Origin of the sequence: Mycobacterium sp. 4858 (assembly GCF_900240975.1) — a bacterium.
GTDB lineage: Bacteria > Actinomycetota > Actinomycetes > Mycobacteriales > Mycobacteriaceae > Mycobacterium.
Genome location: NZ_LT968776.1, coordinates 283,927 through 338,635, shown reverse-complemented (window position 1 = coordinate 338,635; position 54,709 = coordinate 283,927). Strand labels below are relative to the sequence as shown.

Here is a 54,709-nt window from a genome sequence, read left to right as displayed (position 1 = left end):
CGCTGTGCGGCGAGGTGTTTCCCGTCACCAAGGCGGCCAAGCCGGGATCGCCGGTCTGCCCGGACTGCAAGCGGATCTACGACCGGATGAAGAAGGGCTAGGTCGCACCGGTTGGGCCGGCCGTCACAGCGTCGCGTTGTCGGCGGGTGCCGGCGCCGGCGGGGAACCCGTCGGACGCTTCGACACGGTCAGGCGGGCTTCGAGCCACTTGCGCAGGCGGTGCGCGTGCGTCTTGGGCGCCGGGAATTCCTCTTGGATCGCCGCGTTGAGTTCGGCGCCCAGCATCACCGCGAAGCCACCGAAGAACGCGAACAACAGGAACGCGATCGGTGTGGCCAGCGCGCCGTAGGTGTAGCCGGTGCTGGTGATCCACCGCAGGTAGATCCGCAGGCCCAGGGTGGCGATCAGGAAGACCGCCGTGGCAAGCACCGCGCCGTAGATCAGCCGGTGCGTCGGCAGCGGTTCGGGCAGCGACACCCGGTACAAGATGACGACCCCGATCAGCAGCCCGAGGATCAGCGCCGGGTAGTAGCCGTACTGCAGTACGTTGGCCAAGTCGTACGGGATGTGCTCGCTCACCTTGCGCGGACCGATCACCAGCACGGGCGCGGCAACCACCACGAACACCAGCATCACCATGTAGATGAACAGTGCGAAGAGCCGCTGGCGTACGGGATGGCGCAGGGGAGTCTGGTCGTGAGCCTCCACCACGGCGTCGACGTAGGCCGAGATCGCCGATGATCCCGCCCACATCGAGATGAGGAAGCCGACCGACACCACCTCGCCGCGGGCGTTGGCGGTGACGTCGCGGATGGTCGGCTCGATGATCTCGTTGACGACGCTGGGCGAGAAGAAGCTGCGGATCGCGGAGATGACGCTCTTCTCGATCGACGTCAATGTGTCCGGGCCGAACAGCGGCGCCACGTAGGCCAGGCTGCCCAGCATCCCGAGCAGCAGCGGCGGGAGCGACAGCGCCGACCAGAAACCCGCCTGGGCCGACTCGGAGAAGATGGAATCATCCCAGCTTTTCGAGACGGTCCTCAGGGTGAGTCGCCAGATGTGATGGCGGGACGGTTTTGCGACTTGATCGCTCATACCCGTCCAGCATTACCGAAGACTGCCCCCGTCGCCCACATTGGTGACGGGTGAGTTGGCGGAACTAGCTTCCGCTGACCTCCAGGACGGCAGACAGCTCGGTCAGCTTGGCCTCGTGCTCGTTGGCGTGATGCTGGCAGAAGAGAAGCTCGGCTCCAGAAGGCAGCTTGGCGCGGACTCGAGCCGCGGCACCGCAGCGATCGCAGCGGTCCGCACGGGTTAGCTCGGGACTGGTCAGAGTTGCATTCATGGCTTCTCCGTTCTTGCTTTTATTCACTCTCTCAGACGTATGGGGTTTTCGCGTTGTTCCCCGATCGTTATCGGGTGTGTCGTTTCTCACGGGCTGTAAACGTTTCGTTTCGTAGTGCTCTCTACAGTGATCATTCGTGACTTTCGCTCCTGACCTGCTGGTACACCTGTGCGGGCGCGACGAGTGGTCCCGTGCCCGCACGTGCGGTGAGATTCGCCCCGACGCGTCCGGCGGCGGGCGGTTCATCCATCTGTCGACGCCCGAGCAGGTTCATCTGCCGGCCAACCGGCTCTTTCGCGGTCGCGGTGATTTGGTTCTGCTGCACATCGATCCGGCCAGATTGGACTCCGAGGTGCGGTCGGAACCAGGCTTTTCAACGGATCCCGAGTCGATGCTGTTCCCGCATCTCTACGGCCCCCTGCCCACGCACGCTGTGATTCGGGTCACCGATTACCGCCCGGCACCGGACGGCATGTTCCCGCCGGCGAGGGGTTCCACGTAGGCGTCGGCCTCGATCTCCACCAGCAATCCTGGTGCGATCAGTGCGGACACCTCCACCATGGTCGCCGCGGGACGGATGTCTCCGAAGATCTGCGCATGGACCGCGGCGACCTCGCGCCAGCGGGAGATGTCGGTGACGTAGATGCGGGTGCGCACCACATCGGTGAGCGCCGCACCCGCCTGATGGAGCGCAACCTCGATGCGCTGCAGGGCATCTCGAGTCTGCGACGCGATATCTCCGGCCGCTCCGGCGCCGGTCGTTCCGGCCACCCACACGTGTGGGCCGACCCGGACCGCGCGCGAATAGCCGACGGCCGTTTCGAACTCGGAGTCCGACGAGACCACTGTGCGGTTGGCTGACATGGGAGTCACGGTACGACGGCGCCGCCGCCGGCGCGACGGATTTTCCGTGGAGATTGAATGTGCTTGCGCACCAACGGCTTTGGGTAACAGCCGCTGTGGCCCCTTAGTCGAGATAGTCGCGCAACACCTGGGAACGGCTGGGGTGGCGCAGCTTTGACATCGTCTTGGATTCGATCTGACGGATGCGCTCGCGGGTGACGCCGTAGACCTGGCCGATCTCGTCGAGGGTGCGTGGCTGGCCGTCGGTGAGGCCGAAGCGCAGCCGTACTACGCCGGCTTCGCGCTCGGAAAGGGTCTCCAGCACCGACTGCAGCTGGTCCTGCAGCAGGGTGAACGACACCGCGTCGACGGCCACCACGGCCTCGCTGTCCTCGATGAAGTCACCGAGCTGGCTGTCGCCCTCGTCGCCGATGGTCTGGTCCAGCGAGATCGGCTCGCGGGCGTATTGCTGGATCTCCAGCACCTTTTCGGGCGTGATGTCCATTTCCTTGGCCAGCTCTTCAGGCGTGGGCTCGCGGCCCAGGTCCTGCAGCAGCTCGCGCTGGATGCGGCCCAGCTTGTTGATCACCTCGACCATGTGCACCGGGATGCGGATGGTACGGGCCTGGTCGGCCATGGCGCGGGTAATGGCCTGGCGGATCCACCACGTCGCGTAGGTGGAGAACTTGTAGCCCTTGGTGTAGTCGAACTTCTCGACCGCGCGGATCAGGCCCAGGTTGCCTTCCTGGATGAGGTCCAGGAACGCCATCCCGCGGCCGGTGTACCGCTTGGCCAGCGACACCACGAGGCGCAGGTTGGCTTCCAGCAGATGGTTTTTCGCGCGGTCGCCGTCGCGGCAGATCCACATCATGTCGCGGCGCTGGGCGGCGGGCAGCTTGTCGCCGCGCTCGGCCATCTCGGCCATCAGCTGCGTGGCGTACAGGCCGGCCTCGATCCGCTTCGCCAGCTCGACCTCTTCCTCGGCGTTGAGCAGCGCCACCTTGCCGATCTGCTTGAGGTAGGCCCGAACCGAGTCTGCCGACGCGGTGAGTTCGGCGTCCTTGCGTGCCTGACGCAGCGCCTCGGACTCGTCTTCGTCCCAGACGAAATCGCCGGACGCCTTGTCCTTCTCGGAGGGCTCGGCGATCTCCTCGTCCTCGTCGGTGGCGGCCGGGCCGGCCGGGGCGACCGGGGCGGTTCCCTCTTCCTCGCTGTCGTCCGAGTCGGCCGGCTCGACCTCGGCGTCCTCGCCGTCGGCGGCAACGTCGTCTTCCAGGTCGTCCAGGCTCAGGTCGGCGTCGATCTCGAGATCCTCGCCCGGCTCCGCGTCGAGCTCCACGTCGTCCAGGTCTTCGGCGACCCCCAGTTCCGCGTCGGCATCCGCCGGGGCGGCCTTGGCGGCTTTGGTCCCACGGCCCGACGGGGCCTTGGCGGCGCGAGTCTTCTTCTCGGCGCCGGCGTCGCCCTCGGATGATTTGGCGGCTGTCTCTTATACACATCTCCGAGCCCACGAGACGGACTCCTCTCTTATACACATATCCGAGCCCACGAGACGGACTCCTTTTTCTTGAATTCCATGATCTTTTCTTTGATCATCGAGATCAGCTTCACTGCGGCGCTCTCGTAAACTTCTGTATCCTTCGTTTGCGTCTCCCACTCCGCTCATGTGAACATTCTGGTCACTACTGGCCAGCCCCCGCAACCCTTGCTCTCGTTGCGTGGCGGTGGGGGCCGGCGCCTTGGCGGCGCGTTTGGCGGGGGCGGTGCCGTTGGCGGCCTTGGCCGCCGGGCGCTTGGCGGGGGAGGACGGAGACTTGGTGGCGGTCCGTTTCACCGGCGCGTCGGTTGCCGGGCTGGCCTTGGTCGGTGCCACTTACACCCCTTCGTTTGGGCTCACCTTCGGTGGGTAATGGGCATGGTGAACCGAAAGTGTCTGCTATGTCGATGTCGGCGTTGGATCAGCGTTCGTGTTTGCACGCTATCGTTCGGGCGGTCGCCGATGACCATTGTAACGACAGCGAGCGGTCGAACGGCTCTGCCGGGGAAAATCAGTGGGTCACGTCGGAGGTGGAGGCCATCGCCGCGCCGACTATCCCGGCCGTGTTGAGCAGGGCCGCAGCCACCACCGGGGTCCGGTTCTCGAGCAGCGGTAGCCACTTGTCGGCCTTGCGGCTGATGCCGCCGCCGGCGATGAACAGGTCCGGCCACACCGCGTTCTCGATGGCCACCAGCACCCGGGTGACCTGCGCGGCCCACTTCTCGTAGCTCCAGTTGTTCTTCTCTTTGACCGACGACGCCGCCCGCAGCTCGGCTTCTTTGCCGCCGACTTCCAGGTGCCCGAACTCGGTGTTGGGTATCAGCGTGCCGTTGTGGATGACCGCGGAGCCGATCCCGGTGCCGAACGTCAGCAAGACGACCAGGCCGGACTGGTTTCTGCCCGCCCCGTAGTGCTCCTCGGCCAGCCCCGCGGCGTCGGCGTCGTTGAGCACCGTGACGTCCTGCCCGTCCAGCTCGGCGCTGATGATGTCACGCGCGTTGGTGCCGATCCACGACTTGTCGACGTTGGCGGCCGTCTGGACGACGCCGTGGGTGACCACCCCGGGATAGGTCACGCCGAGCGGGCCGGTCCAGCCGAACGCGTTGACCACCTCGGCGATGGTCTTTGCGACCGCCTCCGGCGTCGCCGGCTGCGGGGTCAACAGCTTGACCCGTTCGCCGATCAACTGTCCGGTGTCCATGTCGACGATGCCGCCCTTGATGCCGCTGCCGCCGACGTCGATGCCGAATCCCCGACGCTGTGGTGTGCCGACGGCGGCGCCGGTGCCGGGCGTTTCCGTGGTCGACTCGGTGCTGGTCATCGAAGCTCCTGGGCGTGACTTGGGCTGTGCGCCCACCTTAGCCCGGCGCCGGTGCGGCTACGGGGTATCTGCGGGGCCGTGGCGGCTGTGATGCGATAGACCGGTGACCCGAGTTGATGACGAGCCCGCCCGGCTGCGCACGGTCGCCGAGACGTTGGCCACGGAAGCCGCCGCGTTCGTCCGGCGCCGCCGGGCCGAGGTCTTCGGCGGAGCCGCGGCGGGTTCGAAGCTTTCGGGCGACGGCGCGGTGTGGTCGAAGAGCACCCCCACCGATCCGGTGACCGTCGTCGACACGGAGACCGAGCGCCTGCTGCGGGACCGGCTGGCCGAATTGCGGCCCGGTGACCCGATTCTGGGTGAGGAGGGCGGGGGGCCGGCCGACCCGGCGGGCACGGCCGCGGACGCGGTCACCTGGGTGCTCGACCCCATCGACGGCACGGTGAACTTCGTCTACGGCATTCCCGCCTACGCGGTGTCGATCGGTGTCCAAGTGGACGGCGTGTCGGTGGCGGGCGCGGTCGCCGACGTCGTGGGCGAGCGGGTGTACTCGGCGGCGACCGGACTGGGCGCGCACGTCATCGACCAGGAGGGGGTACGGCCGCTGCGGTGCGCCACGGTGGACGACCTGTCGATGGCGTTGCTGGGCACCGGTTTCGGGTACGCACGGCAGCGCCGGGCGGCGCAGGCCGACTTGTTGGCGCGGCTGCTGCCGATGGTGCGCGACGTTCGTCGCATCGGCTCGGCGGCCCTGGATCTGTGCATGGTCGCGGCGGGCCGGCTCGACGCGTTCTACGAGCACGGCCTGCAGCCATGGGATTGCGCCGCGGGCGCGCTGATCGCGGCCGAGGCGGGGGCCCGGGTTTGCCTGCCGCCGCCCGGCACCGACGGCGCCGGCCTGGTGCTGGCCGCCGCGCCGGGGATCGCCGACGAGCTGCTGGCCGCCCTGGACGAAATCGACGGCCTCGACCCGATTCTCGACTGAGCTGCGTCAGCAGCTGCTCGAGTGGATCTTGGTGAGCAGCGAGGGGTCGGACGGCTCGGCGGCGCCGGGGCGCAGGGTGGCCAGCACGGCATCGATGTCGTCGTTGTGGGCGAGCGCGGTGAAGTCCGTCCCCAACGCCAGGTCGACGGAGTCGTCGGCGCGGTTGTCGTTGAACAGCTCCATGCACGGCGCCACCAGCCAAACCGCCGCCGCGGTGGCCTGCCCGGCCGTGCCGAACCGGATCTGACCCTGGCAGGTGAGCCGGGTGCCGGCGTAGAGGGGATCGTTGGCGGCGGTCGGCTGCGCAAACCCGAGGTCCTTCATCGCGCCGGCCACGTCGCCGGCCTGGCCGCCGCGGCCGCTGGCGTTGAGCACGCGGACCTTGGTGTCGCTGAGCTTGGCGGGCGTGACGTCCATCATCGCGCTTCGGGACACCTGCTCACCGAGCTGAGCCGGCGCCGATCCGGTCGCCTTTGGCGGCGGATTGCAGACCGCGACCTCGTGCACCTTCGCCGGCCGGGTCAACGCGATCGTCCACACCACGGCAGTCACCACGACGAGGAAGACCACCACGACGATGGCGGGCCGGGGATTGCGGCGCCGGAACGGCCGACCGTGCTTGTCGAAGGCGGTACCCTCGGTGATTTGTGCGACCACAGGTGCACTCTAATCGCACCCTAAACGCACTGTTCAAAGGCGAACGCAAGGCCCACAATGGTGGTGTGACGTAAATCACACATTAACGGGCCGTCATACGGGCACGAATCATTTGGTGGATGCGTTCGACGCTGGTACAAAGCGATGCCTGACATTACGAGGCATGAAGAGGCAATAGGGCAGGGGAATAGGTATGCCTACCGACTACGACGCTCCACGGCGCACCGAGACCGACGATGTTTCGGAGGACTCGCTCGAGGAGCTCAAAGCACGACGCAACGAGGCGGCTTCGGCCGTCGTCGACGTCGACGAATCCGAGACCGCTGAGTCTTTCGAGTTGCCTGGCGCCGACCTGTCCGGGGAAGAACTGTCGGTCCGCGTCATCCCGAAGCAGGCTGACGAGTTCACCTGCTCCAGCTGTTTCCTGGTGCAACACCGCAGCCGGCTGGCCAGCGAGAAGAACGGCGTGATGATCTGTACCGACTGCGCGGCCTGACCGTTTACGCCGGTCAGCTTCGCAATGCCGACAGCACCCGCTCCGGATGGCGGCAGCTCACCAGCCAGTACGGCGTGGGGTCGTCAGGATCGTCCAGCACCACCAGGATCATCGGCCCGACCCAGGCCCGGTGCAGCACATAAGCCGCCGGGTCGAGCTGGCGACCCAGGGCCGCGGACTTGGCCGACGGGGCCACCACGGCGGAGCGGGCGATCGCGGTGACCGGGAGGTGCGCCTCGCCGGCCCACAGTTCCACCCCACCCGGGACGTTCGGGTCAGCGGTCACGCGGATCTCGATGCGGCCCAGCCACAGCAGCGTGCCGGCGGCCACCGCGAAAAGGGTGGCGTACGGCAGCCAGGACGGCCCGGGGGCGACACCCATGTTGACTTCGAAAGCGATGAGCCCCGCCAGCCCGAAGCCCAGCGGCCACCACCACCACGGCACCCACAGTCGTTCGCGATATCGCACACTGTGCGGCGCGACGCGCGTATCGGACACGCAGTCAAGGGTAATCTGTGGCCCCGTGTCGACCAGTCTGGCCATCGTTCGCCTCGATCCCGAGCTGCCACTGCCCACGCGCGCCCACCAGGGCGACGCGGGCGTCGATCTCTACAGCGCGGAAGACCTCAAGCTGGAGCCGGGACGGCGCGCGCTGGTGCGCACGGGCGTGGCCGTCGCGATTCCGTTCGGGATGGTCGGCCTGGTGCACCCGCGTTCGGGATTGGCGTCGCGCGTTGGGCTTTCGATCGTCAACAGTCCGGGCACCATCGACGCCGGGTATCGCGGCGAGATCAAGGTCGCCCTGATCAATCTGGACCCGGCCGAGCCCATCGTGGTGCATCGCGGCGACCGCATCGCCCAGCTGCTGGTGCAGCGGGTCGAGCTGGTCGAGCTGGTCGAGGTGTCGTCGTTCGACGAGGCGGGCCTGGCCGAAACCTCCCGTGGCGATGGTGGCCACGGTTCCTCCGGCGGACATGCGAGTCTGTGATGCGCGCCGGCGACGATGCAGTGGGGAGGAGCGCCGCTGATGGCTGCGTTCGGTAATCGTTCACGCGACGACGACAGCGAAGAGACCCCGGTGGGCGGCGACATCACGCCGCCCGGCGACGAGGCCTCCGACGAAATCGAAGAACTCGAGGGCCCATTCGACATCGACGATTTCGACGACCCGTCGGTCGCCGAGCTCGCGCGCCTGGACCTGGGGTCGGTCCTCATTCCCATGCCGGAGGCGGGCCAGCTGCAGGTCGAACTGACCGAGACGGGCGTTCCCAGCGCCGTGTGGGTGGTCACGCCCAACGGCCGCTTCACCATCGCCGCCTACGCGGCGCCGAAGACGGGTGGCCTCTGGCGCGAAGTCGCCGGCGAGCTCGCCGAGTCGCTGCGCAAGGACTCGGCCAAAGTCAGCATCAAGGACGGCCCCTGGGGCCGCGAGGTCGTCGGCTCCGCCTCCGGCGCGGTGCGCTTCATCGGGGTCGACGGATACCGCTGGATGATCCGCTGCGTCATCAACGGCCCGCACGAGACGATGGAAGCCCTCGAGCAGGAGGCGCGAGCCGCGTTGGCCGACACCGTGGTTCGCCGCGGCGACACACCGCTTCCCGTCCGCACGCCGTTGAGCGTGCAGCTGCCGGAGCCGATGGCGCAGCAATTGCGGGAAGCCGCGGCCGCCCAGCAGGCCCAGGCGCAACAAGCCGCGGCGCAGGAAGGGGCCAACGAGCCGGCGGCGCGCCGCAGCGCCGAGGGCTCGGCGATGCAGCAGCTGCGCACCACCGGCGGCTGACCCGCTCAGCCCGCCTCGGCGAGCGCGTCCAGGCACGCCGCGCCCAGCGCGGCGGGGTCGGAGCCGATCTGCTCCAGCGTCACCGTCCGCAGGGCTGCGCGCGGCGCGGCGTCGACCCACTCGGAAGCCACCCCAAGCGGATGGATGGGGTCGTCGACGGCGGCCGCCACGGCCAGCGGGGCCGCCAGCCCGGCCAGTTCCGCGCGGCTGGGCGCCACGTAGGCGGCGGCCTCGTCCATGGCGTCGGGCAGCTGGGGCCACTGTGCGCGCCAGGACCGGGCCAGCTCGTCGGCGAGCCAGGGCGGGCTGGAAGCCCGCATCTGGCCGGTGGTTGTCCCCAGTCCCTCGGCGCGCAGCTGCGACGCGGTATGGCGTGCCGCGAGGGCGGCGGGCGCCGCGTCCGGCGCCCCGGCCCAGGCCGGCAGCGCGGCCAGCACGGCAACCGCCTTGTGAGCGTGGGCCAGTGCCCAGGCGACCGCCACCGCCGCGCCGATCGACACCCCGCCGACGGCGATCGGGCCCGTTCGCGCGGCGGCGTCCAACGCGGACACGTAGCCCTCGATCAACCGGTCCGGGTGGGGCGGCGGCGCAACCAGCACGGCGCCGACCTCGCGCAACGGACCGGAAAATGCCCGGCGAATGTAGTCGTCGTCGGAGCCCGTACCGGGCAACAACACGACGGTGACACCCCGCAGATCGACAGCCACCCCCAGATAGTGCCCCGGCGTTGAGTCGCGCTCCAACACGACGTTTGACTCGGTTGGCGTGGGGGAACCAAGAGGTCTACGGTGTCCGTTGGCATGAATGGAAGCGCCAAGGCTTATCAGCATTGTCAGGAGGGGCCATGGGGGCCCAAGGATATCTGCGCCGGCTCAGCCGCCGATTGACGGAGGCTCCGGAGCAACGCGACTCCGAAGAGTTGTCCGACGAGGTAGCCCTTACCGGCGCGCAACGGGCGATCGATTGTGAGCGTGGCCAAGAGGTCACGATGATCGGCACGCTGCGCAGCGTGGAATGTAACGGCAAGGGTTGTGCGGGCGGTGTGCGCGCCGAGCTTTTCGACGGCAGTGACACGGTCACGCTGGTGTGGTTGGGGCAGCGCCGCATTCCCGGCATCGACTCCGGCCGCAAGCTGCGGGTGCGGGGCCGGCTGGGCACGCTGGAGAACGGCACCAAGGCCATCTACAACCCGCACTACGAAATTCAGCGGTGACGAGACCCGACGACTCGGGTCCGGGACCCGACGAGTCGGGCTCGCCCGACCGCGCGGCCGCCGGCCGCATCACGGCCGAACGCCTGATGCGACAGGCGGGCGGGGTCAGCGGCGTCATCTATTCGTCGCTGCCCGTTGTGATCTTCGTCATTGTGTCGAGCGTGTCGGGGCTGTTCGTGGCGATCGCCTCCGCACTCGCCGTGGCCGCACTGGTCCTGCTGTGGCGGCTGATACGCCGGGAATCCCCGCAGCCGGCGTTCTCCGGGTTCTTCGGCGTCGCCATCTGCGCGCTCGTCGCCTACATCGTGGGGGAGTCCAAGGGTTACTTCCTGGTGGGCATCTGGATGTCGTTGCTGTGGGCGGTGGTCGTCGCGGCGTCGGTCGTCATCCGGCGGCCGCTGGTGGGGTTCGTGTGGACCTGGGCCACCGGGCGCGGTCACGGTTGGCGCGACGTCCCGCGGGCCGTCTACGCGTTCGACATCGCCTCGGTCTGCTGGGTGCTGGTCTTCGCCGCCCGGTTCGTCGTCCAGGGGCTGCTCTACAACGCCGACCGGACCGGTTGGCTGGCCTTCGCGCGCATCGCGATGGGGTGGCCACTCACCGTGGCGGCCGCGCTGGCGACGTACCTGGCGATCAAGTCGGCGCAGCGCGCCATGTCGGCGGTCGGTGACACCGGCGTCCGGGTCGACGCCGATCCCGTCCGCGACTAGCGGTGATCGCAAGCGCGGCGAAGCCGGGCGCTGCGGGTCACCGCCCTCAACGGTGATCGCAAGCGGCCCTAGTCGTCCAGCGCGGGGCCGTCCGGCAACAGCAGCTTGCGCAGGTCCTCTTCGACCTCGGCGACCGCGACGAACAGCAGCTCGTCGCCGCCCTCCAACGGCTCGTCGGCCTCGGGCACGATCACCCGTGGACCGCGCAGGATGGTGACCAGCGCGGCGTCGCGGGGCAGCTGCAGTCGACGCACCGGCTTGCCGCCCCAGGGCGTGTCGTCGGGCAGGGTGATCTCGACGAGGTTGGCCTGGCCCCGGCGAAACTCCATGAGCCGCACCAGATCACCGACCGCGACGGCCTCTTCGATGAGCGAGGCGAGCATCCGTGGGGTCGACACCGCCACGTCCACACCCCAGGCGTCGGTGAACAACCATTCGTTGCGCGGGTCGTTGACCCGCGCAACCACCCGGGGCACCGCGAATTCGGTCTTGGCCAGCAGGCTCAGCACGACGTTGGCCTTGTCGTCGCCGGTTGCGGCCACCACCACGTCGAACTCGTGCAGGTGCACCGATTCCAGCAGGCTCAGCTCGCAGGCATCGCCGAGGCGCCAGTGCGCCGCCGGGATGGCGTCGACGTCGACGTGATCGGGGTTGCGCTCGATCAGCGTGACGTCATGGCCGTTGCCGATGAGTTCGCGACTGACGGAGCGGCCGACCGCGCCGGCCCCGGCGACAGCTACCTTCATTTTCGCCGCTCCTTAAGACTCTTCACTGGGTGGCAGCGCCGCGATGGCCACGGCCTCGGCGGCGCGGCCGGAGATCGCGGCGACGTAGACCTGGTCGCCGGCCTGAATGACCGTCTTGGGCTCCGGCAGGACGCCGGCACCGAACCGGATCAGGAACGCGACGCGGGCACCGGTGGCCTGCTCGAGATCGGTGATCCGGTGCCCGATCCACTCCTCGTGCAGGACAACCTCCGCGACGGCCACCGTGCCGGTCGGGTCTCGCCATTTGGCGGTCTCGGTGTCCCGCAGCAGGGCGTTGAGGAGGCGGTCGGTGGTCCAGGGCACGGTGGCGATCGTCGGGATGCCGAGCCGTTCGTAGACCTCGGCGCGCTTGGCGTCGTAAATCCGGGCGACCACGCGCTTGACCCCGAAGGTCTCGCGGGCCAGCCGCGCCGAGATGATGTTGGAGTTGTCCCCGGATGACACGGCGGCGAACGCGTCGGCCTCCTCGATGCCGGCCCGCAGCAGCACGTCCCGGTCGAACCCCTGCCCCAACACCCGCTCCCCGGCGTACTCGGGACTGAGCCGGTTGAAGGCGGTGCTGTCGCGGTCGATGACCGCGACGTCGTGGCCGATCCGCGATAGCCCGTCGGCCACCGAGGAACCGACGCGGCCGCAGCCCATCACCACTACTCGCACTTTCGATCCTCTCGGCTGCGTCCTGCGCCCCAATCGGCAACCCACGTCGGCCAGCCGATTTCGGGTCGGCAAACATTCTCGCCTACGAAGCTACCGCCAAACCCATGTGGGCTTACTCTTGGCTCTCGTGTCCAAACTTTCAACCGCAACGCGTCGGTTGCTCATCGGTCGGCCGCAACGCAGCGACCGGCTGAGTCACACCCTGCTGCCCAAGCGGATCGCCTTGCCGGTGTTCGCCTCCGACGCCTTGTCGTCGGTGGCGTACGCGCCCGAGGAAGTCTTCCTGATGCTCTCGGTGGCCGGTGTCAGCGCGTACGCGCTGACACCCTGGATCGGTCTGGCCGTGGCGGCGGTGATGCTGGTCGTCGTGGCCAGCTATCGGCAGAACGTGCACGCCTACCCCTCGGGTGGGGGCGACTACGAGGTGGTCACGACCAACCTGGGCGACACCGCCGGCCTGGTCGTCGCCAGCGCCCTGATGGTGGATTACGTTCTCACCGTGGCCGTTTCGACGGCGTCGGCGATGGCGAACATCGGCTCGGCGATCCCGATCGTGGCCGAGAACAAGGTCTGGTTCTGCGTGGCCTCGATCCTGCTGGTGATGGCGTTGAACCTGCGCGGAATCCGCGAGTCGGGCGTGGCGTTCGCCATTCCGACCTACGCGTTCATTGTCGGCGTGTTCATCATGATCGGCTGGGGCCTGTTCCGGATCTTCGTGCTGGGCAACCCGCTGCGGGCGGAGTCGGCCGGCTTTCAGATGCACGCCGAGCACGGTCAGGTCGTCGGCTTCGCGCTGGCATTCCTGGTGGCGCGCTCGTTCTCCTCGGGCTGCGCCGCGCTGACCGGTGTGGAGGCGATCAGCAACGGGGTTCCGGCATTCGAGAAGCCCAAGTCGCGCAACGCGGCGACGACGCTGCTGATGCTGGGCGGGATCGCGGTGGCCCTGCTGATGGGCATCATCGTGCTGGCCCAGCAGATCCGGGTTCAGCTGGTCGAGGACCCGGCCCGGCAACTGACCGGCGCCCCGCCCGGTTACTACCAGAAGACCCTCGTCACACAGCTGGCCGAAACCGTGTTCGGCAGCTTTCACGTCGGCTTCCTGCTGATCGCCACTGTCACAGCGCTCATCCTGGTGCTGGCGGCCAACACCGCGTTCAACGGGTTCCCGGTGCTCGGCTCGGTGCTGGCGCAGCACAGCTACCTGCCGCGCCAGCTGCACACCCGGGGCGACCGGTTGGCGTTCTCCAACGGAATCCTGTTCCTGTCCGGGGCGGCGCTGCTGGCGATCATCGCCTTCCGTGCCGAGGTCACCGCCCTGATCCAGCTGTACATCGTCGGCGTGTTCATTTCGTTCACGTTGAGCCAGATCGGCATGGTGCGGCACTGGACCCGATTGCTGCGCACCGAGACCGATCCGCGCGTAAGGCGCAAGATGATGCGTTCCCGGGTCGTCAATACGGTCGGATTGCTTTCCACCGGCGCGGTTTTGTTGGTCGTCCTGGTGACCAAGTTCGTCGCCGGCGCGTGGATCGCGCTGTTCGCCATGGGTTTGCTCTTCGGGATGATGAAGATGATCCACCGGCACTACCGCACGGTCAGCCGGGAGCTGGAGGAGCAGGCCGCCGCCCAGCACGACGTGGTGTTGCCCAGCCGCAATCACGCCCTGGTGCTGGTGTCCAAGCTGCATCTGCCGACGCTGCGCGCGCTGGCGTACGCCCGCGCGACCCGCCCGGATGCGCTCGAGGCTCTCACCGTCAGCGTCGACGAGGGGGAGACCCGCGAGCTGGTGCACCAGTGGGAAGAGAGCGACATCAGCGTGCCGCTCAAGGTCATCGCCTCGCCATACCGCGAAATCACCCGCCCCATACTCGAATACGTCAAGCGGGTCAGCAAGGAGTCGCCGCGCACCGTGGTCACCGTGTTCATTCCCGAGTACGTGGTGGGCCATTGGTGGGAGCAGGCGCTGCACAACCAAAGCGCGCTGCGGCTCAAGGGCCGGCTGTTGTTCATGCCCAACGTGATGGTGACTTCCGTTCCGTGGCAACTGAACTCGTCGGAGCGACTCCAGACGCTGCAGCCGCACGCCGCCCCCGGTGACGCCCGTCGGGGAATCTTCGATTGACCCGCGAGATACCGGGCGCACCCCACGCGGTGCTGCCCCCGCGCGACGAGCTGACGTTGGTGACCGGCGCCCCGGCCAACGGCGGCAGCTGTGTGGCGCACCACGAGGGACGCGTGGTGTTCGTCCGCTACGCGCTGCCGGGTGAGCGGGTGCGGGTCCGGGTCACCGCCGACCGCGGATCCTATTGGCACGCCGAGGTTCTGGAGGTGCTGGAGCCGTCGCCCGACCGCATCGAATCGCTGTGCCCCATCGCCGGCGTGGACGGCGCCGGGTGTTGTGACCTCGCGTTCGCCGCCCCGGACGCGGCCCGTGCGCTCAAGGCACAGGTCGTGGCCAACCAGCTGGAGCGCCTGGGCGGCCACCACTGGAATGGTGACGCCGAGCCTTTGTCGGACTCGGGGCCGACGGGCTGGCGCACCCGCGTCCGGCTCGATGTGGGCGCGGACGGGCGCCCCGGCTTCCACCGCTACCACAGCGACGAACTGGTCACCGACCTGCGCTGCGCGCAGTTGCCGGCCGGCATGCTCGACGGGCTCGCCGACTCGAAGTGGCCGCCGACCGCCCAACTGCACGTCGTCGTCGACGATGACGGTGCGCGCCACGTGGTGCGCACCCTGCGGCAGGGCCGGAAGACGGCGACCAAGGTGGTGGAGGGTCGCTACGAGGCGGTACAGCGGGTGGGCGGGCGCAGCTGGCAGATCCCGGTGACCGCCTTCTGGCAGGCGCACCGCGGCGCGGCCGCGGTGTACAGCCGGCTGGTCGCCGACTGGGCCCAGCCCGCTCCCGGCATGACCGCCTGGGACCTCTACGGCGGAGCCGGTGTCTTCGCCGCCGCGCTCGGCGCCGCGGTCGGGGAGACCGGGCGGGTGCTGTCCGTCGACACCTCGCGCGCGGCCACGCGGGCCGCCCGCGTCGCGCTGGACGACATGCCACAGGTGCAGGTCGTCACCGACTCGGTGCGGCGGATGCTCGGCACGCAACGAGCGGGCGCCGACGTAGCGGTGCTGGATCCGCCGCGGGCGGGCGCCGGGCGCGAGATCATCGACCAACTGGCCGGCGCCGCCGTGCCGCGGGTGGTGCACATCGGTTGCGAGGCAGCCTCTTTTGCGCGCGACATCGGCCTCTACCTCCGCCACGGCTATGCCGTCGAGAAGATCAAGGTGTTCGACGCCTTCCCGCTCACCCATCACACCGAATGCGTCGCCCTGTTGACCCGCGGGTAGCGCCGGCGGCGACGTAACGGCGCGTGAAGTGCTCCCTGAGCGGCTAGACTCCGTCGCGGTGTGCCGGGAAGTCTGGTCGGCGATGTCCTCGATGTCCCTGTCGACCGACCGAAAGGCTCGAGTGCCCACCACCACAGGGCCTTCCCGTCCCCGGGTGCCGCGATCGTGAACGACGGTCTGCGGTTCGCGCTCATCGTCTTGTTCTCCAGTGCGGTCGGTCTGATCGCGGTGCTGGCGAACCGTCTGACCGAGCGGTTCAAGGTCCCGGTGCCCCTGCTGGTGCTCGTCGGTACGGCGGCGGTGGTGCACTCCGTGCCCGCGGTGCAGCCACCGTCCGAGCGGATCGTGGAACAGGTCATCACCGTCGCGCTGGTGCTGGTGTTGTTCGACGGCGGAATGCACATCGGGCCTTCCCGTTTCCGCGCGGCGGTCGCCCCGATCCTGTCGGTCGGCGTGCTGGGTACCGCCCTCACCGCCGCCGGCGCCACGCTGATGCTGCACTACGTCTGCGGAATCGATTGGTTTCCCGCGGTGCTGGTCGCGACGGCGGTGGCTCCGACCGATCCTGCCGTGGTGTTCTCCGTCCTGGGCAAACGCGAAATCAGGGGCCGCAGCAGCACCATCCTCGAGGGTGAGTCCGGCGCCAACGATCCGGTCGGCATCTCGTTGATGTCCAGCCTGATCGCCGCCGGCGGCCTCAGCGCCGCCGGGTTCGCCGGCGTGGGCGCGCAATTCGTTCTGCAGATGGCGATCGGCCTGGCCGTCGGGGTCGTCGGCGGCCGCGCCCTGCTCGTCTTCATGCGCCGCGTGGCGCTGCCCAGCGAAGGCCTCTACCCGCTACGAACGCTGGCATCGAGCCTGATGCTGTACGGCATCGCCACGCTTGCCCACGGATCGGGATTTCTGGCGGTGTTCGTCGCCGGCATCGTGATCGGCGACGCGCGCGCGCCCTACAAGCCGGAGATCAAGCGGTTCCACGCCGCCCTGGCCGGGCTGGCCGAAATCGTCGCGTTCGTCGTGCTGGGCCTGACCGTCGACCTCGGCGTCCTTGCGCACCCCGACGTGTGGATCCCCGGGCTCGCCCTCGGGGTGGCCCTGACGGCGCTGATTCGTCCGCTGGCGGTGGGCTCGTGTCTGGTCGGCGTGCGACTCCAGCGAAACGAACGCGCCTTCATACTGTTCGCCGGCCTCAAAGGGGCGGTTCCGATTCTGCTCGGCGAGTTGCTGCGCGCCGCGCACATCCCCCACGCCGAACGCCTCTACGGCATCGTGGTCGTCGTCGTGATCTTCTCGGTCCTGGTGCAAGGCAGCTCGGTGCCCGGGGTCGCGAAACTGCTGCACCTGCCCATGCGCATGGTGGAGACCCAGCCCTGGCAGATCGGTGTCCGGCTCGCGGACGAACCGGAGGGGGTCCGTCGCTTCAGCGTCGCACGGGGATCGGCCGCCGAGGGATGCACGGTGGAGGGTCTCAGCGACCGGGTCGGTGACATCTGGGTGAGCATCGTCGTCCGCACCACCGGCCTGGTGCCCGTGCGGGGTGATACCGAACTTCAGGCCGGCGACGAGGTCGTCGTCCTGGCGGATCCCGAGCTGCACGACACCCTGGTCGAGCTTTTCGGCCCCCCGTAGGCCGGCTACCTCCGGCTCCCTGCTGTTCCGGCGGCCGCTGCGTAGACTATCGGGATGCTGGAACAGATCCGCGGGCCCGCTGATCTGCAACACCTGTCGGGGCAGCAACTGCGCGAACTCGCCGCCGAGATTCGCGAGTTCCTGATCCACAAGGTCGCTGCCACCGGTGGACACCTCGGGCCCAACCTCGGCGTGGTCGAGTTGACGCTGGCGCTGCATCGGGTCTTCGACTCGCCGCATGACCCGATCATCTTCGACACCGGTCATCAGGCGTACGTCCACAAGATGCTGACCGGGCGCGCGCAGGACTTTGAGGGCCTGCGCAAGAAGGGCGGACTGTCGGGCTACCCATCGCGCGCGGAGAGCGAACACGACTGGGTGGAGTCCAGCCACGCCAGCGCGGCGCTGTCCTACGCCGACGGCCTGGCCAAGGCGTTCGAGCTGACCGGTCACCGCAACCGGCACGTGGTCGCCGTGGTCGGGGACGGCGCCCTCACCGGCGGCATGTGCTGGGAGGCGCTGAACAACATCGCGGCATCGAAACGCCCGGTGATCATCGTGGTGAACGACAACGGCCGCAGCTACGCGCCGACCATCGGCGGCGTCGCCGACCGCCTGGCCACCCTGCGGCTGCAGCCGGCCTACGAGCAGGCGCTGGAGAAGGGCCGCGACGCGGTGCGCTCGCTGCCGCTGCTCGGCGAGCTCGCCTACCGGTTCATGCACAGCGTCAAGGCCGGCATCAAGGACTCCCTGTCCCCGCAGCTGCTGTTCACCGATCTCGGGCTCAAGTACGTGGGTCCGGTCGACGGGCACGACGAACGCGCGGTGGAGGCGGCGCTGCGCCACGCGCGCGGCTTCGGCCGGCCGGTGATCGTGCACGTCGTCACCCGCAAGGGCATGGGCTACGCCCCGGCGGAGGACGACGAAGCCGAACAGATGCACTCGTGCGGCGTCATCGACCCCGTCACCGGGCAGGCCACCAAGGTCGCCGGGCCGGGGTGGACCGCCACGTTCTCCGATGCCCTGATCGGCTACGCCAGGAAACGCCGCGACATCGTGGCGATTACCGCGGCGATGCCCGGCCCGACCGGGTTGAGCGCGTTCGGGCAGCAGTTCCCGGACCGCCTGTTCGACGTCGGCATCGCCGAGCAACACGCCCTGACGTCGGCGGCGGGGCTGGCGATGGGCGGCATGCACCCGGTGGTGGCCATCTATTCGACGTTCCTCAACCGGGCCTTCGACCAGATCATGATGGACGTGGCCCTGCACAAGCTGCCCGTCACCATGGTGCTCGACCGGGCCGGCATCACCGGTTCGGACGGCGCCAGCCACAACGGCATGTGGGACATGTCGATGCTGGGCATCGTGCCCGGCATGCGGGTGGCCGCGCCCCGCGACGCCACCCGGTTGCGCGAGGAACTCGGTGAGGCGCTGGAGGTCAACGACGGCCCGACCGCGCTCCGGTTCCCCAAAGGTGATGTGGGCGAAGACATTCCGGCCATCGAGCGGCGAGGCACCGGCCTTTCGGGCGTCGACGTGCTCGCGGTGCCGGCCGACGGGCTCAATCATGACGTGCTGCTGGTGGGCGTCGGCGCGTTCGTCCCGATGGCGTTGGAGGTCGCCAAGCGGCTGCACAACCAGGGGATCGGCGTGACGGTCATCGACCCGCGCTGGGTACTACCGGTCTCCGAAGCGGTCCTCGAGCTCGCCGCCCAGCACAAACTGGTGGTCACGTGCGAGGACAACGGCGTCAACGGCGGCATCGGGTCGGCGGTGTCCGCGGCCCTGCGCGCCGCGGAGATCGACGTGCCGTGCCGGGATGTGGGCCTGCCGCAGCGGTTCTATGAGCACGCCTCGCGGGGCGAGCTGCTGGCCGAGCTGGGGCTGACGGATCAGGACGTGGCCCGCCGCATCACCGGCTGGGTCGCCGCGCTGGGCAGCGCCGTCACCGAAGCGGAGATCCGCGAGCACCTCGACTAGGCGCAGCGGCTGGGGTGGCGCCGTCGACTCGGCACCCCGGGGCCGATGCGGTGAAGGGTGCGGCGAACCATCGCAGCTCGCCTTAGACTGAAGAGCGGTAGTGGGCCGTGCCGTCAGCCGAGGACGAAGGACATCACATGACCGCAGGAATGCACCCGCAGTTGGCTGAGGCCATGGAGTTCGGGCAACGGTTCCAGTCCGCCCTCGAAGACCAGATCCACCGAACGAACACCGAAACCTTCACGGCCGCAGACGAAGCCAACACCGTCGAGGTGACGCTGAACGCGCGCCGCGGGATCACCGATCTCCAGATCGAAGACGGCCTGTTACGGCTGGGCGCCGAGACGGTCGAGCAACGCGTCAACGAGGCCCTGCGCAACGCGGTGGCCGCGGTCGATGCCGCCAACGAAGCCCAGCACCGGCAGCTAGTCGAGTCGCTGGCGCGCATGACCACGCTGATGACGGAGTCGTTGGGCCTGAGCTAGCCCAAATCCGTACGGCGGCAACTGTTCTCCTGCCGGGCCGAGACCGTCACTCGGTCGCGTATCGGGTGGCGAAAACGTGCGCCTGCGTCTCGGCGGCCCGCTCCGGCGACGTGAGTTCCATGCCGTACTCCAGGAGTTCGCGCACGGCATCGGGATCATCGGCGCCCAATTCGCGCATGTTCGCCATCAGGAATTCGTGTTGGGCCGCTTGCCCTTTCTGGCTCGCCAGGTGCGCGACGACGATTATCTCCTCGGCCAGTTCGGCTTCGGTCATGCCCGCGACCTTCTCGGACAGGGTGACTTGCCCGATTCCGCCGTCTCCAAGCGCCGACACCGACACCGTCCCGGGGGGATTGGTCACGGTGAACAGCGGGACGACGTCCTCCTCGTCGGCCTCCTCGGCGGCTGCCGTCTGTGTGGCGAGCACCGTTGCGGTGTCGACGGGCTCGGCGGGCGCGAACTCCGGCGCCGGCTCAAGCGGGGACTCCTCGGCGCTGTCCTCGGCGGCGACGGAGAAGCTGAGGGCTGTCAGCGTGTCGGGTTCGCGGTCGGCCGCGGGTTCGCCGGCGGGCGCGAAATTCATTGCAGCGAAGATGTCGGTGGGATCTTCGTTCGCATTCGGAAGCTGGGCCACGGCGTCCTTCTCTCGGATTCATAGCCTGGGCGGCTGTCCGGTAGGTAGAGCCTACAGTGCGTCCACCGGGGCGGGCGGACGAACTTCCATGTAGGCCAGTGGATCCGGCTCCCCAGGTCGATTCCGGCCGGTCGTTGCGATCGGGTTGCCGAGCGGTGAACAACTGGGGTGGTCGTTGCCGGGATCAGCCGGGAAGCACCTGTTTGTCGAGATTCTGGGCGGCATCTTGGTCGGTGCCGTCGTACGCTTTGGCGGCGGCACGCAGGTTCGCGGCGAGGTCGGTGGCGACCTCGATCATGAGCTGGATCGCCTCCGCGCGGCTTACCTCGACTCCCACGACGGCGTCGTTGCCGGGTCCGCAGGCCAGGCCGTGGTTGAGCCACACGTTGACGCCGACCCCGTCGACCGCCCCGGCGGACGATTTGAAATTTTCCTTGGTCGCGTCCTGTGCGCGGGCCAACTTGTCAAGATACGTCGACGTGACGCTCAAGTTCGCCATGGAACCTCCTCGTCTGGTAAACGGTTGCACCGCAAGCGGGTTGGGGCGCGACGGCGTTACGGGGCGGGCTGCGGCCGGTTCGGGTCTGCCGGCTGCTCGGCTTTGAGCGCCGCGACCTCGGCGGGTGCCCGCTCCGCGGCCCCGGTGCCCGCGGCCGCTCCGACGACTTCGGCCCCGTCGCTCGGAATGGTGTCCTCGGGGCCGGCTCCGGTGGTCGTGGCCCCTTCGGCGGCTGCGGGCGCCTTGCGCTGCCGCGCGGTTGAGGGCGACGGCTGAGCGCTGACGGGGCTCGTCGGCGTGGGGGCCGGCGCCGCGACCTGGCCGGCTTGAGCGGACGCCTCCACCGGCTGAGCCGGGGTGGGCATGCCCTGCACCGGCCGGCCCGACATCTGGATGAGTTCGCTCAGGCGAGGAGCCGTCACCGGCGCGGCCGTACCGGCCGGCGTGGAGGTGCCGGTGAGCGCGGACGACGTGGACTCGGTGGCGAAGTCGGAGACGGTGGATTCCGCCGAGGGCGCCATGCGAGCGGACGGCGCAATTCGCGAAGTCGACAGATAGTCCTTCATCTCCGCAATGATCTTCTCGTATTCGCGGACCACTTCCTGGACCTTGGGCCGGGTCTCGGTGCCCGAGAAGAATTCCATGTAACCGATGGCGCCCACTGTTGCGGTGATCGCCGCGATGGTGACGACTTTCTGAAACACCAGGGACGAGGCTTCGCTCCCCTGCGCTTTGATCAGGAGGGCGACAAAGATGCAGCCGGTGAGGCCGTCCTTGATTCCGGCGACGGCACGGCGAATCTCGGTGAGCTGATCGACTTCGGCCGTCAGGATCTCCATCATCGCCTGGTCCTGATCTCGCATCAGGTTCACGCGGTCCAGCTGGGCTCGGTTCTGTTTGGCGTACTCTTCCGACGCGGAGCCCTCCCAGCCGCTGTCGGGGAAGGCGGACTCCAAGTCTTTCTTGGGCGAGTCGAGCTTGGAACGCGCGTTGTCGAACTCCGCTCCCTTGGAGGCGTCACCGAGGCCGAGGAAATATTCGAAGACCGTGATGGCGACAATTCCCCATTCGATAATCGGCACCTCCGCCGCCCAGGGATTGGTTCGCTCCTCGAGACCGCGTTCTATTTCCGCTTTTATCCTTCGCTCGACGATCGCCTTGACGGCAATTTTGGTCGTTTCCATGGCGAACGCGCCGCCGCCGATACCGGTCGCAACCCAATCCTTAGCGGCGGCATTCTTTCCTATGCCGGCCAGGCTGCCTACCAGACCGCCGATTTCGGAAGCGGCAACGACCATTGCCATGATCCCTTCTGCGAGTGGGGACTTCGCGTCCTACGCCGAGCCTAACAGCAGTCACAGGGTGGCCAGAGCGCCAATTTTTGGGGACGGTCCGGGCATTTAGTCGCGGTCTACGGTCCGCGCCTCGTCCGCGGCGAGGAAAGGCTGACGGCGAAAATCACCCGCACTGCCGAGTGAAATTTCCCCGCGCCCTAGGAGTTCTCGGGCGCGGCGGGCGGCTGCAACGCTGTGGCCAGCGGAGGATCCACCAATTCCCGCTGCCACTGCCGCGCCTGCCCGGCGCGCAGGAACCCTTCGACCGCCTCCAGGGGGTCGGGCGCGGGTTCCCAGTCCCAGCACAGCCGTCGCACCAGGTCGGGGGAGACCAGGTTCTCGGTGGGTACGTTGACCCGCTCCGACACCTGGGACAGCGCCGCACGCGCCGCCTCCAGCCGCGCGGCGGCCTCCGGTTTGCGCCGGCTCCACCGCGCCGGCGGCGGCGGACCGTTCGGCGGTTCGGCGTCCACGGGCGGATTCTTGGTTTGCCTGGCCGCTTCCAGTGCCCCCAACCACGTGGCGGCGCTGCGACGTTGATTGCGCCCGCCGAAGACCGGCAGCGCGGTGAGCTCCTCGACCGTCTTCGGGTCGGCGATGGCGGCCTCGATGATGGCCGAGTCCGGCAGGATGCGTCGCGGCGCAATGTCGCGGCGCTCGGCGATGCGGTCGCGCGTCAACCACAGCTCGCGGACCGCGGCCAGGCCGCGCCGGTCGCGCACCCGATGGATCCCCGACGTGCGCCGCCACCGGTCCGGCCGACTCGCCGCGCCTGGCTCCCTGGTGCCCGTGGCACGCAGATAGTCGAATTCCTCTGCGGCCCAACCCGTTTTGCCCTGCTGGGCCAGAACGTCGGCGATCGCGGCGCGCAGCTCGATGAGCAGTTCCACATCCAGCGCCGCGTAGTTGAGCCATTCCTCGGGCAGCGGCCGTTTGGACCAGTCCGCCGCGCCGTGGCCCTTGGCCAGCCCGGACCCCAGCAGCCGCTCCACCATGGTCGCCAGGTTCACCCGCTCGAACCCGGCCAGCCGGCCGGCGAGCTCGGTGTCGTAGAGCGCCGGTGGCTGCAAGCCGACCTCCGCCAGGCAGGGCAGGTCCTGGTCGGCCGAATGCAGGATCCATTCGTCTTCGCTCAGCACCTCGGCGACGGGCCGCAGCGCCTCGAGCGGGTCGGCGCCGTGGCTGACCGGGTCGATGAGCACGGTGCCGGCGCCGGCCCGCCGGATCTGGATCAGGTAGGCCCGGTTGGAGTACCGGAAACCCGACGCCCGCTCGGCGTCCACCGCAAACGGCCCACGCCCACGATCCAGGAGCTCGGCTGCCGCTTCGATCTGGCGGACGGTCACGGAGAGGTCCGGGATCCCTTCGGCCGGGCGCAGCAGCGGGGTGGGCTGGGGTTCGCTGCTGTCGGGGTCGGTGCTGACGGGCCCGTCGGCGGCCGGTTCGCACATGTCAGGCGCGTGACCTCGAGCTCAGGTCGGTGACGCCCGTCGGCGGAAGTCCCGCCGCGTGTTCGAGCACCTCGCAGAACGCCTCGACGTGGACGCCAACCTGGGGCGTGGTCGCCGTCCACGACGCCCGCAGCTCCAACTGGTGGGCGCGCGGCGGTCCGGAGATGTCGCCGTAGCGCACCGAGGTGGTGGCCGTGACCGTGCCGCCCAGGGCGGTGACCTGCTCCATCCGGGATTCCAGCGCGTCGACGAGCCAGCTCCACGCCACCTCGGGCAGCAGGGGGTCGACGGCCTCGCTGGGGTCCAGGTCGGCCTGGATGTAGGCCACCAGGCGGATGGTGCCGTCCCACGCGTCGGCGCCTTCCGGGTCGTACAGCAGGATCAGGCGGCCGAAGGCGTCGCCGTCGGATCGCTCGGGGATGATTTCGCGGTCGGGATGTTTGACCTCGGCCCCCAGCGCGTAGCTGTAGGGCGCGAGGCGTTGCGGGGGGCGGATGGGGCCCAGTTCGATCTCGGGGCGCACGGTGACGCCGTTCATGGCCGCGACCGCCTCGCGGAATGGCTCCGGTTCAGCTGAGGTCACTTGGCGCCGCTCCTGTTCATCCCGGCCACTTCGCGGCGGCGCGGCGTAGGTCATGAGCGCCACTCTCCCCCGCAAGCGGGTGGTGCCTCCACCGCATCGTGACGGTTCTGCGTCGGCGCGGCACGGGTCACAGGGTCCGACGGTAGACCCATCGGGGGACACGCGGAATCAGGCGCGCCGACCGCTACCAACCCGTTATGAGACCCCATGGCAACCTATCGACCCAGCTCAGGACCCTGTTCCGCCGGTAAATCGGGCGGGCCGCTTCTCGCGATGCGCGGCGAGGCCTTCCTGCACGTCGGGGCCGCTGAAGCTGAGGAACTCCAGCCCGAGCGAGGTCTCGAAGGTGGGCGCGAACATGCGGTACCAGTGGTTGAGGCTGCGCTTGGTCCAGCGGATCGCGTTCTGGGCGCCGCGCGCCAGGTCCTCCGCGATCCGCGTCGCCGTGGCCAACACGTCGTCGTCGTCGACGCAGAGGGACACCAGGCCGATCCGCTCGGCCTCCTCGCCCAGCAGCGTCTCGCAGGTGAGCAGGTAGTACTTGGCCTTGGCCATGCCGACCAACAGGGGCCAGCAGATCGCGGCGTGGTCCCCGGCGGCCACGCCCAGCTTGGTGTGCCCGTCGATGAGCTTCGCCGTGCGACCGGCCACCGAGACGTCGGCGAGCAGGGCCACCACCAGGCCCGCGCCGACGGCCGGCCCGCGGATCGCCGAGACGACGGGTTTGTCGAAATTGACCATGTTGAGCACCAGATCGCGGGCCTCCCGCATGATGCGCATCCGGCCTTCGTAGTCGCTGATCGTCTCGTCGATCAGGTCGAAGCTGCCGCCGGAGGAAAAGGCCTTGCCCTCGCCGCGGACCAGCACGACGCGCACGTCGGGGTCGCGGGCGATCACCGGCCAGATGTCGGCAAGGTCGCGGTGCATCTGCGGCCCGACCGAGTTGAGGCCGGGAGCGTCGAGAACCACGGTCAGGATGCCGTCATCGCCCAGGTCGCACCGCAGGCTGGGGAACTCGTCGTAATTCACGGGCGGCTGGCTGACTGGCACGGTCGTGATAGTACGCAGCGCGGGACGGAGGCCGCCGTCGTGGCAGCATTGGGGACAATGAGTACTCGCCGCGACCTCCCCGAGTCGCCGTATCTGGCCGCCGTCACCGGTGCGAAACCCAACCGGATCCCGGTGTGGTTCATGCGGCAGGCGGGTCGCTCGCTGCCGGAATACCGGGCGCTGCGGGCGCAGACCGACATGCTGGCGGCCTGCTTCGACGCCGAGCTGGTCTGCGAGATCACCCTGCAGCCGGTGCGCCGGCACGACGTCGACGCGGCGATCCTGTTCTCCGACATCGTGGTGCCGTTGCTCGGCGCGGGCGTCGACCTGGACATCGTCGCGGGGGTAGGGCCGGTCATCGCGTCGCCGGTGCGCACCGCCGCCGACGTCGACGCGATGAAACCCCTTGACCGGCAACGGATCCAGCCGGTGTCGGATGCGGTCACGCTGCTGGTGGCCGCGCTCGGCGACGTCCCGCTGATCGGGTTCGCCGGCGCGCCGTTCACGCTGGCGTCGTATCTGATCGAGGGCGGCCCCAGCCGCCACCACGCCCGCACCAAGGCGATGATGCTGGCCGATTCCGACACCTGGCACGCGCTGATGGCAAAGCTCACCGACATCACCGTGGGCTTTCTGCGGGCGCAGCTGGAGGCCGGGGTGGACGCCGTTCAGGTGTTCGACTCGTGGGCGGGCGCCCTGTCGCTCGCCGACTACCGCACCTACGTGCAACCGCACAGCGCCCGGGTCTTCGGCGCGCTGGCCGAGCACGGCGTGCCGATGACGCACTTCGGGGTCGGCACCGCCGAGCTGCTGGGTGCCATGTCGACGGTCCTGAAACCAGCCACAGCAACGGTGGTGGGGGTGGACTGGCGGACGTCGCTCACCGACGCGGCCGCCCGGGTCGCGCCGGGCACGGCGCTGCAGGGCAACCTCGATCCGGTGGTGCTGATGGCGGGGTGGCCGGCCGTGGACCGTGCCGCCCGGGCCGTGGTCGAGGACGGGCGCCGCGCCGTCGACGCGGGCGCGACCGGTCACGTCTTCAACCTTGGCCACGGTGTGCTGCCCGAAACGGACCCCGGCGTGTTGACCGACCTGGTGTCACTGGTCCACTCGTTATGACATCCCCCTCGTATTGCGTTGTTGGGGGCGGGATTTCGGGGTTGACGGCGGCGTACCGGCTGCGCGCGGCGGTAGGCGACGACGCGGCCATCACCCTGTTCGAACCCGGCGACCGGCTGGGCGGGATCTTGCGTACCGAGCGGGTCGGCGGGCAGACCATGGACCTGGGTGCCGAGGCGTTCATCCTGCGCCGGCCGGAGATGCCGGCGCTGCTGGCCGAGCTGGGTCTGTCGGGGCGCCGGCTGGAGTCCACCGGCGCCCGGCCGCTGATCTACAGCGGGCGGACGCTGCATCCGCTGCCCACCGCGACGGTGGTCGGCATTCCGTCGACGGCCGCCTCGATGGCCGGGCTGGTCGACGCGGCGACGGTCGCGCGCATCGAAGCCGAGCCCGGCCGCCCACTGGACTGGCGGCCCGGCAGCGATCCCGCGACCGCCGACCTGGTTGCCGAGCGGTTCGGCGAGCAGGTCGTGGCCCGGTCGGTGGACCCGCTGCTGAGCGGGGTCTACGCGGGTTCGGCGGCCACCATCGGCCTGCGCGCCGCGGCCCCGGGCGTCGCGGCGGCCTTGGACCGCGGCGCCGCCAGCCTCATCGAGGCGGTCCGGCGGGCGCTGCCCCCGGCGACCGGCGGGCCGCTGTTCGGGGCGTTGGACGGGGGCTACCAGGTGCTGCTCGACGCGCTCGTCGAGCGCGCCCGGCCGCGCCGGGTCAGGGCCGCCGTGCAACGGCTCGAGCCCGCCGGGGCGGGATGGTCGCTGCTGGACGACACCGGCACTCGCTGGCATGCGGACGCGGTGATCCTGGCCATTCCCGCCCCGCGGCTGGTGCCCCTGCTCGCCGACGTCGCCCCCGGTAGCGCCGCCGCCGCCGGGCGGATCGCCAGCGCGTCGTCGGTGGTGGTGGCTTTGGCGGTGCCGGGCGACACCGCGTTCCCGCAGTGTTCCGGGGTGCTGGTGGCGACCGGGGAAAGCTTGCGCGACAAGGCGATTACCCTGTCCTCGCGCAAGTGGGGCGCCCGCGGGGACACGCAGCTGCTGCGGTTGTCGTTCGGCCGGTGCGGCGACGGCCTGGCCGAAACGACGTCGGATGACGAGCTGCTCGGGTGGGCCGTGGACGACCTGGCCACCGTCTTCGATCTGGACGTCAAGCCGGTGGATGCGCGCGTGCAGCGCTGGATCGAGGCCATGCCGCAGTACGGTCCGGGCCACGCGGAGCTGGTCGCCGAGATTCGTGCGGGCCTGCCGCCGACGCTCGCCGTGGCCGGCAGCTATCTCGACGGCATCGGCGTGCCGGCATGCGTCGGGGCGGCCGGCCGCGCGGTCGAGGCACTCGAACTGAAAGTGGCACGATAGGTTCCATGGCCAAGCTCGACTACGACTCGCTCAATTCGACGATCCGCTACCTGATGTTCTCGGTGTTCTCCGTGGAGCCGGGTGAGCTCGGTGACCAGCGCGACGACGTCATCGATGAAGCATCGACGTTCTTCAAGCAGCAGGAGGAGCGCGGCGTCGTGGTGCGCGGCCTCTATGACGTGGCGGGCCTGCGGGCCGACGCCGACTTCATGATCTGGACTCACGCCGAACGGGTCGAGGCGCTGCAGGCCACCTACGCCGACTTCCGGCGCACCACCGCGCTGGGGCGGGTCAGCTCGCCGGTGTGGAGCAGCGTGGCACTGCACCGGCCGGCCGAGTTCAACAAGAGTCACATCCCGGCTTTCCTGGCCGGCGAGGAGCCCGGCAACTACATCTGCGTCTATCCGTTCGTGCGGTCCTACGAGTGGTATCTGTTGCCCGACGAGGAGCGCCGCCGCATGCTCGCCGAACACGGCATGGCCGCCCGCGAGTACAAGGACGTCCGGGCCAACACCGTGCCGGCGTTCGCGCTCGGCGACTACGAGTGGATCCTGGCCTTCGAGGCCCCCGAATTGCACCGCATCGTCGACCTGATGCGGGAGCTGCGGGCCACCGACGCGCGCCGGCACACCCGCGAGGAGACGCCGTTCTTCACCGGCCCGCGCGTGCCGGTCGAGCAGTTGGTGAACTCGCTGCCATGACTCAGCCGCAGTTCGATCCCACCGATCCGGCCCGCTTCGAGGAGATGTACCGCGACGAGCGGCTGTCGCACGGATTGCCCGCCGCCACGCCGTGGGACATCGGCGGCCCGCAGCCGGTGGTCCAGCGGCTGGTCGCCCTCGGCGCGATCAAGGGTGAGGTGCTCGACCCGGGCACCGGGCCGGGCCACCACGCGATCTACTACGCGTCCAAGGGGTATCCGGCCACCGGCATCGACGGGTCGGCGACCGCGCTGGACCGGGCGCGCGAAAACGCCCGCAAGGCAGGTGTTTCGGTCAACTTCGAGCTGGCCGACGCCACCAAGTTGGACGGCCTGGAAGGCCGCTTCGGCACCGTCGTCGACTGCGCCTTCTACCACACCTTCAGCACCGATCCCGAGTTGCAGAGGTCCTACGTGCGGGCGCTGCGCCGGGCCACCAAGCCCGGCGCGCGGCTGTACATGTTCGAGTTCGGGGAACACGACGTCAACGGGTTCAAGATGATGCGGTCGTTGTCCGAGAACGATTTTCGTGATGTGCTGCCGCACGGCGGCTGGGAGATCACTTATCTCGGGCCGACGACCTACCTGGTGAACATGAGCGTCGAGCAGATCGAGATGATGGCCGAGCGCAATCCCGACATGGCCGATCAGGCGCAGGACTTACTGAAGCGATTCCGCGCGATGGAGCCGTGGCTTCAGGGCGGACGGGTGCATGCCCCGTTCTGGGAGGTGCACGCCACCCGCGTGGACTGAGGACTCGCCTCTCGCCTTGGGCTCCCGTTCTTCCGCGAAAGTTAAACCACGGCGGCGACTTTCGGCGTGTCGTGTGCGTGGTTTAAGTGTCGCGGCATCCCCGACGGGCAAGTGCCTGACGCACGCGGCGGAGAACGTCTTCGGGCTTGTCCTCGGCGATCACGCGGATGACGACCCAGCCCAGTTCCTCAAGCTTGCGCAGCCGGCTCTGGTCGCGCGCGTACTGCCGACGGCTGGCGCGATGGTGGTCGCCGTCATACTCGACGGCCACCCTGTATCTCTCCCAGCCCATATCGAGGACGGCAACCAGTCGCCAGTTCTCCTGCACAGGGATCTGCGTCGTGGGGGTCGGCAGGCCGGCGTCGATCAGCAGCAAGCGCAGCCACGTTTCCTTTGGGGATGCTGCGCCTGGGTCGACCAGGGGAAGGGCTGTGCGTAGCGCCCGCAGGCCGCGGGCTCCTGCGTGCCGCTTGGCGAGGAGCATTACCTCCTCGCTCGAGAACGGCGTCGCTCGCATCAGCGCGTCGAGTCGTGCGACCGCCTTGCCGCATGGCGGCCGCCTGGCCAAGTCGAACGCCGTCCTCGCGAGAGAAGTCACCGGCAGACCGTTGATACATGTGACCTCGTCGGGTCCGACTCGCGGATTGCGGGTGATCACGCCAGCCGGCGGATGCGGGTTCCGCCAAATCAGCTCGATCGGCTCGTCGCCGTCGATCCATTGCGAACCGTGTAGGGCCGCGGCGGCAAGTCCGGCAAGCACGCCGCGGCGGTCCGACCACAACCATGCTCCGGCCGAACGGGTGGTGAGCGACGGCGTGGCGTGGGCCGGCACATAAACATCGGGATATATGGCGCGAAATTGCACTCGCAGCTGGTGCCGGCTTAGGGCACCCCGCCCTAACGCCTCACTGCCGATAAACACGTCGTCCACACCTGGAAGACGTCATGACGGTCTCGCAGGCTCCGCGAGACTTAAACTGTGGCGGCGATTTGCGGCGTGTCGTGTGCGTGGTTTAAGTGTCGCGAGATCGAACGGGGATTACGACCCCGACGGCACCAGCCGCAGCGAGATGGAGTTGATGCAGTAGCGCTGATCCGTCGGGGTGGGGTAACCCTCGCCGGCGAAGACGTGGCCCAGGTGGCTGTGGCAGTTCGCGCACAGCACCTCGGTGCGCGTCGTGCCCAGCGAATGGTCGGGCCGCAGGATCACCGCGTCGGAGTTCGCCGGGTCGAAGAACGACGGCCAGCCACAATGCGATTCGAATTTCTCTGTGCTGCGGAACAATTCGGCACCGCAGGCCCGGCACTGGTAGACGCCTTCGGTTTTGGTGTCGGTGTACTCACCGGTGAACGGCCGCTCGGTGCCGGCCTGACGCAGCACATGAAACTCCTCGGGCGTGAGCTTCTGCCGCCACTCGGCTTCGGACAGCTGCAGCTTCGGGCTTGTCATGCATCCACGCTAGCGAAAATCGCGGTGACCCGCTGCACCCGGCTCCGCCGCGCTCGCGATCACGCCCACGCCGGATCGATGCCGTCGTCCAGCCGGTTCTCGGCCTTGGCGTCCAGGTAGCGGAACAGCAGCACGGTGAACGCCACGATCAACAGCAGCGACCAGCCGTAGGTGATCTTCAGGTAGTGCAACGCGCGGCCGTATCTCATCCACCGGTAAATCAACCAGTCGTCCAGCGTCATGAAGCCGTAGATGCCCAGCCACGCCGGCCAATTGCGGATCAGCGAGTTGGGCAGCACGACGGTCATCAGGAACGGGAGCAGCATCATCGAGTAATAGCCCTGGGCCAGCGACAGCACCAGCCACGACCACAACAGCAGCACCCCCGAGGAACCGGTGAACCAGAACAGCGGGTCGCGGGTGCGGTAGTAGCGGTACAGCAGCCACATGGCGCCGATCGCCAGCAGCGTGAACAGCACCCGCAGGAACACGATCAGCCACGTGGGCAGGCCGAAGTAGACGCCGTTGCCCTCGATCGAGCTGTTGAAGTAGTCCCGGGTGCCCAGGATGTAGGGCACCGTCTTGGTGACGAAGTCCATCGGGTCGCTGACCAGCGGCCACGCGGCCAGGTTGACGGCGACGGGCACCACGACGGCCGGAACCAGGGCGCGCCACTGGCGGTTGAGCAGGGGCAGCAGCAGCAGCGGCCCCAGGACGGGTTTGAGGGTCAGCGTCAGGCCGATCGCCAGCCCGGCCCACCACTGGCGGCTGGCCCGGCCGTCCAGCAACCACCGCAGATACAGCACCTCCGCCAACAGGACGCAGCCGTTGATGTTGGTGAAGACCAGCGTGCTGGTCACGCTCTCGGTGCAGAACATGGCCAGCAACAGGGCGGGCGCCGCCACCGAGGACAGCGTGAACTTGAACAACCGCAGCAGCAGGTACCAGGCGATCAGGATGGCGACGGTGTTGATCAGGATGAACAGGTACCGCGATGGCGTGAAGGACAGGTACCCGAACGGCGCCATCAGCAGCGTGCCGCCGGGCGGATACAGGTAGTGCGGGTCGACGTAGTCGAAGTGTTCGTTGTAGATGTCCCAGCCGTGCCGGAAGTTGAGCACCGCCCGGTACACCGGCTTGAAGTCGTCGGTGATGTTGCCGTTGAGCGGGAGGATGATGCTGCGGTGCAGGACCGAGAAGATGGCGATCGGCCACAGCGCCGTCCGCACGATCGTCGCGGTGCTCGGCGGGCCGCTGCGGGGGCGAAAGGTGCCCAGGATCCAGTCGCGCAAGCCGGTTCGGGTCGATTCAGCTGCGGTCACCAGCGCACCGTACACCGGGAGCGGCGCGGAAAGTCAGGCGGGACAGTAGGTGTCGGTGCCGGGCAGTTTGCCGCTGTTGACGTAGCCGACGAGCGGGGCGACCGCGCAATTCGAGTAGATGCTGGCGCCGTGGCCGATGCCCTGCCACATCACCCGCTTGCTGGCCGCGTTGGCGTTGATGACGGTGGCAGCGGTCGCGGCGACCCCTTCGGTGCCGACGATCGGGTCGTTCTGCACGCCCAACAACAGGACGTCGACCTTCAGCGATTTCGGCGGCGCCGGCGGCGAGACGGTAGGCCAGTGCACGCACTTGACCAGGTTGAGCGCCGCGACGGTGCCGAACTGGGGGTACAGCTTGCCCCACGCCACCACCAGTTCGCGCACCCGGTCCGGGGTGGGGCGGTTGACGGCGTCGCTGCAGGTGTTGACGAACTGGCCGTCGGTGTCCTGGGTGGCATCGGCGTGGTTGATGAGGTTGGTCAGCTGGTTGGTGTCCCCGGAGCGCGCGGCCGCCAGCGCATTGGCCAGGGTGGTGGTGGCGTTGATTCGCCCGCCGGACGGGAAGCCCAGCGCGACGGTGATGGCGTCGGCCAGCTGCGCCACCGACACGCCGCCGGGTCCCTTGCCGGCGCGGGCGTCGGCCAGCAACCCGCTGACGGCGCCCTTGGGGTCGGGGCCCAGCGCGCAATTCACCGCCAGGCATTGGGCGGCGAACGCGTCGAGCGCGGCCTGCTGGCCCTTGACCTGTTGTTCGGCGCCGGCTTCGGCGCTGACCCCCAACGCGACCGGCGAGTCGAGGATCAGCCGGGCGACCTTGTCGGGGCGTGCCGCGGCGTAGGCCAGCGCCACCTGGGCGCCGTTACCGACCCCGACCAGCGCGACCGCCGGCACGTCCCACAGCGTCCGCAGTCGCTCGATGTCCGAGGCGGCGTGGGCGTTGTCGTAGGCGGACGCGCCGGGCGCGATGGCGTCGGTGCAGTTGGTGGTGGCGGTGTTCGCGACGTCGGACAGGTTGGCGACGGGGTCGTCGCCGGTCTGGAACTGCGCCTGGTCGCGCATGATCTGGCGGTCGGAGGGGTCGCGGCAGTCGATCGGGTTCGACATGCCCATGCCGCGACGGTCGACGGCGATGATCGGATGCGCCTGCAGCACGTCGGCGCCGCCCCGCGACAGCCAGACCGGCAGCTGCGCCGAGGACGGCAGGTCCGAGCCGGTGGTGAACACCAGCGGGCCCGCGTCGCGCGGCGTCTGGTTCGAACGGGCCCGGACCACGCCCACGCTGACGTTGCCGGTGCCGCCGCCGTTCGGGTCCAGGTCGGCGTCGTAGTTCGCGCAGTCCAGCTGGACACCGGCGGCGGGCGGGACCGCGGCGTCGCCGAACACCTTCGCCGTGCAGTCGTGCCACGGCAGGTCGTTCTTGGGCGCGGCGATCGGCGGCGGGCCGCTGGGGGGCGGCTTGGCGGTGGTCGCCCCCTGCGGCCGGGCACCGGAATTGGTGGCGAAGCGCGGGTCGGCGGCCAGGCCGGGGACGCAGCCGGCGACCACGGTGGTCACCGCAACCAACACCGTGGCGAGCGTGATCTGCCGACTCATGCCGACCACAGTAGCTAGGCCTTGACGTAGCGGGTGTACAGGTAACCGGCGTCGTCGGTCAGAACGTGGGCACAGCGCATCCGGGTCAGCAGCTGGCTGGGGCCCGTCGCGATGCGCCGGGCCAGGCCGCCGACCAGGTAGGGCGCGATGGTCAGACACAGCTCGTCGAGCAGGTCGCGCTGGATCAGCGAATCGAGCAGCATCGGCCCGCCCTCGGTCAGGATGCGGCGCAGTCCGCGATCGCCGAGGATCGCCAGCATGGCGGCCTCGTCGACCTCGGCGGGGTCGTCGCCGGAGCAGTCGATCACCTCGCACAGGTCGGTGAGCATCTGGCGCGCCGGGGTCGCGGCCGCCGCGCAGGTGAGCACCAGCGGCGGCACCTCGGTCCGGGTGAACACCGCCATGTCGCGGTCCAGGCGACCCGATTTGGTGACGATCGCCAGCTGCGGGACCTCGCTTTGCCCGCGGGCCTGCCGCCGCTGCCGTTGAGCGGCGCTGAGCTGCGCGCCGGAGTAGCCCTCGACCCGCACGGTGCCCGCGCCGACGACGATGACGTCGGCGAGCTCGCGCAGCAGGTTGAACACGAACCGGTCGCCGGGGCCTCCCATGGTTCCGCTGCTGCCGCCGGAGGTGGCGCCGCCGTCCACGCTGGCGATGAAATTGGCCCGCACCCACGTCCCGTCGCCTTCGGGATAGTCGTAAAACCGGGGGATTTCACCGTCGGTGAGTTCGCGTACCGATCCGAGCAGCGACAGCGGCGTCTCGGGAAGGCCCATGAGGTTGATTGCAGCACGCCGCTACAGTTCTGGCATGCACGGGTCCCCCTCGCGGTCGGTGGCGCGCCTGGTGGACCGGCATCCGACCGTGTCGCCCGAGCGATTGATCGCCCAATTGACGCCGCCCCCAACGTTCGCCGACGTGAGCTTCGCGACCTATGAGCCCGATCCGGCGGAGCCGACGCAAGCGGCCGCCGTGGCGGCGTGCCGAGACTTCTGCCGTGAGGCGGTGCAACGCCGCGCGGGCCGGCGAAAGTTGTTGGGCCGACGGGCGGTGCTGCCCGGTGTCGGGTTGTATCTGGACGGCGGGTTCGGCGTGGGCAAGACCCATCTCCTGGCGTCGGCCTACTACGAGTTGCCCGGCGACGGACCGGAGTCGTCAACTCCCAAGGCGTTCGCGACATTTGGGGAGCTGACGCAGCTGGCCGGCGTGTTCGGTTTCGCCGAATGCGTGGACCTGCTGGCCGGCTACACGGCGGTGTGCATCGACGAGTTCGAGCTGGACGACCCCGGCAACACCACCCTGATCTCGCGGCTGCTCTCGTCGCTGGTCGAGCGGGGGGTGTCGGTGGCCGCGACCTCCAACACGCTGCCCGAGCAGCTCGGCGAGGGCCGGTTCGCCGCCCAGGACTTTCTGCGTGAGATCAACACGCTGGCAAGCATTTTCACGACGGTACGGATCGACGGGCCCGATTACCGGCACCGGGGGCTGCCGCCTGCGCCGCAGCCGCTGTCGGACGACGAGGTCGCCGCGCGCGCCACGCGGGTCGACGGGGCGACGCTCGACGATTTCGACGCGTTGTGCGCGCACTTGGCCACCATGCACCCGTCGCGGTACCTGACCCTCATCGAGGGGGTGACCGCCGTGTTCCTGACCGGAGTGCACGGTATCGACGACCAGAACGTGGCGCTGCGGCTGGTGGCGCTGACCGACCGGCTGTATGACGCCGGCATCCCGGTGGCCGCCTCGGGCGACAGGTTGGATTCCATCTTCAGCGAGGAGATGCTCGCCGGGGGCTACCGAAAGAAGTACCTGCGGGCCATGTCTCGGCTGCTGGCGCTGACGGTCAACGAACCGCGCGGGTCATGATGAAGTCGTTCGCGAGGCTGGCGCCCACCCGGAAGGTCCGGGTGCCGCTGACCGCGAAGCCGCTCTTGGCGTAGAAGCGTTGCGCGCGTTGGTTGGCCTGGTTGACGCCCAGCCACACCCGGCGCGCCCCCCATTCCGCGGCCGTCGTCAGCGCGAGGTCCATCAGCGCGGCCGCGACCCCGGTGCCGTGGTGCTCGGCCGCGACGTAGATTTTGGACAGCTCGGCGGCGTCATCGTCGTCGGCGTCGCGAATCAGCATGGCGTAACCGGTGATTCGATCGTCGTAGCCCGCCGTCAGGATCGCCCGACGCGGGTCGGCCAGGTACTCGGCGAAGCGCGCGGCCGAGAGGTTGGCGTCGACGAAGGCCGCGATGTTCTCGGGTGCCATCGAGTCGGGGCAGGCCAACGCAAAGGTGCGCGCGGCGATATCGGCAAGCCGCCGAACGTCGACGGAGTCCGTCGTGACGACGCGTACGGTGCTTGTCAGAGGTTCCACTGCGCGAGGTGGTAGCCCGTCTTCTTGTCCAGCAGCACCACGGTGGAGACGGGATCGCGGTAGGCGTCCCAATACACTTCGCCGCGCACGACCGCACCGTTGGGCGCGTTGGTCAGCACGTTGTCCAGCGCGTCGGGCGCATCGGTGGCCCGCGGCTTGTAGGCGTCGGCGAACGGTGTCACCCCGTCGAAGCTGAAGTTCGTCGCCATGATGAACGGATTGGGGACCCGGACGGCATGGACGACCACGTCGGCGCGTTCAACGGTGCTGCCCGGGAAGCCCTTGTAGGTGCCTTCGCGGGTGTAACCGAAGCCGGGCGGCGGATCGCACGGTGACACCCCGGCGACCGTGACGTCCGCGACGTAGGTGCCGGTGTCCACCCGCAGCGTGTCACCGATGTGGCCGATCGGGGCGTCACCGGCCCAGGCGCGGGGAGCGGGAAGAACGGCGACGGCGGTGACGCTCGCCGCGGCGACGAGGAACGCGGACACGACGATCGACCACCGGTGCATCTTCGCCATGTCTTGCCTCCTAGGCACCCTGGGAAGGGGACCTTCGAATGATTGCACACCCGGTCAGGCGGCCGGGAGGGGTTGACCGGACCCGGTCAGCCCTGCGCGCGGACGCTTGCGCCTGCCGCCAGCGATTCCAGCGCCTTGATCAGATCGGCCTCCACGCGGCCCTTGTCCACGCCGCAGCGGCGCAGCGGGCCTTCGTCGGGCGAGGCGTCCTCCAGCTCGAGCAGCGCCAGCAGCAGATGCTCGGTCCCAATGTAGTTGTGGCCCAAGCGAAGTGCTTCCCGGAAGGTCAGCTCGAGGGCCTTGCGCGCCGGTCCGGTGAAGGGGATGAGGTCGGGGGTCGTGGGGCCCGCCGGGGGCAGCTGCACGGCGGCGCGCAGCGCCTCGGTGTCGACCTTCTGCAGGTGCAGCAGCACCGTGGCCAGGGCGGCCGGATCACTGAGCACGCCGAGCAGCAGGTGGTCGGGAGTGATCTCGTCGTTGCCCGCTTCGTGCGCGGCGTTCTGGGCGGCCACCACCGCGCCCCGCGCCCGCGGGGTGAAGCGGCTGAAGCCCTGCTCGGGGTCCAGCGTGGCGGCCTCGGCGCGCGGGACGAACCGCTTCTGGGCCGCCTGTTTGGTGACGCCCATGCTCCTGCCGATGTCGGTCCACGACGCCCCGGAGCGACGGGCCTGATCCACGAAGTGTCCGATCAGATGGTCGGCGACCTCGCCCAAGTGCTCGGCGGCGAGCACGGCGTCGGCCAGTTGATCCAGCGCGTCGGTATGCACCGATTTGATGGCGTTGATCAGCTCGTCGAGGCGGACGGGATAGGCGATGCGCGTCGGGTCGGCCATGGCGTCAACGATAGGTTGACGCCATGTAGATGTCAACCACGGGTTGACGATCGTTAAGAATTGTTTCGCCGGCTGCGCTTGGGCCCCCGGGTCTGGAATATTTCGAATTTATGAAGCTTGTTCTGACAATTGCCAGCGTTGCGGCCGCTATCGGTTTGGCCGTGCCCGCGCACGCCGACGACACCGACGACGCATTCCTCGCGTCGCTGAATTCGGCCGGCTTCACCTATAACGATCCGGGCCAAGTCATCCAGGCCGCCCACTACGTGTGCTCGGCGGCCAGCAGCGGCACCGCGATGGCGGACATCGCCAAGGCGATGACGTCGAAGGCCGCCGCGCTGACCGAGGAGAAGGCGGAGAAGTTCACCGCGATCGCGGCCAGCGCCTACTGCCCGGACGCGATCTCGTCGTCCACCCCGGCGACCACCACCGCCAGCTCCTGATCGGACGATTCGCTCCACGAGATGCGGGCCGGCGGCAGCTCTGGAACGATCGGTCAGCCGTGAGGCTATTTCTGATCCTGCTCGCCCTCGGTGCCGCGATCGGCCTGGCCGGTCCGGCCCGCGCCGACGGCAGCGACGACGCCTTCCTCGCCACGGTCCACGCGGCCGGCCTGGCCTATTCGGATCCGGATCAGGCGATCACGTCCGGCAGGTCGGTGTGCAAGTTGGTGAGCGAGGGCGCGCAGTTGGGGGATGTCGTCCGGATGATCCAGATGCTCAATCGTGGGCTGCAGGGGGACGACGCCACCCGGTTTGCGGCAATCGCGGCCAATTCGTATTGCCCCCAGGCGCTTTCGGGACCCCAGGCCGCCTCCTAGCGGCGGCGTCGCGCTGACAATGTGATCCGCTTTTTACATACCCGCCCCCTAACGGCGGGTGAACGAAACGTGTAATCAACAATTTCTCCATACCATTTCGGCTACGGACAGCGCCCGCAGTCGAAAGGAAGCAGGGTTTGGACTTCCTTCAGCAGCAGTTAGTCGAACCCCTGAGCAACCTCCTCAATACGCACGTCCTGATCTATTTGCTGATCGGTGGCGGTGTCTATTTCACGGTGCGCACCCGTTTCATACAGATTCGCTACTTCGGGCGCATGGTCCGTCAGCTCCGCCGGGCGCACCACTACGACGGTGGGATCTCGTCGTTCCAGGCGTTCTGCGTGGGTCTGGCGTCGCGCGTGGGCACGGGGAACATCGCGGGCGTCGCGATCGCGCTGACGGTCGGCGGGCCCGGTGCCGTCTTCTGGATGTGGGTCGTGGCGGCGGTCGGCATGGCCACCGCGGTGATCGAGGCCACCCTGGCGCAGATCTTCAAGGTCCGCTCGGACGACGGCGCCTTCCGCGGCGGTCCCGCGTTCTACATCGAACGCGGGCTGCGGTCACGGGCGGGCGGCATCGCCTTCGCCATGCTGCTGGTTGTCACGTTCTCCACCGCGTTCAACATGGTGGAGACCAACGCGATCAGCGGGGTGTTGCAGTCGTCGCACGGCATCGGAGTCGGTTGGACCACAGTCGTTTTGGCGGTCCTGGCGGCGCCTGTGCTCTTCGGCGGCGTGCGCCGGGTCGCCCAATTCGCCGGCTCGGTGCTTCCGGTGGTGGCGCTGGCCTACACGCTGCTCGCGCTGGGAATCGTCGCCGTCAACATCACCGAGCTGCCGACGGTGATCAGGGAGATCATCGGCGGGGCCTTCGGGATCCGCCAACTGGCGGGCGGTTTCGCCGGTGGTGTGCTCGCCGCGATGTTCACCGGCGTCAAACGGGGCCTGTTCGCCTGCGAGGCCGGGATGGGCAGCTCGCCCAACATCGCGGGGGCCGCGACCGTCAGACATCCGGTGGAGCAGGGCCTGATTCAGTCGCTCGCCGTGTTCGTCGACACCATGGTGATCTGCACGGCGACGGCGTTCATCGTGCTGCTGTCGGGCCCGGACACCTACAACCCGGCCCGTTTGGGGGCGGTCGCCGGAGCCAGCCTGACGGAGTCCGCGATCGCCGCCGATCTCGGGTCGTGGACCACGGTGCTGATGACCGCCGTCGTGTTCGTCTTTGCGTTCGCGTCGGTGCTGAGCAACTACGTGGTCGCGGAGGCCAATCTGTTCTACCTGGGCGGCCGGCGCCTGGCGGCCAACGTGCTGAAGGTGGTCACGCTGCTGTCCATCGTCTTCGGCGCATTGGCCAAGCTGACGCTGGTGTGGGCGCTCGCCGACCTGACGATGGCGGTGATGGCCATCGCGAACCTGCTTACCATCTGCCTGCTGGGCAAGTGGGCGTTCGCGGCGCTCAAGGACTATCACCGGCAGTTCGCGCAGGGCCGGGGACCGGTTTTCGTCGCCAGCGAGGCGGGCCTGCCCGGTGTGCTGGACGGTGACATCTGGGAACCGGCGGAGCGCCGGCAGGTCGGAGCGCTGCCCGAGTCGTTGACGCTGCGCCGCCCGCCGCTGCGATTCTCCCGGGCTCCGGCGGCATAGCCGGCGCCGGCCGGTCAGAGTTCACCCGCCGTTTGCCCGACGAGATGCCATTCGCCGGCGGGTCTGCGAGAATCGCTGCGTTATGCGATTCCTACTGGTTCTGGCGGGCGCCGCGGCCGTGATTGGCCTGGCCGCGCCCGCGCACGCCGACGTCGACAACGACCAGGACTTCCTCAAGGACCTGCGCGACGCCGGCATCACCTACCAGGACGGCGGCAACGCGATCACGATCGGCAAGTCGGTGTGCGACCTGCTTGACGACGGGCAGTCGGACGCGAAGATCGTGACCGACCTGCGCAACCAGAATCCGGGCTTCCAGGGGGCCAGCGCCGCCAAGTTCACCTACCTCTCCGCGGCGCACTACTGCCCGAAGTACATCACCGGCGACGACCGCGGGCCCAAGCCCGACGGTGCGGCGGGCAACTGAGCGCTGCGGGGGTTGTGCCCGGCAATACGCTGGTCACTGTGCGTGCCGATCTCGGGCCGTTGACGTGGGGTGCCGCGGTGCAGACGTGGCGACCGGACCTGGTCTGCGTCGCGGTGGTCGCCCTGCTCGCCGCCGGATACACCTGGTGCTACCGACGGGCCCGGGACACCGAGCCGCCGGTCGGCCGCGCTCGAGCCGGGTGTTTCGCGGCCGGTGCGGTCGTGTGGTTGCTGGCGACGACGAGCGCGATCGGCGCCTACGCGTACGTGCTGTTCTGGGTGCGCGCGCTGCAGGTGGTGCTGCTGCTCTACGTCGTGCCGCTGTTGATCGCCCAGGGCAAGCCGGTCACGGTCTTGCGGGCCGCGCTGAGGCCGGGTGGCCGCGACCTGGTCGATCGGCTGCTGGCGACGCGCCTGGCCCGGGTGGCCGCGCACCCCGCAACCACGTCGGTGGCGATGCTGGCCACGCCGTGGCTGCTCTACCTCACGTCCTGGTACACCGCGGCCCTGGAAAACGAATGGGTTGGCGCGCCGACTCGAATTGCGTTGGTGGCCATCGGCTTTGGGTATTTCTACGCCCGGCTGCAGGAAGACCCGGTGCCCCGCAGGTACCCGCAGTCGATCTCGCTGCTGATCACCGTCGGCGAGGCCCTCGGCGACGGCGTCCTGGGGCTGGTCATCTGGCAGGGTGCATTGATCGGCTCGGCGTATTACGCGGACCTGCACCGCACCTGGGGCCCCGATCAGCGGCTCGATCAAACCATCGGCGCCGGCGTCTTGTGGATTCTCGGGGACCTGGTCGGGTGGCCGTTCGTGCTGCTGTTGATGCGCGCCCTGTCCCGCGACGAGAAGGCGCACGCGGTGCGGGTCGACGCCGAATTGGACACGGCCGAGGGTGCCGGGGACGGGAGCGTCGCACCGTCTGGACTGTGGTGGGAGAACGACCCGCAACTGCGCGAGCGGTTCCGCCGGGGCTGACGTCCGGGCCGTGGCTCAGGCGGCCCGTGCCGTCCAGGTGAAGTTGTGCATCTCGGGGATCTGCGGCGCCAGCGCGGCGGCGACCTGGCGACCGATTCGGTCGGCCGCGGCCAGGGGAGTGTCGGGATCGAGGAAACCCTCGACCTCGACGCGCAGGGTCCGTCCGGTCCACCGGGCCCGGGCGTGCGCGTGGGTGACGCCCGGGACCGTGGCGGCGACGGCCTCGGCGGCCGTGACGATCTCGGGGTCGACGCCGTCGAGCAGTCGGTGCGCGATGTCGGCGGTCACCTCCCAACCGACGTGGCAGATGAATCCGGTGACGACAATCCCGGCGACGGCGTCTGCCCAGCCCCAGCCGAGTGCCACGCCGATCAGCCCGAGCATCGCCCCCGCCGACGACAACGCGTCCAGCCAGGAGTGCTTCGCGTCGGCCACCATGGTCGCCGAGCGAATCCGCCTGCCCACCACCAACTTGTAGCGGGCCACCAGCTGGTTGCCCGCGATGCCCACGATCGCCGCCGCGATGCCCCAGCCCAGGTATCCGGTGCCGCCGTGCCGGAGCAGCTTGTGGATGCTCTCGTACGCGGCGACGGCGGCGCTGCCCCAAATCACCAGGGCCACACCAATTCCGGCCAGGTCCTCGGCGCGTTCGTAGCCGTAGGGATAGCGCTCGGTGGGAACCTTGCGCGAAGCGCGAAACCCGACGAACACCAGGACGCTGGTGGAGACGTCGGACAGGTTGTGTAGCGCATCGCCGAGCAGGGCCACCGAGCCGGACAGCAGCGCGATGGCCAATTCGATGAGCCCGGTCAGTGCCAGTCCGATGGCGCTGACGGCGACGGCCCGGTTGGCCTGTCGACGCTCGGCCGCATCGTCGGTGACGGTGTCGAGGGGAAAGCTTGCCGCCGGGTCACGGACGCCGTTCACGATGTGCATAGGGCAAGCATGCCCCATCGATCGCCGGCGCCCAACCCGGTTACGGACCCAGGCCCAGCAGGGTCGGCATCGGCGGGCTACCGGGCTCGACGTCGCGCAATCCGCAGTTGCGTCGTTCAATGCGCTCGCCGTGGAGCGCGTACAACCATTCCCGTATAAATGGCGTTCCCGTCAATTAACAGACGGTTCAGCGGCACTAAGCGATTGTTTTCGAGTTTGCCAAGCGCCAATGCGTCACGTGTGCAACAGTATCGACGGACCGAAGCGTCAACTCATCAGCGCGTCGACCGATGTGCGCATTTCGGTCCTGCGGAAATGTAGGCCCACCGAGGAGTCATCATGAAGAACCCGGCACGTCTGACCGGCCCGCTCGCTGCCGTTGTGGCAAGCATGACCGTCGTCGCCACCCCGATCGCGAACGCCGACTCGACGGACGACGTTTTCCTGCAGGCGCTCACGAAGCAGGGAATCACCTTTACCAACCTGTCGGACCAGACCGTCGTCAACGCCGGACATGGAGTTTGCCAGGACTGGGCCAACGGTGCGACTCTGGCGCAGACGTTGTCCGACGTACAAGGCGCGCTCGGGTTGAGCGACCACAATTCGGGTTACTTCATCGGTGCGGCGACGCAGTCTTACTGCCCGCAATACGTCAGCAAAGCCACGCAAAGCTGACGCGCGGTCACTTGTCCTGAGCGGGGCGCGGGGTGCGGTCGCGCGACGGGCGGGCGCGCCTCGGGAGGAACATGAGCATCACCGGGAACCGCAGCAGCGCGTCGCGGTGGGAGATTTCGAGGAACACCGTCTCGATCTCGATGTTCCTGATCGGCTGCCGTTCCATCATCAAACGGGTCCGCAGGTAGTGCGGGGTTCTCAGCCACTCGATGAAATTCATGCCCGCGACTCTACCCCGGCGGCGAAAGTCATTGCGGGGCAGAAAAATTTGCAGAACTGCGGGTCTACTTGGTCATTGCCTGGGGCGAACGCTGAGCCCGCGCTGACCCGCAGCAAACCGACTGCCGCCGGCGCGATCCCGTCGTCGGAGGTGCCCCGGCGTCACCGCCGATTCGCAGGAATTCTCCAGGTCTTGAACAGGGCCGGACGACTAGAATTCACAGGGTGAACGCGCAGGCCGAAGGCTAGCGGCGATCGGCTCGGTGGGTCCGCCAGCGATGAGAAAGCCCGCAACGATATTCGTGGCCGTTGGGGCCGTAATGCTCAGCGGGGCTGTCGCTCACGCTGACTCGCCGTCGCCGGGGCCGACGCCCCCACCCGGTACGCCCAAATGCCTGACCTTCGATGGCCCACAGTTGAATTGGCTGCCGTGCGGATGGACCACCGATGGCAAGCGCTGGACTCCGCCGCCACCTCCGCCTCCACCCGGGCCGTGACCGTCCCCGCGATCGGATTGAGCATTCGTCGCCCGCGAAGCCGATTATTCAACTTTCGATAAGCTGCATTTTCACTAGTTTTCCTACTCTTCGAATCCTGCCGCATTGGAGCCGCATCCTGCGCGCGTCGTCAACGGCACGAAAGAAAGGAAGCGGATCAAATGCCCTCATCTCGCTGGCCGGCGCGACTGGCCGTCCCCGTCATGGCCGGTGCCGCCCTCATCGCCAGCACGGCCGTCGCGACCGCCGATGCCAACGACGACGCCTACCTGGCTCAACTGCGCGCTCAGGGCTTCAATTGGCCGTCGGACCACGACGCCGCCCTCATCGGCATGGGGCGCCTCATCTGCGACGATCTCGGGTGGGGCTGGACGTACGACCAAATCGCCCAAAACATCCACGCCAACCTGGACCCGAGAAACGTCACGTTCGGGGACGTCCATTCCATGGTGACGCTGGCGCATTCGACCTATTGCCCGCTGCAGCGGTGCTGGACCGACCACTGCTGACGCTGAATTCTTAGGCCATTTCTAAGACACGGCCATTGTTTCCGGTGTAGCGTCCCGATCAATTTCATAGGGGCGTGGCGGAAAGACCGGGCAATGAAAGCAGCAATGGCGGCGGTGACGGCAGCCGTTTTTGCGTTGGGTCTGCCGAGTGCCGCGCCGGCCCGTGCCGAGACTACCGGCACCGTCAAAGCGCCGACCACCCCGCGAATGAACGCCGCCAACCTGAAGTCGGGCCAGGACGGCGTGTACAACGCCGGGCAGGTCCTGACCCTGGTGTGCCACGCCGCGGGCGAGCCGGTCAAGGGCTTCTTCAGCTACCAGATCAGCGACGGCGGTTGGGACAGCCTGTGGTACAAGACATCTGACGGTCACTACGTCGCCGACGTGGACATCGACACGCGCACCCTCGACGCCCTCGGCCCCGACTGCGGCGGTGGGGGATCGGCCCCGGCGGCGGCGACCGGCGAAGACAAGGCGGCTCGCGCGATGGCGTGGGCACGTGGCCAGATGGCCGCGGATCCGGACAACACGGTGCAATGCGAGACGTTCGTCGAGCAGGCGTACAGCCACGCGTTCAGATACCCGTCGGCGATGGACGCGTTCAACGATTTCAACCGCAAAGGGTTGATTCACACCAACGCCGACAACATTCCGGAGGGGGCGCTCGTCTTTACGAGCAATCCGGGATTCGATCACGGCACCGGGCACGTGATGCTCAGCGAGGGCAACGGCCAATACCTCACCGCCAACTACTTCACCCCACCGCACATCCGGGAAATACGACCGAGTCCCTCCGATTCGCAGAACATCTTTCTCGGGTGGGCCTACGCGCCATAGGTTGGCCTCGCGCCCTGTGGTACTCACGACCCCATGAACAATCCTTCACCGGGCCCGGGATGGTGGCTGGCCTCCGACGGCAAGTGGTACCCGCAGCAATGGGAGTACACGTGGGATTTCTGCGAGGGCGACACCGCCATGGACGAGATGAAACTGAAGGCCGACGAACTGGGCCGCCAGGGATGGGAGATGGTCGGGCTCGACGCCGACCACCGGGGCGCCTTTTCCGTCGCATGCTTCTTCAAGCGGCCGATCGCGCCGTGACCCGGCCGCAGCGGCGGCGCGGACCTCGCTGAGGTGCGAGCGGCGCAAGTGGGTAACCAAGCCGGTAGCGCGCCGGGACGCGCCGATTCCAGCGATCAGGTCACTACTCGGAAGGCGGCATCGGATGGTTCGTGAGGAGGGCGGCCGGTGGGACGTCAGCATCAAGGAGAACGCGGTTTACCTCGAGCGCGTATCGCAGGACGACGAGCGGTTGTTCGACGAGTCGTTGGCGTCTGACGAGGCGCGCGACCTGGCTGAGCTGCTGACGAAATTCGCGGACAAGCTCGATCGCTCCGAGAAGTCGAAGGATCCGGACGACGAGGACGACGACGAGGACGACGACGAGGACGACGACGAGGACGACGACGACAAAGACAAAGACTAGGTGGGCGGGCGTCAGCGGGGCGCCCGATTCAGAAGTTGACAGCCTGAGGAACGTCGAACGCGTCGGCCGCGAGGGCCGCTCGCCGCGATGAGATCATGATCGGATGACCACCCACACCTGCCTGGGTTGCGGGCTGAAAACCCGCTACTCCTATGGGCGTACCTGCGTGGGGTGCGGCCTGAAAACCCACCGCTCGTATGGTGATCGGCCGGATTGGCAGCCGCAGGCCGAAGCGGCGTTCGCGGCGCCGGCCCGGATCGTCGCCCTGGGCGAACGGCATCCGACGGCCGCGCTGGCGTTGATGGTGCCGAGCGTCATCATCGCGATCGCCGCGGTCGCCACTTACCCACTGGTGTTCGTACCGTTGCTGGTCCTGCTCGGCGCGGCCTTGGTGGCCTCAGCCCGCTACGAGGAAGCCTCGAAGTAGTTAGCTGGTCGACGGGACGCCGATGGATGACCAGAGCGTCGGTAGCATTGGCACTTCAGTGCAGCTGACGGGTGGAGCGTGCCCCTTAAACGTGTTGACGAGTTGAAGCCCGGCGACAAGATCCGGATGAAGATCGGGCACGCCACCGTCGTCGCGACTGAACCCCTCGAGGGCGACCGCACCCTGCTGACCTTTTACTACGGGACCAAACACGCGGCCGACAACGCTCTCACTGTCGATGTCCTCGCCGACGACGAGTGGGGTTGGTGAGGCAACCGGCCAGACTCTTGCTCGTGACGGACCGGCAGATGACTATGGAAGGGGTACGGCCTCGAGGAGAAGCGATGACGTCGGACCCCGTGAAAAGCTTCGTCGGATTGTGCGCTGCGTCGCTGCCGATCGCCATGTTGATTCCCCCGACCGCTGTCGCCGACAATCCTTCGTGGAACGGCCAGTACGCGATCACGTTCATGGTGGGTCCAAAGGCCGGCACCAGCATGGCGGTCGGCAACCCCGAGGGCCAGCACACCGAGGTCTACGGTTTCCGCTCGAGCTGCACGAATGGCAAGTGCGTCGCCACCATCGTCAGCGGCCCGCCGCCGACCAACCCGACGGTTCCGCAGCCGATCCAGTTCACGTGGGATGGAAAATCCTGGTCGCAAACCAACGACTTCCAGTGGGACTGCATGATGCCCGACACCTCGATCCAGTGGAATCCGGCCCGAGCGACCGTGCGCTACACGCCCCAACCCGACGGGTCCCTCGACGGCCTGATGCACACCGACATCTTGAGCGGCGCGTGCCAGGGCACGATCGACATGGACATGAAGGCCGAGCGCGTCTGAATTCGCCCCGGACGACACCAAACCGTTTGCTGATTACTCGGTCTTCCAGCTGGGTACACCTGAGATCGTGCGGTTCTTCTCCGTTGCTGCCGCGGTCGGCATCGCTATCGCCATGCTGATGGCCCCACCGGCGCGGGCCGACTTGAGCGGCTACGGAAATTGCGTAGGAAGCATTACGGAGGTCCCGCTGTGGGAGCACGACACCCAGAATCAGCAGCTCATCGGGGTCATCGAGCAGGACCTCAATTCCGGTGTCTCGCCCGCCGCTGAAGCCCGGAAGGTGTCGCGGATGGGATTCGACCCGCGTTTGGCCAATCGGATCGTGGAGTGCGTGATCCAGGAGCGGCCGTAAAGCCCTGAGCGGGCGGCTCCCGTCAGCCGGCCGATCTGTCCACGGCCACGACAAACACCGACGTCGCCGCGGGTGCTGCGGAGGTAACCTTTAGCCGGTTGAAGGACTGAGGCTTTTGGGGGCGGTGTAATGCAGCTGAAATGGCTCAGCGTCGCCGACCTGATCGCGAAAGCCGGCGGCGATCCGTGGGCGATCAACCAGAGCTTGCAGGCCGGTAGCCCGTCTCAGATCTCGAGCCTGGCCGAGGCCTTCCATGGCGCGGGCCGGTGTACCGCCGAGGCCGACCACGCGTTCGAACAAGCCCGGAAGCGCTTCGACGCCGCGTGGAACCACCAGAACGGCGACCACCCCATCAACGACTCCCAAGAAGTGCAGCGGGTGGTCAAATCCCTTGGCGCACAGTCGGAGCAATTGCCCAAGATCGGCGCCGACCTGGAGAACATCGCCGCCGCGCTGGCCGAGGCGCAGAAGGCCGGCGCGCAGCGAATCGCCACGCTGGAACACGAGCTGCAGGGGCTGGACAACCTCATCGACGCGGCGGAACACGATCTGCAGCACGGCAACCTCGACGCGAAGTCCCAGGCCTTCCTGGAGAAGCTGATCGAGGACGCGAAAGCCGACGCCGCCGACGACGTCCGGGATGCTCTGCAGGGTATGGAGTCGATCCGGGACGGCTACTCGGCCACGCTGCAGAACTGCCTGGGCAATCTGCGCACCGACGGCTACGACCCGAACATCCTCCAGCCCGTCGACGCCGACACCCAGATCCCGCCGCCAAGCACCAAACCCGAAGACGTGAACCGCTGGTGGACATCGCTGACCCCGCAGCAGCGCCAACGATTCATCGCCGAGCACCCCGACCAGATCGGCAACCTCAATGGCGTCCCCATCCTGGCGCGCAATCAGGCCAACCTCGCGGTGATGAACCAAGACCTCGACCGGGTGCGCGGCATCGCCGGCCGCAACGGCGTCTCGGTCGATGACGTGCTGCGCGACCCCGCGAAATTCGGGCTGTCGGCCACCGACGTCACCCGGTACCAGAACGCCAACGAGACCAAGCAGGGCCTCGACCACGACGCGGGAGACCCGCTCCACCCGAACCCCGTCTACCTATTCGCTTACGACCCAACGGCGTTCGGCGGCAAGGGCAGGGCGGCGATCGCGATCGGCAACCCCGACACCGCGAAGAACACCGCGGTGATCGTGCCCGGCACCAGCAGCAGCGTCAAAGGCGGCTGGCTGCACGACGGCCACAACGACGCGATCAACCTGTTCGAACAGTCCAATGCCGCCGACCCGAACAACCCGACGGCGGTCATCGCGTGGATGGGTTACGACGCCCCGAACGGCTTCGACGACGTTCAGCGCATCTCGACACCCGCACTGGCCCGCACGGGCAGTGCGGCGCTGGCACAGGACGTCAACGGTCTGTGGGCGACACACCTCGGCGCCGGCCAGCATGTCACGGTGCTGGGGCACTCCTACGGCTCGACCACCGTCGCCGACGCCTTCGCTTTACACGGCATGCACGCCAATGACGCTGTGCTACTGGGCTGTCCGGGCACCGACGCGGCACAATCCGCTGCGCAGTTCCATCTCGACGGTGGACACGTCTTCGTGGGAGACGCATCCACCGACCCGGTCGGCATGCTCGGCCATCTCGACGGGGCGAGCAAGAAGTTGTTCGGCGAGAACTTCTTTGGCACCAACCCCAGCCTGGGGACCGACCCCGCCGTGGACGGGTTCGGGTCGGTGCGCTTCCGCGCCGAGGTTCCCGGCTCCGACGGCATCAACCCCCATGACCACTCGTACTACTACCACCGCGGCAGCGAAGCCCTCTATGGCATGGCCGACATCGTCTCCGGCCACGGCGACCAACTCCAAGCCGACGGCATGACAGCCGAACACCGCCATTCGTTCGGGGGCGTCCAAGTCCGAATCCCGGGCCTACCCCCGGTCACCATCGGCCCGCACACGCCGGCCGTCATTGACCCGGAATGGGAGCGGTCGCCAGGATCTATCACCGACAACCATGTATTCGATGCTCAACACCACCATTAAGGAACAACGCGTGTCGTGGCGCCAAGCCCTGCTCACTTCCGTATTGGTCGTCGCCGTGTTGTTAGGAGGATGCGCGCCAGTGCAAGAGAAACCACCAGCAAGCGGACCTACCAATCCGTATGAAGACACCGCCCACCCCATGAGCGACGACCAGACCAGGGCACAGGTGATCGAGCCGGCCAGACAAATCGTCGCCGCCGCCAACCTGGACGGGGTCAGCGGGGCGTTCTCCTTCGCCTCCTGCAACGACCAAGGCGACCCGCCGTTTCAGGGCACCGTCACGCTCAGCTTCCTCATCCACGGCGACCCGGACGCCTATTTCCAGCAGGTCCGAACGGCGATGATCGCCCACGGGTGGAGCGACGGTGCGCCACCCGGCCAGCATTACCACGGGGCGACGCTGAACAAGGACGGCGTGGCCGCCAGCATCAGCTTCATGCCGTCCGACCACAGTTACGGGCAGATCATCCTCGATGGTCAATGCCGAAACATGGGCAACCACAAGGGCGAAGGTCAGTGGACCAACATCAACGATCAGTTGGCTGCGCGATAAGCCTCGGCTGGGACGGGTTGGCGGATGTCGCTGCCGCCAGCACCGCCCCGTAGGGAATCAAAGGTGGCTCTCTGAGTACCTGTATCGCCAGGGTCTCCCGGGGGCTCCGCGCGCCTGTCAAGCTGGTGAAGATGGCAGACAACCAATTCACCTCGCACACAGGAGTTTTCGATCTCAGTGGAAAGTACGCACTGGTCACTGGTGGCACCAGGGGCATCGGGCTGATGATAGCGCGCGGCCTTCTCCAAGCAGGCTCCCGCGTGATCATCAGCTCACGCAGTGCAGACGCGTGCGCGGAGGCGCAGCAGCAGCTGTCGAAATTCGGTGACGTGCAGGCGATCCCCGCCGACCTGTCCAGCCACGACGAGTGTCAGCGCCTCGCCAACCTCGTGACGTTGAACTCGGAACGCCTGAACATTCTGGTCAACAACGCAGGAGCGATGTGGCGCGAACCGCTGGCGACATTCCCTGACGAGGCCTGGGACGCCGTCATCGATCTCAACCTCAAGTCGCCGTTCTGGCTGGTGCAAGCGCTGCTGCCCGCACTTCGCAGAGCGGGCACCGCCGATGATCCCGCGCGGATCATCAACATCGGCAGCATCGCCGCCATCCACGTCGCCCAGTCGCCCAACTACTCGTACGCCAGCAGCAAAGCGGCACTCCATCAACTGACCAGAGTGCTCGCCAGAGAGCTGGGCCCACAGCGCGTCACGGTCAACGCGATAGCACCGGGAGTGTTCCCATCACAGATGATGGCGGCCACGCTCGATGCCATCGGCGACACGATCACGGCGGCGGCCCCGCTGCGCCGGCTCGGCCGCGACGACGACATGGCGGGGACCGCCGTGTTTCTCGCCAGCCGGGCCGGGTCCTACCTCACGGGCGCCATCATCCCGGTGGACGGCGGCATCGCCACGACCGCGTCGGGTACGCCCTAGGCGTCGGTGCGGGCTTTGCCAGCGGCCGCTCTCAACGCAGTCGGGGTACCCGCAGTGCCTCCCTTGTACTGCGGGACGCGCCTACGGTAAAGGGATGCCCACGATGGATCCACGCACCGAGATCCGGGAGTTTCTCAGCTCGCGTCGCGCCCGCATCGCACCCGAGCAGGCCGGCCTGAGCGCCTACGGCGGCAATCGTCGGGTCAAAGGTCTGCGTCGTGAAGAGGTAGCGCTTCTGGCGGGAGTATCGGTCGACTACTACGTGCGCATGGAGCGCGGCAGCCTCGGTGGCGCCTCCGACGGCGTGCTCGACGCGTTGGCCTCTGCCCTACAACTCGACGAGGCCGAGCGCGACCACCTGTTCCACCTCGCACGCCAATCCGGTGCGCCCAGCCGCCCGCGCCGGCACAAGCCGGCCGTGGCGGTGCGCTCGACACTGCAGCAGGTGCTCGACGCCATCTCCGATGCGCCGGCCTGTATCCATAACGGCCGTTATGACGTGCTCGCCATGAATCAACTGGCCCGCGCGCTGTATTCACCGGTGCTGGCCGACCCGCGACGGCCCGCGAACACGGCGCGGTTCGTCTATCTGCACCCCGAGGCGGCCCGAGAATTTTTTGTCGACTACGACCAAATCGTCAGGGACGCGGCCGCGAAGCTACGCATGGAATCCGGCCGCAATCCGCACGACGAGGAGCTGATCGCCCTAGTCGGCGAATTGTCAACGTGCAGTGAGCTATTTCGGCAACGGTGGGCATCTCAGGATGTGCGGCTGCACCGGTCCGGACGCAAGCGGTTGCACCATCCGATCGTGGGCCAGCTCGACTTGGACGTCGAGTCGATGGAGCTGACCGCCGAGCCCGGGCTGCATCTCACCGTCTACACCGCACCCGCGGGTACGCCGACCGCCGACGGTCTAGCGCTACTGGCGTCGTGGGCGGCCACCCAACAGATGCCGGCGACCGACCTCTAAGCAGCCGCGATCGCTACTCCCACGGCGAAGGCAGCGAATGCGTCGATGTCATACGCAGGTCCGGCGGTGCATGGAGTTCTTCGAGTCCGCACGTCCTGAGCACTTCGAGCGGATGTGTAGAGCCACAGAAGCAGATCCAAGCGGTATTTCGTGACTCAGTTACAGGGCTGCTCGCCGCGCGGGCGGTGCGCCTGAACAGTTACTCAGCGGGGTATTCCCAAATGTTCGTATGGTTCAACTCATGGTGATGTACACACACCATCGTCTTGCCCTGCCCATCCGTCGTAGGAGGTGCCCCCAACGGACACTGATCCCCCGGCGCGGGCGATAACGGCGCCAAGACCAACGCCGCAGCAATAAATGCGGATATCATCGTCGCGCTCCTTTCGCTAGCCGCTGCTCATAGCACGACGTCAGCACCAGCAGGGTTCAAAGAACACGGTTGTTGCCGTGGCCGCGGCGTTACCGCGAGTTTTGTGTCTGGCGATCTCGCGGCGCTCGTCGCGTTCGTGGATGGGCTGGCGTCGAGGGCGGTGCTAATCGTGGGTGGTGATCCTGGCGATTGACGCGACTGTGAGCGTTCGATCGGCTGCCGTTCGATGCCAGACGCTCGTACCGATCAACGCGGGCGATGCGGGCAATGGCGCGCTGAGGTACCGCTCAGGCTCATGAACTAGCCTGCACCCGACCAGACACCGATGCGAGCGCAACCCGAAATCGGCTCCTCCCTTATTGGGCCCCGCCTCTCACGTCCGCTGAAGTTGGAAAATAGTTCTCCGATAGACCCCATGCACGCCACCAGCCGTCAGGACATAGGACCATAGTCAAAACGTAACCATGCTCCAACAGGTAGTCGTCGAAGGCCTGCATTGAGTGCTCAGCATTCGGCATAAATTTGACATACCGGATTTCGTCGTCACCCGGGCATCGCTCGACGAATTGCATGATCCCTGCCTGCGATAGCCACTGAAGCGCAAAGTCAAAGTTGCCCCATGCTGGAGGATTGAATGTCAAATGCCTTAGGGCTTCGTCGTATTCGGGGTCTTCTTTTCCTAGGAGCGCAATCCACCAGAGGGTTGCCGCTCCTAGGGGGTCGGTTGGTTCGGGGCTACCATGGGGAAAGAACGCCTGTTGTGCCTCTTCTGCTGACCTTATCTCCAATGGCGGGATGCTGGCGTCGAAGTCGTCCTTCTCCGCCTGCGTTGCGCGCGAGACGAATTGCGGCACTGTCCGCCGTAGGCTGAGGTAGAACTCGGTAACTGTCAACTGCGGCCGCCTGTATGCCGTACGTTGCTGCCTGAGGCAGGCCAGTGTCACCGTCGGATCGAGATCGAGTTGATCCTGCAGGAAATCGTCGGGGTGAACCGCTTCAATATCGTACGGCTCCAATGATTCTGGCGGAAAATCCTGGATGTTGGCAGTCACTATGATCGCGGCTCCGCCGCGTACGGCCGCTGCTGCCACATGACGATCTTTTGGATCGTTCGTCATCGCGGCCACGAGGTCTTCATAGCCTTCGACCATCGCATTCGGAAACGCTGACCGCATCCGGTTTAGCCGTCGCGATGCTTTCTCTGGCTCGACATTGAACTTCGTGATGAGATTTCGTTCAACCTCGTTCAGGATCTCTTCAGACCACAATGGCTCATACATCTCAGCATCAGCCAGCCAAAGTAGGAGATCAGCTAGCTGATACGGGAGCAACACGCAGGCATCGAGCAATACTCGTATCCTGGCCACATTCAGCGGGTCTCCGTGAAGCCGTTGACTACGCCGTACGCATCATCTTTTGCCGCTTCGGTGCCCATAGCCTCAAGGTCGCTGCGTCGGGACTTGCGTATCCGCTGTTGGTACGCCAGCACGTCCTCCAATCGGACTCTTCTGTGGCGACCCGGTTTCGTATACGTAATCTCACCGGATTGCAGCAGGCGCACGAGGGTGGGTCGAGACACGCCGAGTAAGTCGGCTGCTTCTTGTGTCGACAGCACCGCACGATGCGGCTCTAGGGTGACGGCTCGTCCGTCGGCGAGAGCATTGCTGGCATGAGCTAGCACATTCAATAGCTCATGGCTGAGTTTGAACTTGCGACCGTCCGAAGTGACCAGAAACATCTCTGTATGCTCACCTAAGACGTCAGCCAGCTCTTGTAACTCCCCACTTTTGGCGGAATCTGGTGGCAAGACAGTGTGGTCGGCGAGAACGTCCATGCGACCATCGTAATTCGAAAAAAACGAAAGATCGACTGCGCAACGCCTTGCATCGGATGCGCATGGTCAAGCGCCGTTGTGCTAGTTACGTGCATGCGGATCGTTCGCGAAGCGAAAAATGTGCTTTGAGCTGCAATAACTCTGGTGCGCGATACTGGGATTGAACCAGTGACCTCTTCCGTGTCAGGGAAGCGCTCTCCCGCTGAGCTAATCGCGCGGGGTCAAAAAGCTGGAGGTGGAGACGGGAATCGAACCCGTGTGCACGGCTTTGCAGGCCGTTGCCTCACCACTCGGCCACTCCACCGCTGGGATTGATGCCACTTGCACCTTCGAGCGGATGACGGGATTCGAACCCGCGACCCTCACCTTGGCAAGGTGATGCGCTACCAACTGCGCTACATCCGCGCGCCTCGGACGAGATCGTCGTCCGGTGCGAAGCACGACGATAGTCCACGTGAGCGGGCACATACAAATTTCTCGGTACGAGCCGTGTCCAGGCTAACGCAGGGCCCTAAAGGGGGATATGGGCCGGTACTGTCGAGACCAGGCTCGTGCTAGTCTTCGACGTCGTTCGCCTCTTGGCGCCGGTCCCGTGGCTCAGTGGGAGAGCGTCCGCTTCACACGCGGAAGGTCGCTGGTTCGATCCCAGCCGGGACCACCCTTCTGAACTGTAGAAATAGCGCGCGTGCATTCATGGTTGCTTAATCTTTGTCCGGTTTCCACGGTGTGGGGTCGGTCGCGGCTGTCGGCTCCTGATCGCCGAATGCACTGCCCGTCGTGTGCACAGCGCGACTACGTCGGCGAATGGGCCCGATGATGTTCGACCGGCCCAACCTCGACGCCGGTCGGCGCCCGGC

The 54,709-nt window shown here is 67.7% G+C and carries 63 protein-coding genes, 4 tRNA genes and 1 pseudogene (1 of these 68 cut by a window edge); 37 read left to right on the top strand and 31 right to left on the bottom strand.

Annotated elements, in window-relative coordinates; translation table 11 throughout:
• Positions 1-101: the final stretch of a DUF3039 domain-containing protein gene (locus C1737_RS09855; RefSeq protein ID WP_067924016.1), read on the top strand. 139 nt of this gene lie to the left of the window's left edge; only the last 101 of its 240 coding nucleotides appear in the window; its start codon lies beyond the left edge, outside the window; it ends in the stop codon at positions 99-101.
• Positions 102-123: 22 nt separating this feature from the next.
• On the opposite strand, the gene C1737_RS09850 is transcribed toward C1737_RS09855, so the two are convergent.
• Together C1737_RS09850 and C1737_RS09845 are read right to left on the bottom strand one after the other, a co-directional pair.
• Positions 124-1,095 carry a YihY/virulence factor BrkB family protein gene (locus C1737_RS09850; protein ID WP_068095812.1) on the bottom strand — a complete coding sequence of 324 codons (972 nt, stop codon included), beginning with the start codon at positions 1,093-1,095 and terminating at the stop codon, positions 124-126.
• Between the two features lie 64 nt (positions 1,096-1,159).
• Positions 1,160-1,345, bottom strand: a complete 186-nt coding sequence (locus C1737_RS09845) for a hypothetical protein (RefSeq protein WP_082945686.1) — start codon at positions 1,343-1,345, stop codon at positions 1,160-1,162.
• 136 nt (positions 1,346-1,481) lie between these two features.
• Here C1737_RS09845 and C1737_RS09840 point away from each other — a divergent pair, with 136 nt between their 5' ends.
• A complete protein-coding gene (locus C1737_RS09840; protein WP_102417974.1) occupies positions 1,482-1,847 on the top strand; it encodes a DUF952 domain-containing protein in 366 nt (121 codons plus the stop codon).
• Here the strand turns inward: C1737_RS09840 and C1737_RS09835 are convergent.
• The 3 genes and pseudogenes from C1737_RS09835 to ppgK all read right to left on the bottom strand — a co-directional run bounded on the left by C1737_RS09835 (position 1,796) and on the right by ppgK (position 5,046).
• Positions 1,796-2,209: a RidA family protein gene (locus C1737_RS09835; RefSeq protein ID WP_068095819.1), complete on the bottom strand. Its 414-nt coding sequence runs from the start codon at positions 2,207-2,209 to the stop codon at positions 1,796-1,798. The genes C1737_RS09840 and C1737_RS09835 overlap by 52 nt on opposite strands.
• A gap of 103 nt (positions 2,210-2,312) precedes the next feature.
• Positions 2,313-3,671: pseudogene (locus C1737_RS09830) on the bottom strand (RNA polymerase sigma factor); the annotation flags it as partial.
• Between the two features lie 565 nt (positions 3,672-4,236).
• Positions 4,237-5,046: a polyphosphate--glucose phosphotransferase gene (ppgK, locus tag C1737_RS09820; RefSeq protein ID WP_068095821.1), complete on the bottom strand. Its 810-nt coding sequence runs from the start codon at positions 5,044-5,046 to the stop codon at positions 4,237-4,239.
• A 103-nt stretch (positions 5,047-5,149) separates the two neighbouring features.
• Between ppgK and C1737_RS09815 the strand changes: the two genes are divergently transcribed.
• Positions 5,150-6,028: an inositol monophosphatase family protein gene (locus C1737_RS09815; RefSeq protein WP_067927371.1), complete on the top strand. Its 879-nt coding sequence runs from the start codon at positions 5,150-5,152 to the stop codon at positions 6,026-6,028.
• Positions 6,029-6,034: 6 nt separating this feature from the next.
• Here C1737_RS09815 and cei read toward each other — a convergent pair whose 3' ends face one another.
• A complete protein-coding gene (cei, locus tag C1737_RS09810) occupies positions 6,035-6,685 on the bottom strand; it encodes an envelope integrity protein Cei (protein ID WP_067927369.1) in 651 nt (216 codons plus the stop codon).
• A gap of 193 nt (positions 6,686-6,878) precedes the next feature.
• On the opposite strand from cei, the gene C1737_RS09805 reads away from it, so the two are divergent.
• Complete coding sequence (locus C1737_RS09805; RefSeq protein WP_067115263.1) at positions 6,879-7,181, top strand: DUF4193 domain-containing protein; 303 nt, start codon at positions 6,879-6,881, stop codon at positions 7,179-7,181.
• 13 nt (positions 7,182-7,194) lie between these two features.
• Here C1737_RS09805 and C1737_RS09800 read toward each other — a convergent pair whose 3' ends face one another.
• Positions 7,195-7,680 (bottom strand): DUF3093 domain-containing protein, encoded by a 486-nt coding sequence (locus C1737_RS09800; protein ID WP_067927366.1) that lies wholly within the window; start codon positions 7,678-7,680, stop codon positions 7,195-7,197.
• 25 nt (positions 7,681-7,705) lie between these two features.
• On the opposite strand from C1737_RS09800, the gene dut reads away from it, so the two are divergent.
• Together dut and C1737_RS09790 are read left to right on the top strand one after the other, a co-directional pair.
• Positions 7,706-8,170: a dUTP diphosphatase gene (dut, locus tag C1737_RS09795; RefSeq protein ID WP_067927364.1), complete on the top strand. Its 465-nt coding sequence runs from the start codon at positions 7,706-7,708 to the stop codon at positions 8,168-8,170.
• A 39-nt stretch (positions 8,171-8,209) separates the two neighbouring features.
• The gene (locus C1737_RS09790; RefSeq protein ID WP_102417972.1) at positions 8,210-8,962 is read left to right on the top strand and encodes a DUF3710 domain-containing protein; all 753 of its coding nucleotides are present in this window, start codon (positions 8,210-8,212) and stop codon (positions 8,960-8,962) included.
• 5 nt (positions 8,963-8,967) lie between these two features.
• Here the strand turns inward: C1737_RS09790 and C1737_RS09785 are convergent, their stop codons facing one another.
• Positions 8,968-9,669 (bottom strand): hypothetical protein, encoded by a 702-nt coding sequence (locus C1737_RS09785; protein ID WP_102417971.1) that lies wholly within the window; start codon positions 9,667-9,669, stop codon positions 8,968-8,970.
• A 137-nt stretch (positions 9,670-9,806) separates the two neighbouring features.
• Here C1737_RS09785 and C1737_RS09780 point away from each other — a divergent pair, with 137 nt between their 5' ends.
• Complete coding sequence (locus C1737_RS09780) at positions 9,807-10,175, top strand: OB-fold nucleic acid binding domain-containing protein (RefSeq protein WP_067927359.1); 369 nt, start codon at positions 9,807-9,809, stop codon at positions 10,173-10,175.
• 86 nt (positions 10,176-10,261) lie between these two features.
• Positions 10,262-10,885 carry a DUF3159 domain-containing protein gene (locus C1737_RS09775; protein ID WP_102419874.1) on the top strand — a complete coding sequence of 208 codons (624 nt, stop codon included), beginning with the start codon at positions 10,262-10,264 and terminating at the stop codon, positions 10,883-10,885.
• A gap of 68 nt (positions 10,886-10,953) precedes the next feature.
• Here C1737_RS09775 and C1737_RS09770 read toward each other — a convergent pair whose 3' ends face one another.
• Both C1737_RS09770 and C1737_RS09765 read right to left on the bottom strand, forming a co-directional pair.
• The gene (locus C1737_RS09770) at positions 10,954-11,631 is read right to left on the bottom strand and encodes a TrkA family potassium uptake protein (RefSeq protein WP_067927355.1); all 678 of its coding nucleotides are present in this window, start codon (positions 11,629-11,631) and stop codon (positions 10,954-10,956) included.
• Positions 11,632-11,643: 12 nt separating this feature from the next.
• The gene (locus tag C1737_RS09765; RefSeq protein WP_156766176.1) at positions 11,644-12,309 is read right to left on the bottom strand and encodes a TrkA family potassium uptake protein; all 666 of its coding nucleotides are present in this window, start codon (positions 12,307-12,309) and stop codon (positions 11,644-11,646) included.
• Between the two features lie 127 nt (positions 12,310-12,436).
• On the opposite strand from C1737_RS09765, the gene C1737_RS09760 reads away from it, so the two are divergent.
• The 5 genes from C1737_RS09760 (at position 12,437) to C1737_RS09740 (ending at position 19,748) form a co-directional block, all read left to right on the top strand.
• Positions 12,437-14,431 (top strand): APC family permease, encoded by a 1,995-nt coding sequence (locus tag C1737_RS09760; protein ID WP_067927352.1) that lies wholly within the window; start codon positions 12,437-12,439, stop codon positions 14,429-14,431.
• 29 nt (positions 14,432-14,460) lie between these two features.
• The gene (locus tag C1737_RS09755) at positions 14,461-15,654 is read left to right on the top strand and encodes a class I SAM-dependent RNA methyltransferase (RefSeq protein ID WP_102417970.1); all 1,194 of its coding nucleotides are present in this window, start codon (positions 14,461-14,463) and stop codon (positions 15,652-15,654) included.
• A 165-nt stretch (positions 15,655-15,819) separates the two neighbouring features.
• Positions 15,820-17,283: a cation:proton antiporter gene (locus tag C1737_RS09750; RefSeq protein WP_102417969.1), complete on the top strand. Its 1,464-nt coding sequence runs from the start codon at positions 15,820-15,822 to the stop codon at positions 17,281-17,283.
• Between the two features lie 54 nt (positions 17,284-17,337).
• On the top strand, positions 17,338-19,263 hold the full coding sequence (gene dxs / locus C1737_RS09745; RefSeq protein WP_102417968.1) for a 1-deoxy-D-xylulose-5-phosphate synthase: 1,926 nt from the start codon (positions 17,338-17,340) through the stop codon (positions 19,261-19,263).
• 137 nt (positions 19,264-19,400) lie between these two features.
• Complete coding sequence (locus C1737_RS09740; RefSeq protein WP_067927395.1) at positions 19,401-19,748, top strand: YbaB/EbfC family nucleoid-associated protein; 348 nt, start codon at positions 19,401-19,403, stop codon at positions 19,746-19,748.
• 46 nt (positions 19,749-19,794) lie between these two features.
• Here the strand turns inward: C1737_RS09740 and C1737_RS09735 are convergent, their stop codons facing one another.
• The 6 genes from C1737_RS09735 to C1737_RS09710 form a co-directional block, all read right to left on the bottom strand.
• Positions 19,795-20,331, bottom strand: a complete 537-nt coding sequence (locus tag C1737_RS09735; protein WP_142393451.1) for a hypothetical protein — start codon at positions 20,329-20,331, stop codon at positions 19,795-19,797.
• 235 nt (positions 20,332-20,566) lie between these two features.
• A complete protein-coding gene (locus C1737_RS09730) occupies positions 20,567-20,881 on the bottom strand; it encodes an ESX-1 secretion-associated protein (protein WP_102417966.1) in 315 nt (104 codons plus the stop codon).
• A gap of 56 nt (positions 20,882-20,937) precedes the next feature.
• A complete protein-coding gene (locus C1737_RS09725; protein WP_142393450.1) occupies positions 20,938-22,185 on the bottom strand; it encodes an EspA/EspE family type VII secretion system effector in 1,248 nt (415 codons plus the stop codon).
• Between the two features lie 188 nt (positions 22,186-22,373).
• A complete protein-coding gene (locus C1737_RS09720; protein ID WP_067927342.1) occupies positions 22,374-23,666 on the bottom strand; it encodes a ribonuclease D in 1,293 nt (430 codons plus the stop codon).
• A 1-nt stretch (position 23,667) separates the two neighbouring features.
• Entirely contained in the window at positions 23,668-24,303 is a 636-nt protein-coding gene (locus tag C1737_RS09715) for a DUF3000 domain-containing protein (RefSeq protein ID WP_067927339.1), read from the bottom strand.
• A 174-nt stretch (positions 24,304-24,477) separates the two neighbouring features.
• Entirely contained in the window at positions 24,478-25,299 is an 822-nt protein-coding gene (locus C1737_RS09710; protein ID WP_067927337.1) for an enoyl-CoA hydratase/isomerase family protein, read from the bottom strand.
• A 57-nt stretch (positions 25,300-25,356) separates the two neighbouring features.
• On the opposite strand from C1737_RS09710, the gene hemE reads away from it, so the two are divergent.
• From hemE to C1737_RS09690, 4 genes are read left to right on the top strand one after another with little or no spacing between them, the layout of a single operon-like run.
• Positions 25,357-26,418, top strand: a complete 1,062-nt coding sequence (gene hemE / locus C1737_RS09705) for a uroporphyrinogen decarboxylase (protein ID WP_102417964.1) — start codon at positions 25,357-25,359, stop codon at positions 26,416-26,418.
• Positions 26,415-27,770, top strand: a complete 1,356-nt coding sequence (locus C1737_RS09700; protein ID WP_102417963.1) for a protoporphyrinogen oxidase — start codon at positions 26,415-26,417, stop codon at positions 27,768-27,770. Before hemE ends, C1737_RS09700 begins: the two co-directional genes overlap by 4 nt.
• A 5-nt stretch (positions 27,771-27,775) precedes the next feature.
• Positions 27,776-28,471, top strand: coding sequence for a hydrogen peroxide-dependent heme synthase (gene hemQ / locus C1737_RS09695; protein ID WP_068095847.1), 696 nt, complete (start codon positions 27,776-27,778; stop codon positions 28,469-28,471).
• Positions 28,468-29,223: a class I SAM-dependent methyltransferase gene (locus C1737_RS09690; RefSeq protein ID WP_068095849.1), complete on the top strand. Its 756-nt coding sequence runs from the start codon at positions 28,468-28,470 to the stop codon at positions 29,221-29,223. The genes hemQ and C1737_RS09690 overlap by 4 nt, the downstream gene beginning before the upstream one ends.
• Positions 29,224-29,305: 82 nt before the next feature.
• Here the strand turns inward: C1737_RS09690 and C1737_RS09685 are convergent, their stop codons facing one another.
• From C1737_RS09685 to C1737_RS09665, 5 genes are all read right to left on the bottom strand, one after another.
• Positions 29,306-30,154 carry an endonuclease domain-containing protein gene (locus tag C1737_RS09685; protein WP_102417962.1) on the bottom strand — a complete coding sequence of 283 codons (849 nt, stop codon included), beginning with the start codon at positions 30,152-30,154 and terminating at the stop codon, positions 29,306-29,308.
• Between the two features lie 108 nt (positions 30,155-30,262).
• The gene (gene msrB, locus C1737_RS09680; protein WP_102417961.1) at positions 30,263-30,673 is read right to left on the bottom strand and encodes a peptide-methionine (R)-S-oxide reductase MsrB; all 411 of its coding nucleotides are present in this window, start codon (positions 30,671-30,673) and stop codon (positions 30,263-30,265) included.
• A gap of 59 nt (positions 30,674-30,732) precedes the next feature.
• Complete coding sequence (aftC, locus tag C1737_RS09675) at positions 30,733-32,010, bottom strand: arabinofuranan 3-O-arabinosyltransferase (RefSeq protein ID WP_102417960.1); 1,278 nt, start codon at positions 32,008-32,010, stop codon at positions 30,733-30,735.
• Positions 32,011-32,028: 18 nt separating this feature from the next.
• Complete coding sequence (locus tag C1737_RS09670) at positions 32,029-33,588, bottom strand: alpha/beta hydrolase (protein ID WP_067927315.1); 1,560 nt, start codon at positions 33,586-33,588, stop codon at positions 32,029-32,031.
• 14 nt (positions 33,589-33,602) lie between these two features.
• Entirely contained in the window at positions 33,603-34,364 is a 762-nt protein-coding gene (locus C1737_RS09665) for a pyrimidine reductase family protein (protein ID WP_068095859.1), read from the bottom strand.
• On the opposite strand from C1737_RS09665, the gene zapE reads away from it, so the two are divergent.
• Positions 34,363-35,454 carry a cell division protein ZapE gene (gene zapE, locus C1737_RS09660; RefSeq protein WP_102417959.1) on the top strand — a complete coding sequence of 364 codons (1,092 nt, stop codon included), beginning with the start codon at positions 34,363-34,365 and terminating at the stop codon, positions 35,452-35,454. The genes C1737_RS09665 and zapE overlap by 2 nt on opposite strands.
• On the opposite strand, the gene C1737_RS09655 is transcribed toward zapE, so the two are convergent.
• From C1737_RS09655 to C1737_RS09645, 3 genes are all read right to left on the bottom strand, one after another.
• Positions 35,432-35,950 (bottom strand): GNAT family N-acetyltransferase, encoded by a 519-nt coding sequence (locus tag C1737_RS09655; RefSeq protein ID WP_102417958.1) that lies wholly within the window; start codon positions 35,948-35,950, stop codon positions 35,432-35,434. The two genes, zapE and C1737_RS09655, sit on opposite strands and share 23 nt — an antisense overlap.
• A complete protein-coding gene (locus C1737_RS09650) occupies positions 35,938-36,462 on the bottom strand; it encodes a hypothetical protein (protein ID WP_067927392.1) in 525 nt (174 codons plus the stop codon). The genes C1737_RS09655 and C1737_RS09650 overlap by 13 nt, the downstream gene beginning before the upstream one ends.
• Before the next feature lie 95 nt (positions 36,463-36,557).
• Positions 36,558-37,304 carry a Clp protease N-terminal domain-containing protein gene (locus C1737_RS09645; RefSeq protein WP_067927303.1) on the bottom strand — a complete coding sequence of 249 codons (747 nt, stop codon included), beginning with the start codon at positions 37,302-37,304 and terminating at the stop codon, positions 36,558-36,560.
• 110 nt (positions 37,305-37,414) lie between these two features.
• Here C1737_RS09645 and C1737_RS09640 point away from each other — a divergent pair, with 110 nt between their 5' ends.
• The 5 genes from C1737_RS09640 to C1737_RS09620 all read left to right on the top strand — a co-directional run bounded on the left by C1737_RS09640 (position 37,415) and on the right by C1737_RS09620 (position 41,174).
• Complete coding sequence (locus C1737_RS09640) at positions 37,415-37,747, top strand: DUF732 domain-containing protein (protein WP_068058991.1); 333 nt, start codon at positions 37,415-37,417, stop codon at positions 37,745-37,747.
• Positions 37,748-37,806: 59 nt separating this feature from the next.
• Positions 37,807-38,124: a DUF732 domain-containing protein gene (locus C1737_RS09635; RefSeq protein WP_067927298.1), complete on the top strand. Its 318-nt coding sequence runs from the start codon at positions 37,807-37,809 to the stop codon at positions 38,122-38,124.
• Between the two features lie 137 nt (positions 38,125-38,261).
• A complete protein-coding gene (locus tag C1737_RS09630) occupies positions 38,262-39,770 on the top strand; it encodes a sodium:alanine symporter family protein (RefSeq protein ID WP_067927295.1) in 1,509 nt (502 codons plus the stop codon).
• A gap of 82 nt (positions 39,771-39,852) precedes the next feature.
• Positions 39,853-40,197 (top strand): DUF732 domain-containing protein, encoded by a 345-nt coding sequence (locus C1737_RS09625; protein ID WP_067927292.1) that lies wholly within the window; start codon positions 39,853-39,855, stop codon positions 40,195-40,197.
• A gap of 38 nt (positions 40,198-40,235) precedes the next feature.
• The gene (locus C1737_RS09620; protein ID WP_068095919.1) at positions 40,236-41,174 is read left to right on the top strand and encodes a cytochrome c oxidase assembly protein; all 939 of its coding nucleotides are present in this window, start codon (positions 40,236-40,238) and stop codon (positions 41,172-41,174) included.
• Positions 41,175-41,189: 15 nt separating this feature from the next.
• Here the strand turns inward: C1737_RS09620 and C1737_RS09615 are convergent, their stop codons facing one another.
• Positions 41,190-42,110, bottom strand: a complete 921-nt coding sequence (locus tag C1737_RS09615) for a cation diffusion facilitator family transporter (protein ID WP_102417957.1) — start codon at positions 42,108-42,110, stop codon at positions 41,190-41,192.
• A gap of 339 nt (positions 42,111-42,449) precedes the next feature.
• On the opposite strand from C1737_RS09615, the gene C1737_RS09610 reads away from it, so the two are divergent.
• Positions 42,450-42,785, top strand: coding sequence for a DUF732 domain-containing protein (locus tag C1737_RS09610; protein ID WP_082972918.1), 336 nt, complete (start codon positions 42,450-42,452; stop codon positions 42,783-42,785).
• Between the two features lie 7 nt (positions 42,786-42,792).
• On the opposite strand, the gene C1737_RS09605 is transcribed toward C1737_RS09610, so the two are convergent.
• Entirely contained in the window at positions 42,793-43,005 is a 213-nt protein-coding gene (locus C1737_RS09605) for a hypothetical protein (RefSeq protein WP_067927286.1), read from the bottom strand.
• Between the two features lie 657 nt (positions 43,006-43,662).
• Here C1737_RS09605 and C1737_RS09595 point away from each other — a divergent pair.
• The 12 genes from C1737_RS09595 (at position 43,663) to C1737_RS09545 (ending at position 51,645) form a co-directional block, all read left to right on the top strand.
• Positions 43,663-44,010 (top strand): DUF732 domain-containing protein, encoded by a 348-nt coding sequence (locus C1737_RS09595; protein ID WP_102417955.1) that lies wholly within the window; start codon positions 43,663-43,665, stop codon positions 44,008-44,010.
• Between the two features lie 93 nt (positions 44,011-44,103).
• Entirely contained in the window at positions 44,104-44,847 is a 744-nt protein-coding gene (locus tag C1737_RS09590; RefSeq protein WP_142393449.1) for a hypothetical protein, read from the top strand.
• A gap of 33 nt (positions 44,848-44,880) precedes the next feature.
• On the top strand, positions 44,881-45,111 hold the full coding sequence (locus C1737_RS09585; RefSeq protein ID WP_067927277.1) for a hypothetical protein: 231 nt from the start codon (positions 44,881-44,883) through the stop codon (positions 45,109-45,111).
• 124 nt (positions 45,112-45,235) lie between these two features.
• Positions 45,236-45,496, top strand: a complete 261-nt coding sequence (locus tag C1737_RS09580) for a hypothetical protein (protein WP_102417954.1) — start codon at positions 45,236-45,238, stop codon at positions 45,494-45,496.
• Positions 45,497-45,599: 103 nt separating this feature from the next.
• Positions 45,600-45,923 (top strand): hypothetical protein, encoded by a 324-nt coding sequence (locus C1737_RS09575; protein ID WP_102417953.1) that lies wholly within the window; start codon positions 45,600-45,602, stop codon positions 45,921-45,923.
• Positions 45,924-46,001: 78 nt separating this feature from the next.
• Positions 46,002-46,193 carry a hypothetical protein gene (locus C1737_RS26600; protein WP_142393448.1) on the top strand — a complete coding sequence of 64 codons (192 nt, stop codon included), beginning with the start codon at positions 46,002-46,004 and terminating at the stop codon, positions 46,191-46,193.
• A gap of 74 nt (positions 46,194-46,267) precedes the next feature.
• The gene (locus tag C1737_RS09570; protein ID WP_102417952.1) at positions 46,268-46,768 is read left to right on the top strand and encodes a hypothetical protein; all 501 of its coding nucleotides are present in this window, start codon (positions 46,268-46,270) and stop codon (positions 46,766-46,768) included.
• Between the two features lie 67 nt (positions 46,769-46,835).
• Positions 46,836-47,120, top strand: coding sequence for a hypothetical protein (locus tag C1737_RS09565; protein ID WP_067927266.1), 285 nt, complete (start codon positions 46,836-46,838; stop codon positions 47,118-47,120).
• A 129-nt stretch (positions 47,121-47,249) separates the two neighbouring features.
• Entirely contained in the window at positions 47,250-49,181 is a 1,932-nt protein-coding gene (locus tag C1737_RS09560) for an alpha/beta hydrolase (RefSeq protein ID WP_102417951.1), read from the top strand.
• Entirely contained in the window at positions 49,162-49,734 is a 573-nt protein-coding gene (locus C1737_RS09555) for a hypothetical protein (protein WP_199182821.1), read from the top strand. Before C1737_RS09560 ends, C1737_RS09555 begins: the two co-directional genes overlap by 20 nt.
• A 131-nt stretch (positions 49,735-49,865) precedes the next feature.
• Positions 49,866-50,672 carry an SDR family oxidoreductase gene (locus tag C1737_RS09550; protein ID WP_102419873.1) on the top strand — a complete coding sequence of 269 codons (807 nt, stop codon included), beginning with the start codon at positions 49,866-49,868 and terminating at the stop codon, positions 50,670-50,672.
• A 94-nt stretch (positions 50,673-50,766) separates the two neighbouring features.
• On the top strand, positions 50,767-51,645 hold the full coding sequence (locus C1737_RS09545; RefSeq protein WP_102417949.1) for a helix-turn-helix transcriptional regulator: 879 nt from the start codon (positions 50,767-50,769) through the stop codon (positions 51,643-51,645).
• A gap of 729 nt (positions 51,646-52,374) precedes the next feature.
• Here C1737_RS09545 and C1737_RS09540 read toward each other — a convergent pair.
• The 5 genes from C1737_RS09540 to C1737_RS09520 all read right to left on the bottom strand — a co-directional run bounded on the left by C1737_RS09540 (position 52,375) and on the right by C1737_RS09520 (position 54,257).
• Positions 52,375-53,367 carry a PIN domain-containing protein gene (locus C1737_RS09540; RefSeq protein ID WP_233214728.1) on the bottom strand — a complete coding sequence of 331 codons (993 nt, stop codon included), beginning with the start codon at positions 53,365-53,367 and terminating at the stop codon, positions 52,375-52,377.
• Positions 53,368-53,387: 20 nt separating this feature from the next.
• Positions 53,388-53,852, bottom strand: coding sequence for a helix-turn-helix domain-containing protein (locus tag C1737_RS09535; RefSeq protein ID WP_068095876.1), 465 nt, complete (start codon positions 53,850-53,852; stop codon positions 53,388-53,390).
• A gap of 142 nt (positions 53,853-53,994) precedes the next feature.
• Positions 53,995-54,069 (bottom strand) — tRNA-Val (locus C1737_RS09530).
• A gap of 13 nt (positions 54,070-54,082) precedes the next feature.
• Positions 54,083-54,156, bottom strand: a tRNA-Cys gene (locus tag C1737_RS09525).
• Between the two features lie 28 nt (positions 54,157-54,184).
• A tRNA-Gly gene (locus tag C1737_RS09520) sits at positions 54,185-54,257 on the bottom strand.
• A 181-nt stretch (positions 54,258-54,438) separates the two neighbouring features.
• Between C1737_RS09520 and C1737_RS09515 the strand changes: the two genes are divergently transcribed.
• Positions 54,439-54,510 (top strand) — tRNA-Val (locus C1737_RS09515).
• The last annotated feature ends 199 nt before the right edge of the window (positions 54,511-54,709 follow it).

Bases quoted from the DNA above. Each gene is read 5' to 3' on its own strand.
- C1737_RS09850 (WP_068095812.1), bottom strand. From the start codon at position 1,095: ATGAGCGATCAAGTCGCAAAACCGTCCCGCCATCACATCTGGCGACTC.
- C1737_RS09845 (WP_082945686.1), bottom strand. From the start codon at position 1,345: ATGAATGCAACTCTGACCAGTCCCGAGCTAACCCGTGCGGACCGCTGC.
- C1737_RS09835 (WP_068095819.1), bottom strand. From the start codon at position 2,209: ATGTCAGCCAACCGCACAGTGGTCTCGTCGGACTCCGAGTTCGAAACG.
- ppgK (WP_068095821.1), bottom strand. From the start codon at position 5,046: ATGACCAGCACCGAGTCGACCACGGAAACGCCCGGCACCGGCGCCGCC.
- C1737_RS09805 (WP_067115263.1), top strand. From the start codon at position 6,879: ATGCCTACCGACTACGACGCTCCACGGCGCACCGAGACCGACGATGTT.
- C1737_RS09790 (WP_102417972.1), top strand. From the start codon at position 8,210: ATGGCTGCGTTCGGTAATCGTTCACGCGACGACGACAGCGAAGAGACC.
- C1737_RS09780 (WP_067927359.1), top strand. From the start codon at position 9,807: ATGGGGGCCCAAGGATATCTGCGCCGGCTCAGCCGCCGATTGACGGAG.
- C1737_RS09775 (WP_102419874.1), top strand. From the start codon at position 10,262: ATGCGACAGGCGGGCGGGGTCAGCGGCGTCATCTATTCGTCGCTGCCC.
- C1737_RS09770 (WP_067927355.1), bottom strand. From the start codon at position 11,631: ATGAAGGTAGCTGTCGCCGGGGCCGGCGCGGTCGGCCGCTCCGTCAGT.
- dxs (WP_102417968.1), top strand. From the start codon at position 17,338: ATGCTGGAACAGATCCGCGGGCCCGCTGATCTGCAACACCTGTCGGGG.
- C1737_RS09740 (WP_067927395.1), top strand. From the start codon at position 19,401: ATGACCGCAGGAATGCACCCGCAGTTGGCTGAGGCCATGGAGTTCGGG.
- C1737_RS09735 (WP_142393451.1), bottom strand. From the start codon at position 20,331: ATGAATTTCGCGCCCGCCGGCGAACCCGCGGCCGACCGCGAACCCGAC.
- C1737_RS09730 (WP_102417966.1), bottom strand. From the start codon at position 20,881: ATGGCGAACTTGAGCGTCACGTCGACGTATCTTGACAAGTTGGCCCGC.
- C1737_RS09725 (WP_142393450.1), bottom strand. From the start codon at position 22,185: ATGGCAATGGTCGTTGCCGCTTCCGAAATCGGCGGTCTGGTAGGCAGC.
- C1737_RS09720 (WP_067927342.1), bottom strand. From the start codon at position 23,666: ATGTGCGAACCGGCCGCCGACGGGCCCGTCAGCACCGACCCCGACAGC.
- C1737_RS09715 (WP_067927339.1), bottom strand. From the start codon at position 24,303: ATGACCTACGCCGCGCCGCCGCGAAGTGGCCGGGATGAACAGGAGCGG.
- hemE (WP_102417964.1), top strand. From the start codon at position 25,357: ATGAGTACTCGCCGCGACCTCCCCGAGTCGCCGTATCTGGCCGCCGTC.
- C1737_RS09700 (WP_102417963.1), top strand. From the start codon at position 26,415: ATGACATCCCCCTCGTATTGCGTTGTTGGGGGCGGGATTTCGGGGTTG.
- hemQ (WP_068095847.1), top strand. From the start codon at position 27,776: ATGGCCAAGCTCGACTACGACTCGCTCAATTCGACGATCCGCTACCTG.
- C1737_RS09690 (WP_068095849.1), top strand. From the start codon at position 28,468: ATGACTCAGCCGCAGTTCGATCCCACCGATCCGGCCCGCTTCGAGGAG.
- msrB (WP_102417961.1), bottom strand. From the start codon at position 30,673: ATGACAAGCCCGAAGCTGCAGCTGTCCGAAGCCGAGTGGCGGCAGAAG.
- C1737_RS09670 (WP_067927315.1), bottom strand. From the start codon at position 33,588: ATGAGTCGGCAGATCACGCTCGCCACGGTGTTGGTTGCGGTGACCACC.
- zapE (WP_102417959.1), top strand. From the start codon at position 34,363: ATGAGGTTGATTGCAGCACGCCGCTACAGTTCTGGCATGCACGGGTCC.
- C1737_RS09665 (WP_068095859.1), bottom strand. From the start codon at position 34,364: ATGGGCCTTCCCGAGACGCCGCTGTCGCTGCTCGGATCGGTACGCGAA.
- C1737_RS09650 (WP_067927392.1), bottom strand. From the start codon at position 36,462: ATGCACCGGTGGTCGATCGTCGTGTCCGCGTTCCTCGTCGCCGCGGCG.
- C1737_RS09645 (WP_067927303.1), bottom strand. From the start codon at position 37,304: ATGGCCGACCCGACGCGCATCGCCTATCCCGTCCGCCTCGACGAGCTG.
- C1737_RS09640 (WP_068058991.1), top strand. From the start codon at position 37,415: ATGAAGCTTGTTCTGACAATTGCCAGCGTTGCGGCCGCTATCGGTTTG.
- C1737_RS09625 (WP_067927292.1), top strand. From the start codon at position 39,853: ATGCGATTCCTACTGGTTCTGGCGGGCGCCGCGGCCGTGATTGGCCTG.
- C1737_RS09615 (WP_102417957.1), bottom strand. From the start codon at position 42,110: ATGCACATCGTGAACGGCGTCCGTGACCCGGCGGCAAGCTTTCCCCTC.
- C1737_RS09610 (WP_082972918.1), top strand. From the start codon at position 42,450: ATGAAGAACCCGGCACGTCTGACCGGCCCGCTCGCTGCCGTTGTGGCA.
- C1737_RS09605 (WP_067927286.1), bottom strand. From the start codon at position 43,005: ATGAATTTCATCGAGTGGCTGAGAACCCCGCACTACCTGCGGACCCGT.
- C1737_RS09595 (WP_102417955.1), top strand. From the start codon at position 43,663: ATGCCCTCATCTCGCTGGCCGGCGCGACTGGCCGTCCCCGTCATGGCC.
- C1737_RS09590 (WP_142393449.1), top strand. From the start codon at position 44,104: ATGAAAGCAGCAATGGCGGCGGTGACGGCAGCCGTTTTTGCGTTGGGT.
- C1737_RS09585 (WP_067927277.1), top strand. From the start codon at position 44,881: ATGAACAATCCTTCACCGGGCCCGGGATGGTGGCTGGCCTCCGACGGC.
- C1737_RS09580 (WP_102417954.1), top strand. From the start codon at position 45,236: ATGGTTCGTGAGGAGGGCGGCCGGTGGGACGTCAGCATCAAGGAGAAC.
- C1737_RS09575 (WP_102417953.1), top strand. From the start codon at position 45,600: ATGACCACCCACACCTGCCTGGGTTGCGGGCTGAAAACCCGCTACTCC.
- C1737_RS09570 (WP_102417952.1), top strand. From the start codon at position 46,268: ATGACGTCGGACCCCGTGAAAAGCTTCGTCGGATTGTGCGCTGCGTCG.
- C1737_RS09560 (WP_102417951.1), top strand. From the start codon at position 47,250: ATGCAGCTGAAATGGCTCAGCGTCGCCGACCTGATCGCGAAAGCCGGC.
- C1737_RS09555 (WP_199182821.1), top strand. From the start codon at position 49,162: ATGCTCAACACCACCATTAAGGAACAACGCGTGTCGTGGCGCCAAGCC.
- C1737_RS09550 (WP_102419873.1), top strand. From the start codon at position 49,866: ATGGCAGACAACCAATTCACCTCGCACACAGGAGTTTTCGATCTCAGT.
- C1737_RS09545 (WP_102417949.1), top strand. From the start codon at position 50,767: ATGCCCACGATGGATCCACGCACCGAGATCCGGGAGTTTCTCAGCTCG.
- C1737_RS09535 (WP_068095876.1), bottom strand. From the start codon at position 53,852: ATGGACGTTCTCGCCGACCACACTGTCTTGCCACCAGATTCCGCCAAA.